The sequence below is a fragment of the Agromyces sp. Soil535 genome (assembly GCF_001428255.1).
Taxonomy (GTDB): domain Bacteria; phylum Actinomycetota; class Actinomycetes; order Actinomycetales; family Microbacteriaceae; genus Agromyces.
In genome coordinates, this window is the sequence record NZ_LMRW01000004.1 from 1 (window position 1) to 56614 (window position 56614).

The following is a 56614-nucleotide window of genomic DNA, read 5'->3' on the forward strand; positions in this document are numbered from 1 at the left end:
CGCATGAGATTCCCTAGGTCAACCTCAGGCGGCGTTTTGTTGCATGGCGCCTCCGTGGAGTTGGGGGTTGTAGATGGTGTGGTCTTGCCAGCATCGCCAGATCACGCGGACCCAGGCTCGGGCCAGGATGCGGACGGCGTGGGGGTGGCGTTTGCCGCGGGCGATGGCGTCCTGGTAGATCTTGGCGGCCCAGGGGCTGGCGTGTCGGGAGTCGTCGGCGAAGTCGATGAGGGCGTTGCGGAGTTTCTTGTCCGCGGCCCAGCGGAACCCGACGGAGTGGATCTTCCCGCTGGCTCTGGTCACGGGCGCGACGCCGGCCAGCGCGGCGAGGGATTCCTCGTCGGGGAATCGGGCGCGGACGTCGCCGATCTCGGCCAGCAGTGCTGCGGCGCGGACGCCGTGTCCGGCTTTGGGGAGGCTGGTGAAGATGTGGGCGTCGGCGTGGGCGTCGAGGCGTTCGATGATCTCGGCTTCGAGTTCGCGTTCTTGATTTCTGACGGTCTCCATGGCGCGCAGCAGTGCGTGGACGCAGACGGCATGGCCGTCGGCTTCCTCGGCCGACAGGCCGGCCGGGGGTGCGTCGGTGACGCGGGCGTGGAGTTCCTCGACGGGGGTGCGGCCGCAGTAGGCGATGCGGCGCAGGAACGCCGCGAATCGGGCTTGGGTGAGCCGGGTCGTGGCGTGCTGGGTCGGGTAGCGGCGCAGGAACGCGATGGTGACGTCGCTGTCCAGGCGGGCGAACAGGCCGATAGCGCCGGGGAAGCAGCGTTCCAGTTCGGCGCGCAGCTGGTTGATCAGCCCGACACGGGCTTCGACGAGTTGCTTGCGGGTCCGCGACAGCGATCTGAGTACCTGGGTGGCGTCGCTGTCCTGGGTCAGCGGTGTGAGCCGGTGCCCGTCGGTGCGCAGCACGTCCGCGAGCACGTACGCGTCGCCGGCGTCGGACTTCGCGCCGGAGCCGGTGTAGCGGCTGCGGAGGCCTTTGACCTGACGTGGCGTGATCACCACGACTCGCAAGTCGGCGTCGAGCAATGCTTCGACCAGCGGCCCGTCGCAACGTTCGATCGCGACGCCTTCGACACTGAGCTTGGTCAACCGTTTCACCAGGCCGTTGAAGGTCTTGCCGGTGTTGGAGATCTCGAAACGAACCCGGATCTCACCGTGCTCGTCGACCACGCAGATGGCATGGGTCTTGGTGGCCCAATCGATGCCGGCGAACAATCGCCGGTCCTCTTCGGTGGACATCTTTCCGGTCCTTCCTGTGATGATGGATATGGCACCGTCGGGAATGGGGAGCCGGCCCGGATGCTCATTGCGTGGCGGTCCAACCCGCATATCCCTAGCGCCGGTCTTGGCTTCCCGGCCCGGCGGCTGCCGCAGATCTCATGCTGGTCCTCGAGAGACAAGCGACGCTGGCGGTCAGCCACCGGCCGGCGGTTCAACAGGAAGCCTCATCCGACGCGACCCAATCGCGCTACAGAAGCGATGGTGCACCAATGAGCGAGATCGTCGCACTGCTCGGCTACACGCACGGGGCGCTGCTCNAGCGACGCTGGCGGTCAGCCACCGGCCGGCGGTTCAACAGGAAGCCTCATCCGACGCGACCCAATCGCGCTACAGAAGCGATGGTGCACCAATGAGCGAGGCGGCGGTCACCGTGGGCGGCACCGGCGAGTCGGGGGCGCAGGGGCTCGTGATGGGCATCGACGAGGTCGGCTCGCGCGCCGCGAGCATCGTGCAGAACGTCGAGACCGTCATCGCCGGCAAGCGCGAGGCGATCACGGCGTCGCTCACCGTGCTCCTCGCCGAGGGGCACCTGCTGATCGAGGACGTGCCGGGCGTCGGCAAGACCATGCTCGCGAAGGCCCTCGCCCGGTCGGTCGACAGCACCGTGAGCCGCATCCAGTTCACGCCCGACCTGCTGCCGAGCGACGTGACGGGCGTGTCGGTGTTCGACCAGTCGACCCGCGGGTTCGAGTTCAAGCGCGGACCGGTGTTCGCGAACGTCGTGATCGGCGACGAGATCAACCGCGCCAGCCCGAAGACGCAGTCGGCGCTCCTGGAGTGCATGGAGGAGCTGCAGGTCACCGCCGACGGCACCACGTACGTGCTCCAGCAGCCGTTCACCGTCATCGCGACGCAGAACCCCATCGAGATGGAGGGCACCTACCCCCTGCCCGAGGCCCAGCGCGACCGGTTCATGGCGCGCATCTCCATGGGCTACCCGTCGCCGGCCGACGAGATCGCCATGCTCTCCACGCGCGAGACGTCGAGTCCCCTCGACCGTCTCGTTCCCGTAGTGTCCCTCGCCGAGCTCCGCGACATGATCGTCGCCGTGCAGCACGTCTTCACCTCCCAGCCGGTCAAGGAGTACGCAGTGCTCCTCGCGCGGGCCACGCGCGAGGACCGGCAGTTGCGGCTCGGCGCGAGCCCCCGCGCCACGCTGCAGCTGATCCGCGCCGCCAAGGCGCACGCCGCCATGCACGGCCGCGACTTCGTGCTGCCCGACGACGTCGATGCGCTCGCGGTGCCCGTGCTCGCGCATCGCCTCGTGCCGACCAGTCGCGCGATCGGCGCGCACGACCGCGACAGCGGGCCGCTCATCGACGCCATCGTGCGCCGCATCGTGGGGGAGACGCCGGTTCCGGTCGGCAGCGCACGAAGGAGCTGAACCGTGTCCCGCCCGCGCTCCGTTCGCGTCTCGGCCTGGCCGAGACTGACCAGGCGCGGCGGCACACTGGTCGTCGTCGGGGTGGCGCTCCTCGCGCTGTCGCTGTGGTTCGACCTGCGCGACATCCTGCTGCTCGCGTTCGTGGGCATCGCGATGCCGGCAGCGGCGGCCGTGTTCGTCGTCGTGCGCACGCCGCGCCTGGCGGTGACCCGGGCGTTCGCGCCGCCCGTGGTGCCGGCGGGCTCGTGGACCCGGGTCTCGCTCGTCGTGAAGAACCGGGGCCGCCGCACCTTCGACGGCGCGCACTGGCGCGACACGGTGCCCGACGGGCTCGCGGGCCCGCCGGAGGCTATCCTGCCCGCCATCGGTCCCTACGAGAGCGTCCTCCCGTCGGGCGACGACACCGTGCGCCTCGAGTACCGGCTCCGGATGCCGCGCCGCGGCATCGTCTCGATCGGCCCGCTGCACGTGGGCATCACCGACCCGTTCGGACTCGCCCGCATCGACCGCGAGGTCGGCACGGGGCACGAGATCATCGTGACACCCCGGGTCACTCCGCTCGAGGCCGCGCTCGGCAGCGCGGCGTCGATCGACGGCGTGGTGCATGGGCTGCGGCGCCGCACGCACCCCAACTCCGACGAGCTCATCGCCCGCGAGTACCGCTACGGCGACCCCCTCCGCCGGGTCAACTGGGCAGCCACCGCCCGGCGCGGCGAGCTCATGGTGCGTGAGGAGGAGCAGCGCGGCGACCCCGAGGCGCGGGTCCTCCTCGACACCACCCTGTCGGGTCGCTCCCGTGTGCCCTCGCTCCGACGCGAGCACGACGAGGGCCCGCACCACGGGTTCGAGCTCGGCATCGAGGTCGCCGCCTCGATCGCCGTGCACCTGCTCGAGCGCGGCTTCCAAGTGCGGTGCACGCAGGTCGCCGACCCCGAGCGGGCGATCATCCAGGGCGCGGCATACGACGGGGGCTATCGGATGCCCGGCGGCGACCGGATGCTCCTCGAAGACCTCGCGCGACTCGAGGAGCCGGCACGGCCGACCACGCACTCGGGCGAGCCGCCTGCGGCATCCGAGGCTCGACCTCGAGCCCGCGAGGCGCGGGCGCCTGGGTTCGCGGTGCTCGTCGATCCCGACGAGCAGGAGACGCGGAACCTCGTGGCCATCCGGCCCATCTTCGAGCCCGCGATCGCGTTCGCCACCGAGGGCGTCTCGCATTCCGTGCTCGAGCTGCTCGAGGAGGCGGACTGGCGCATCATGCGCGTCCGTCGCCCGACTGACATCGGCGAGGCGTGGTCGGGGATCGCGGCAACCGCTCGCGGCCGATCGTCGGTGAGGAGTGCTCGCCGCACCGGCGACGATGAGGGGACCGTGACGGATGCGCCCTGATCCCGTGCCCCTCTCCCGCGCGCAGCGCCTCGCGCTCACGACGGCGTCGTTCCTGTTCCTCGTGATCGCCACGATGGCGCTCGGACCGTTGATCTCCGGGAGCGGGTGGTGGTGGCTCTGCGCGTTCATCACCGCCGGCACCCTCTACGCCGGCTTCGGATTGCGCGCCGTGCGCACTCCGCCGTCGCTCGTGCCCGTGCTCGAGCTCGGCGTGCTGCTGCTCCTGCTCACGCTGTTGTTCGGCGGCGCCACCAGCTTCGCGCTCATCGTCCCGACCCAGGGCACGTTCGAGACGTTCGGCGAACTCATGGTGGGCGCACAGCGCACGATCGAACAGCAGTCCGTGCCGGCGATCACGGTGCCTGCGCTGTCATTCGCGCTCGCGCTCGGCGTAGGCGTTCTCGCCGTCGTCACCGACATCCTCGTGCAGACCTTGCGGGTGCCGGCGCTCGCGGCGGCACCTGCGCTCGTGCCCATCCTCATCCCGGGCTTCATCATCGAGGCCGGTGCGGAGCTGCCGACCCTGGTGCTGACGGCCGCCGCCTACCTGCTGCTCCTCCGTGTCGACGTGCGCGTGCGCCGCAGGGCGCGCCTCGCCGCGGGCGATGAGGGCGAACGGGCGGCCACGGTCATCGCGCCGAAGCACGTGCCGATCGTCTCGACGCTCGGCGCATCGCTCGGCCTCGCCGCCGTGGGACTCCTCGCCGCATCCGTGCTCGCCGCCTCGACGCCCAGCATCTCCACGAGCCTGCTCCTCGGATCGCCATCGCAGGGCACCCTGTTCGCACGAGGCGTGAGCCCCTTCATCGACCTCGGCCGCGACCTGCGTCGGCCCGAGCCGCGCCCCGCCTTCCACTACCTCGCGCGCGACGCCGACCGCCCGTACTTCACCCTCCTCACGCTCGATCGCTTCGAGGGCGAGGTGTGGAGCGCCACCGAGCGGGCGGTCGACGGCGACAACACCGTCGACGCGATGCCCCGGCCCGAGGGGCTCTCCAGCAGCGTCGAGACCTCGGAGCATCCGATCGACGTCGTCATCGACGACGTGCGGACCACCTGGCTGCCCGTGCCGTACCCGACGGCGCGCATCGAGGGACTCGACGGCTCGTGGTTCTGGGACGACGGCTCCCTCACGGTGCGCAGCGTCGACACGAACACCGGCGGGCAGCAGTACCGGGTGACCCGCCTCAAGGTGGAACCGACGCCCTCGCAGCTGCGCGCGGCCGACCGCGACGTGCCCGAAGAGCTCGCGCCGTACCTCGTGCTGCCCGAGGAGCTTCCCGGAATCATCACCGAGACCGCGGCATCCGTCACCGCTGGGATGCCAACGAAGTACGACGCGGCCGTCGCGATCCAGGCGTACCTGCGAGGCGTCGAGTTCGACTACTCCACCGAGGCGCCCGTCGAGGAGGGTTACGACGGCGGCGGGTTCGACGTGATCGCGAAGTTCCTCGAGACGAAAGCCGGGTACTGCGTCCACTTCGCCTCGACCATGGCGGTGCTCGCGCGCGAGGTGGGCATCCCCGCGCGCATCTCGATCGGGTACACGCAGGGGTCGCCGACCGAGGAGCGGGTCGACGGCGTGCAGCGCGTCGAGGTCGACTCGCACGATCTGCACTCCTGGCCGGAGCTGTACTTCGAAGGGGTCGGCTGGGTGCCCTTCGAGCCGACGCCCGGGCGCGGTCTCGTGCCCGACTACTCGCGGCCAGGCGCCGGCGAGGAGCAGGGGCCGAACGTTCCGAATGCGGCGACCTCGACGCCGGGCGCCAGTGGCCGTCCCGACCTGGACCCCGACCGCGGGCTCGCGGGCCAAGGCGGCGACGCGCTCGCCGCGGCGGGCCAGCTGTGGCTCCGCGGCGGTGCGGTGGTGCTCGTGCTGGCGCTGCTGATGCTCCTGCCCGCCGCGTTCCGGGCGAGCCAGCGCCTCACGCGCGTCGGCAGGGTGCGCCGCGGCGAACGACCGGCGGATGCCGCGTGGGACGAGCTCGTGGCCACGGCCCGCGACCTCGGTGCGGGCGGCGGCGACGCCGAGACCCCGCGCGCGTTCGCGGCGCGGATCGCCGAGCGCGACGCGTTCGCGGAGGACGTCACCGCGCGTGCGGCGCTCCTGCGCCTGCGCGACGCCGTGGAGCGCCAGCGATACGGGCCCGCGGGCGGCGCACCCGGTCCAGGACTGGCCGAGGACCTCGGCGCCGCGCGCGCCGCGCTCCTCGCCGACGCGGGCGCGCGCGAGCGCGTCAGGGCGGCGCTCATGCCCCGATCGCTGTTCGACCGGGCGCGCAAGGCCCTCGGCGATCGCCTCGCGCCCGGGGCGTAGAATCGTCGATCGTGGCCACCCAGCATTCGCCGTTCCGCGTGAACGTGCGCGACCTCGTGAATCGTCCGGGCGAGATGCGCGAGCAGCGTCTCGCGATCGCCGTCGCCGAGCCGATGGGCGAGGGACTCGTGTCGGTCAGGGAGGGGTCGGAGCTCGACCTCGACGTGCGGCTGGAGTCCGTGCACGAGGGGATCCTCGTGACCGGCGAAGTCGACGCAGTCGCCGAGGGCGAGTGCGGACGCTGCCTCATCGACATCGCCCTGCCCGTCGAAGTCGAGTTCCAGGAGCTTTTCGCGTATCATTCTGGAGAAGCTTTCGAGTATGGGGTTCAAGACGACCACGTGGATCTTGAATCGCTCATCCGAGATGCGGTGGTGTTGTCACTGCCGTTCCAGCCGGTGTGCCGGCCGGACTGCCCGGGTCTCGACCCCGTGACCGGGGTCCGACTGGCCGATCATCCGGAACTCGTCACCCCTGACCAGCGCGACCCGAGATGGGCCGCGCTCGCGGGGCTCCAGGCTTCCGAAGACCATGGCCCGGATCTCGCATCCGGAGCCGACCAGCAGAGAGATTGAGAGAGAGTCATGGCTGTTCCCAAGCGGAAGAAGTCACGCGCCAACACCCACGCGCGCCGTTCGCAGTGGAAGGCCGAGGTCCCCACGCTCGTCAAGACGGTCGAGAACGGCAAGGTCACCTACAGCCTCCCGCACCGCGCGAAGGTCGTCGAGGACTCCGCGGGCACCCCGCTCTTCCTCGAGTACAAGGGCCGCAAGGTCGCCGACGTCTAGTCGGCCTCGACCCGCTTTCCGACCGGTCGTGACGCGAACGGAGCACACGGGGACTGAGCCCACTGCTCAGGTGGAACGCACGCTCGATGAGCTGCAGCGGACGCTGCAGGTCGAGGTGGATCCGGCCCTGCTCCAGCTCGCGCTCACGCACCGGTCGTTCGCGTACGAGAACGGCGGCATCCCCACCAACGAGCGCCTCGAGTTCCTCGGCGACTCGATCCTGGGGCAGGCCGTCACGGTCAAGCTCTTCGGCGACCACCCCGAGCTCGACGAGGGCGAGCTCGCGAAGCGTCGCGCGAGCCTCGTCTCGAGTGCGGCCCTCGCCGAGGTGGGCCGATCGATCGGGGTCGGGCCGTACATCCGCCTCGGTCGCGGCGAGACCATGACCGGCGGTGCCGACAAGCCGTCGATCCTCGCCGACACCGTCGAGGCGATCATCGGCGCCGTCTACGTCGACGCCGGCGGCGACGCGGCCACGGCGTTCGTGCTGCGCCTCATCACCCCGCTCCTCGACGACCCCGAGCGGTTCGGAGCAGCCATGGACCCGAAGACGAGCCTGCAGGAGATCGCCGCCCGGCGCGGCGCACCCCCGCCCGTCTACACGGTCACCGAGTCGGGCCCCGATCACCAGAAGCACTTCGTCGCCACCGTCTCGGTCGGCGAGCTGGTGCGGGCCTCCGGCGAGGGCTCGAGCAAGAAGCAGGCCGAGATGGCCGCCGCGCTCGAGGCATGGACCGAGCTGAACACCCGCTGACGTGCCCGAGCTGCCCGAGGTCGAGGTCGTCCGCGCCGGGCTCGCGCCCGCCGTCACGGGTGCGCGCGTCGCGGCGGTCGACGTGCTCGACACACGTGCGCTGACGAGGCACGACGCGGCATCCGGCGACTTCGAGGCGCTCCTCACCGGCGCCCGCATCGAGGCCGCGGTGCGGCGCGGCAAGTTCCTCTGGCTGCCGATCGGCGACGACCGCGCCGTGGTCGGTCACCTCGGCATGAGCGGACAGCTGCTGCTGCGCACGCCCGATCACCCGGGCGACGACCGGCATGCCCGGATCCGGCTGCACGTCGACCATCCCGAGTACGGGGAGCTGCGCATCGACTTCGTCGACCAGCGCACGTTCGGCTCGCTCGCCGTCGACCGACTCGTGCCCACCGCCGACGGCGAGGTGGCCGGATTCTCTGGCGACGTGACCGGGCCGTGGGCGCGCAGCATCCCGGCCCAGGTGGCGCACATCGCGCGCGACCCCCTCGACCCCGCCTTCGACGACGCCGCATTCCTCGACGCGCTCGCCCGCCGCTCGTCGGGCGTGAAGCGGGTGCTGCTCGACCAGGGCCTCGTGAGCGGCGTCGGCAACATCTACGCCGACGAGTCGCTGTGGGCCGTTCGACTGCACGGCGAGCAGCCGGCCGCGTCGCTCTCGCGGCGGCGCGCCCGCGAGCTGCTCGCAGCCGTGAGCGACGTGCTCGGCAAGGCGCTCGCCGAGGGCGGCACGAGCTTCGACGAGCAGTACGTGAACGTCAACGGCGCATCCGGATACTTCGCACACTCGCTGAACGCGTACGGACGCGCCGGCCTGCCCTGTCCGCGATGTGGCACGCCCATGGTGCGCGAAACGTTCATGAACCGCTCGTCGCACCGCTGCCCGCGCTGCCAGCGGCTCCGGATGCCGCGTCAGCCCGCGTCGGCCTGAGGCGTCTCGCCGCTGTCCTCGCGCTGCCAGACCGCCTCGAGCCCGCACCGGCGGAAGCCGAGCGCGAGGTTGATCGCGAGCATATGCTCGTTCTCGTCGGCGTTCCAGGTGTAGACGACCGTGCGTTCGGGGGCGGTCTCCGCCAGCCGCACGAGGTTCGCGAGCTTCACGAGCATGCCCAGCCCATGCCCCCTGTGCGCACCGACGACGAGGGTGTCGTACTGGTACGCGAACCCGCGCCCCTGAGGCAGTTCGAGCTCGGTGTATCCCGCGACGTCCCCGGCGTCGGTCACCGCTGCCGCGACGAGCACGCCCGTGCCGCCGTCGAGCTCCTCGTCCTCGTGCTCGCGCACGCGTGCGGCATCCCAGCGCTCCACGTCGATCGTGACGCCGCCCGCGGGCACGTCGAGCACCATGCGCTCACGGGCGGCCGCGTACGCGTCCACGAGTCCCTCCGGCGTACGGTCCGTCCAGAGCTCGAGCCGGTAGCCGCTTGCCCTCGCCCGGGCCGTGCGCGTCTCGAGCTCGCGACGGAACGCGTCGATCCGGCCGTCCACCGCGAGGCTGCTCACCCGTTCGAGTTGCGCGAGCGTGTAGCCGCGCGCCGCGGCGAAGCCGGCCGCGGGGGCGGATGCCGGGAGCTCGGCGTCCCCGTCGGGTGCACGCAGCACCGGGCCGCCGTCGGCGGCGCGCGGTGGGTCGGGATGATCGGAGTAGGCGACGACGGTCGAGCGGCCCAGTTCGCGGGCGGTCTGCTCCGCGGCGGCGAGGAGCTTCGAGCCGACGCCACGCCGGCGGTACGAGGGGAGCACGCCGAGGGTGAGCTCGACCGTGGCGGCCCCCGACTCGCGTTCCCAGCCGAGACCGCTCCTCCCGACGAGCGCGTCACCGTCCCAGGCGCCGAAGGCGCCCCGCCCGCGGTGAGTGTCGTTGCGGTGCAGGCCGAGGAGCGCCGCCGCGGTCTCGGCGAAGTGGTCGTGGCCCCAGTTGGCTCGCTCGAGTTCGAAGCCGAGCGCGGCGTAGGCCTCGAACTCACGGGCCTCCGGCGTGTCGAGCTGCCGCGGCACGGCGATCCGGCGGACCTCGATGGACATCACCGCTCCTCACGCCGCAATCGGGCAGCCGCCTAGACTAGCGCGCGGCCGTCGCTCGCGGCAAGGGCGGATCGCGTCGATGGCGGCGGGGGCGAACGGCCGCTCCGCGTTCCTCGACTACGCTCGTCGGCAGCGCGCTCGCGAGTCGGAAGGGTGGGACGTGTACCTCAAGAGCCTGACGCTGAAGGGATTCAAGTCCTTCGCGCAGCCGACGACGTTCGCCTTCGAACCGGGCGTCACGTGCATCGTCGGCCCCAACGGCTCCGGCAAGTCCAACGTCGTCGACGCCCTCGCATGGGTGATGGGCGAGCAGGGCGCGAAGACGCTCCGCGGCGGCAAGATGGAGGACGTCATCTTCGCCGGCACCGCGACGCGCGGCCCGCTCGGGCGCGCCGAGGTCAGCCTCACGATCGACAACGCAGACGGGGCGCTGCCGATCGAGTACAGCGAGGTGACGATCTCACGCACGCTCTTCCGCAACGGGACCAGCGAGTACGCGATCAACGGCGAGACGTGCCGGCTGCTCGACGTGCAGGAGCTCCTCAGCGACTCCGGCCTCGGCCGTGAGATGCACGTGATCGTCGGACAGGGCCAGCTCGACGCGGTGCTGCATGCGAGCTCGGAGGACCGCCGCGGCTTCATCGAGGAGGCCGCGGGCATCCTGAAGCATCGTCGGCGCAAGGAGAAGACGCTCCGCAAGCTCGACGCGATGCAGGCGAACCTCACGAGGCTGTCGGACCTGGCGGGGGAGATCCGGCGCCAGCTGAAGCCGCTCGGCCGCCAGGCCGAGGTCGCCCGCGAGGCCGCGACGATCGCCGCCGTCGTGCGCGACGCCCGAGCCCGCCTGCTCGCCGACGAGGTCGTCGGGCTGCGCCTGGCGCTCGAGGAGCACGGACGCAGCGAGCACGAGCGGCACAGTGAGCGCCAGGTGCTGCAGGAGGAGCTCGAGCAGCACCAGGCCCGCGTCGAACGGCTCGAGTCCGCGTACCTCGGCGACGGCGTCGACGCGGCGCGGTCCACCTCGCACGCGCTCGAGTCGGCGCAGGATCGGCTGCGGGCGCTCGATGCGCTCGCCCGGCAGCGCATCGCGCTGCTCAGCGCCCAGGTCGAGCCGACGGATGCCGCGCCCAGCGTCACGCGCGCGATGATCGACGAGGCCACGGCCGGGCTCGACGACTTCGCGGCGGCTGTGGGCAAGGCGGGATCCGCGCTCGAGGCCGCCGTGGCCGCCACGCGCACGACCCGCGACGAGCTCGACGTCGTCGACGAGGGCATCGCGCGGCAGAGCGCGCGCGTCACCGCCTACGACCTCGAGCTCTCGGGGCTCGCCGGGCAGGCCGACACCGCCGCCTCGAAGCTCGCCGCGGTGCGCGGAGAGGTGCTGCGCCACGCGAACGCCCTCGAGGCCGCGGCCGCCCGGCGGGAGGCCGCTGCGGTGGAACTCGCCCGCGTCGAGGCCGAGGCCGAGGCGGTCGAGGGCGCCGAGACCGACCTCGACGAGGCGTACGAGCTCGCCCAGGCCGCGGTGTTCGAGGCTGAGGGCGAGATCGAGCGCCTCCGCGAGGAGTTCCACGGGCGCGAGAGGGAACAGGGCGCGCTCGCCGCGCGCACCGCCGCCCTCTCGCTCGCACTCGACCAGAAGGACGGCTCGGCCGCCCTGGTGGAGGCGCGCGTCGACGGCGTGCGCGGGCTGCTCGCCGAGGCACTGCACGTCGAACCCGGCTACGAGCCGGCGATCGCCGCCGCGCTCGGCTCGCTCGCCGACGCCGTGCTCGTCGAGGACCGCGCCACCGCCTACCGCGCGCTCGAGCACGCGGAACGCGGCGAGCTCGGCCGCGTCGCGCTCGCGCTCGCCGACCCCGGAGTGGCGCCGCGGGCCGGCGTCGCGGTCCAGGGGCTCATCGCGGCATCCGACGTCGTCACCGCTCCTGCGGGCGTGCTCGCCCTCCTCGCCGAGGTGCTCATCGCCGACGACCTGGACGCCGCTCGCGCCGCGGAGCCCGCGCTCGCGCGTCTCGACGGCCCGGCGACCGTCATCACGAAGGGCGGCACCGTCGTGGGCCGCTACGTCATCCGCGGCGGCACCGGACGTGAGCAGAGCCGCATCGAGCTCATCGCCGAGCGCGACCGCGCAGGCGCCCGCCTCGAGGAGGTGCGCGCCGAGCTCGAACGCTCCCGCTTGGAGCTCGCAGAGCAGCGCACGATCCTCGAGCAGTCGAAGGAGCAGGCCAAGCAGGCGCTCGCGGCCCTGCGCGAGTTCGACGCGCAGCTCGCGCGGCGCACCGAGCAGCTGAACCGCGCGCGCGTGCAGGCCGAGGCCGCCGACGCGGAGGCCGCCAGGCTCGAGCAGGCCGCCGCGAACGCCGAGGAGCGCGTCGCCGACGCCGAACGTGCCGCCGACGAGGCGAGGGCCGCCCTCGAGCAGGCGCGCGCCGTGCCGCGGCCGGTGCTCGACGCGACCGCGCGCGACGGCGCCGTCGCCGCGCTCGAGCGCGCGCGGGAACTCGAGGTCGAGGCGCGGCTGAGGCTCGAGACGGCGAGGGAGCGGGTGCGCGCCGAGGAGGCTCGTGTCCGTGCGATGGAGCGCCAGTTCGAGGCCGAGCAGCAGGCCGCGGCGGATGCCGCACGGCGCGCCGTCGTGCGACGCGCGCAGCTCGCGGCGGCGACGCGGGTCGCCGACTCGCTGCCGGCCGCGCTCGCGTCGGTCGACGCCGCGGTGGCCGAGGCGCGGGTCGCCCTTGGTCGGGCGGAGGCGCAGCGCACGAGCCGCAGCGAGGAGCTCCAGCGCGTGCGCCGCGAGGAGGCGGCCGTGCGCGAGCGCCTCCACGCCGTCACGGAGGACGTGCACGGGCTCGAGCTGCGCATCTACGAGAAGAGGCTCCACGTCGCGGGGCTCGTGGAGCGCGGCGAGTCGGAGCTCGGCCTCACCGAGGACGTGCTCATCGCGGAGTACGGGCCCGAGGTCGAGATCCCGGGGGAGGACGAGGAGTCCGAGCCGCGCGCGTTCGTGCGCGAGGAGCAGCAGCGCCGGCTGGCCGCCGCCGAGCGCAAGCTCGCCCAGCTCGGCCGGGTCAACCCGCTCGCGCTCGAGGAGTTCGCGGCGCTCGAGCAGCGCCACCAGTTCCTCACCGAGCAGCTCACCGACCTTGCGAACACGCGCAGGGACCTCCTGACGATCATCGAGGAGATCGACGGCAAGATGGAGTCGATCTTCCGTGGCGCGTTCGAGGACACGCGCGACGCCTTTGCCGAGGTCTTCCCCGTGCTCTTCCCGGGGGGCACCGGCAGCATTGCGCTGACCGACCCCGACAACATGCTCACCACGGGCATCGAGGTCTCGGTGAAGCCCGCCGGCAAGAAGATCGAGCGGCTGTCGCTGCTCTCGGGCGGTGAGCGCTCGCTCGCGGCGGTCGCCCTGCTCATCGCGATCTTCAAGGCCCGGCCGAGCCCCTTCTACATCATGGACGAGGTCGAGGCGGCACTCGACGACGCGAACCTCGGGCGGCTGCTCACCACCCTCGAGGACCTCCGCGAGTCGAGCCAGCTCATCGTGATCACGCACCAGAAGCGCACGATGGAGATCGCCGACGCGCTCTACGGGGTGTCCATGCGGCAGGACGGCGTCTCGGCGGTGGTGGGTCAGCGGGTGCGCGAGGAGCGCGAGGCGCGCGCGAGCTGACATCGGCACGCGGCATCCGCTACCAGCGAGCCAATAAGCTCGACGTATGGCAGAACGCGCATCGTGGTCGCTCGGCGCGGCCCTCCGCGGGGTCTTCGGCGCGAAGACCATCGACGAGGACACGTGGGACGACCTCGAGTCGGCGCTCATCCGGGCGGACTTCGGGCCGGCGGTGACCGAGGAGATCGTCGACGCGATCAGGTCGCAGGTCGAGCGGTACAACACCACCGATCCCCGCGACGTGCAGCGGATGCTGCGCGAGCTCATCGAGGAGCGGCTCTCGAAGTACGACCCCACGCTGAAGCTCACCGAGCGTCCCGCCGTCGTGCTCGTCGTGGGCGTGAACGGCGTCGGCAAGACGACGACGATCGGCAAGTTCGCCCGGTTCCTGAAGAGCTACGACCGCAGCGTCGTCGTCGGCGCGGCCGACACGTTCCGCGCGGCAGCCGTCGACCAGCTCGCGACGTGGGCCGCGCGCGCCGGGGTCGGGATCGTGCGTCCCGAGCGCGAGGGCCAGGACCCGGCATCCGTCGCCTTCCAGACCGTCGAGAAGGCCAAGCAGGACGGCACCGAGATCGTGATCATCGACACGGCCGGCCGCCTGCACACGAAGGGCGGGCTCATGGACGAGCTCGGCAAGATCAAGCGCGTCGTCGAGAAGCAGGCGCCGATCAGCGAGGTGCTGCTCGTGCTCGACGCGACCACCGGACAGAACGGCCTCGCGCAGGCCGAGGCGTTCCTCCTGCACGGAGGGGTCACGGGGCTCGTGCTCACGAAGCTCGACGGCAGCGCGAAGGGCGGGTTCGTGCTCGCGGTGCAGGAGAAGACCGGACTGCCGATCAAGCTGATCGGCCAGGGTGAGGGCATCGGCGACCTCACGGGGTTCACGCCGCATGTCTTCGCGCAGAAGCTCGTCGGGTAGGGAGGGAACGCATGGCGATCGAACACGACTACTTCGGGCTCATCGGCGACTACTGGTCTGAGCGCAAGGAGTACGGTGACCAGGACGTCGAGGTCGTGCTCGACGCCGACGCCGACGCGGTGTCGTCGGCGGCGCTCGATGCGGCGGCCACCATGGTCGGCGAGCTCGAGCTCATCGACGACGAGCTCCGGTCGGCGTTCGTCGGGCAGCTCGACTCCAGCAGCTCGCCGGTCGTCCGCTTCCTCGACGTCCTCCTCGACCCCGAGCTCGAGCAGGTCGAGGAGATCGAGGCGGCCATCGGTCGCGACTCCGGCGATCACCAGCTCGACGCCCTTCGCTCGATGACCCTCGTCCGCGTCGACCTGCATCCCGAGGCCGATGGGCAGGGCGAGAGCTTCGCCGAGTTCGAGTACGCCCTCGCCCCGGAGGACACGGACGAGCGGCTCATCGCCGCGATCGACCTCGAGCGCGAGATCGTGGACGTGCGGTTCGAGGGGTGACCCTGGGCCGCGCCGGGCGGGGCATCCGCCCTCGCCTACAATCGAAGGACCATGGCTACCTTCGGAAACCTGTCTGACCGCCTCGCCGAGACCTTCAAGAGCCTCCGCACCAAGGGCAAGCTGTCTGCGGCCGACGTCGACGGCACCGTTCGCGAGATCCGCCGGGCGCTGCTCGACGCCGACGTCTCGCTCGACGTGGTCAAGCAGTTCACGGCGCACGTGCGCGAGCGAGCCCTCGGCGACGAGGTCAACAAGGCCCTGAACCCGGCGCAGCAGGTCGTGCAGATCGTCAACGACGAGCTCGTCGCGATCCTCGGCGGCGAGCAGCGTCGCCTGCAGTTCGCGAAGAACCCGCCGACCGTCATCATGCTCGCCGGCCTCCAGGGCACGGGCAAGACGACGCTCGCGGGCAAGCTCGCGAAGTGGCTGGTGAAGGACGGCCATACGCCGATGCTCGTCGCCGCCGACCTCCAGCGCCCGAACGCGGTGAACCAGCTGCAGGTCGTGGGCGCACAGGCGGGCGTGCCCGTGTTCGCGCCCGAGCCGGGCAACGGCGTCGGCGACCCCGTGCGCGTCGCGAAGGACGCCGTGAAGCAGGCGGAGCGTGCCCAGCACGATGTGGTCATCATCGACACCGCGGGCCGCCTCGGCGTCGACGCCGAGATGATGAAGCAGGCCGCGGACATCCGCAAGGCGACGAACCCCGACGAGGTGCTGTTCGTCATCGACGCCATGATCGGCCAGGACGCCGTGACCACGGCGAAGGCCTTCCAGGACGGCGTCGATTTCACGGGCGTCGTGCTCTCGAAGCTCGACGGCGACGCGCGCGGCGGTGCGGCGCTCTCGGTGGCGTCCGTCACCGGACGCCCGATCATCTTCGCATCGACGGGTGAGGGCCTCGACGACTTCGAGCCCTTCCACCCCGACCGCATGGCGAGCCGCATCCTCGACCTCGGCGACATCCTCACCCTCATCGAGCAGGCCCAGGAGGCCTTCGACGAGGAGGAGGCGCTGAAGGTCGCCGAGAAGCTCGCGACCGAGCAGTTCACGCTCGAGGACTTCCTCGCGCAGATGCAGCAGCTCCGCGGGGCCGGCTCGATCAAGAAGATGCTCGGCATGCTGCCGGGTGCGGGCGGCATGAAGCAGCAGCTCGAGAACTTCGACGAGCGCGAGATCGTGCGCACAGAGGCGATCATCCAGTCGATGACGCCGCGCGAGCGCCGCAACCCCAGGCTCCTCAACGGCTCGCGGCGCCTGCGCATCGCGAAGGGGTCGGGCATGACCGTCACCGACGTGAACCAGCTCGTGCAGCGCTTCGAGCAGGCCGCGAAGATGATGAAGACCGTCGCCCGCGGCGGGATGCCGCAGATCCCCGGCATGGGCCCGATGCCCGGTGCCGGCGGCTACGGCGGCGGCAAGCGCCAGGCCGCCAAGGGCAAGAGGAAGGCATCGGGCTCGCGCTCGGGCAACCCCGCGAGGCGCGCGGCCGAGAACGCCGCGATCGCCTCGGGCGTGACGCCCGCCGGGCAGGGGTCGGCGCCCGCCGGCTCGGGCTTCGGCCTCGGCGCAGGCGGCGCGAAGGGCGCCCCGAGCGAGGAGGAGCTCGCCGCCATGCAGAAGTTCCTCGGGCGCTGACCGCGCTCACCCGGCGGGAAGGCGGGCCTCGATCTCGAGGAGACGGTCGATCTCGAGCGCCTGGGCCGTGGCGATCGCGCGTGCCCACCGCGTGACGGCCGGGTCGCCGGCTTCGGCGAGCCGAGCCTCGGCCATCTCCACGGCACCGCGGTGATGCGGGATCATCGCCTGCACGAACAGGCGGTCGAACGCCGCACCATCGAGCTCCGCGGCCCGGTCGATCGTCGAACTGCTGATCTCGCCGGCCATCCCCTCCGCGAGGTCGTGGCCGGTGCCCATATCGTCGCGCGAGTCGCGCCGCTCGAGCCACGTGCGCATGGCGTCGGCCTCGGCCTCCTGCACGAGCGCCATCCGTGCGGCGAGCTCGGCGACCTCGGGATCCCGGGCTCGCCCCGGCGCCAGCTCCGCCAGCTCGACGGCCTGCTCGTGGTGCACGACCATGGTGGCGACGAACGCGACATCCGCCGCCGTCGCCTCCGAGTCGACTGGATCGCCGGTCGGCGCGCCGGTGGCGCGCTCCGAGCCGTCAGGGGGCGAGGGTGTGACGAACGTCGCCGCGGTGCCCGTGCCGGGGTCGGCCGTGCAGCCGGCGCCGGCCACCGCGATCAGCAGTGCGACCGCGACGCGGGCAATTCGGGGGCCGCCGCCGCGCGCGCGCCGCGTCATGGCGCCGCCCGGCGCCGTCGTCGCCACGCGAGCGCGGCGTGGTATGCGAGCGCAAGGGCGAACGGGACGACGACGAGCAGCCACCACACGCCGCCCCCATCGCCACGGGCGCGCGAGGCATCCGGCGAGGAGGTCGGCGACGGCGCTGCGACCACGACGCTCGCGAGCGCCAGGCGCGGCGCGGAGACGTCGCCACGCGCGACCACGTCGTACCGTCCGGGCTCGAGCGGCCCCGGCAGGTTCGCCGGCGTCGGGGCGAGCGAGCCGTCGGCGGCGGCCGTGACCGTCGCCAGTACGGACTGGGTCGGCATCCACCAGATGTCGACGGTCTCGCCCGGCGTCAGCGAACCCGGCGGCAGCGACACCGTGACCTCCGCCGACTCGGCGGGCTCGATCGCGGCGGGGTCGACCGACAGTGTCTCGAGTGGGGCGCGCTCCTCCTCGGCGGTGGGCACCACCGGCGCCTCTCGCCACACCCATGCGTACGCGGGCTGCGTCTGCGGGTTCAGCCCCACGTCGTCGTAGCGGGCGGCATCCGCGAAGAGCGGATCGGTGAGGCGCAGCACCTCGAGTCCCTCGTACATGTCGCTCGCGTAGAGGTAGCCGTCGTAGTGGTACACCGCCCAGATCCCCGCCGTGTAGTCCATCGAGGTGCCGTACGACGGCCGATCGAACCAGGTGAGCTCCACGGGCGCCGCCGGGTCGGTGAGGTCGACCACCGAGACGCCGCCCTCGAGCCACGCCTGGGCGATGATGAACCGCCCGGGCACCGGCACGAGGCCGCCCGAGTGCGCGACGCACTTCTCGAGGTCCGACTGCGCGCGCGGCAGCTTGTACGTGCCCGCCTTCACGAGGGCGTCGGGCTGGATGAGCCACACCGCATCGGCGCCCCGGTCGGCACCGAACGCCGGGGAGCAGGTGTTGATGAACCCGTCGCCGAGCTCGTCCTGGAACACGATGCGGGTCGCGTCGTTGTCGAAGATGCCCGAGTGCCAGAACGTGACCGCCGGGTCCCGCACGCGCTGCAGCACCACGGGCGCCAGTGGGTCTGCGATCGACAGGAGCAGTCCGTCGCCGCGGCAGGCCGCGACGGCGAGCCCCTTCGCCGGATAGGCCGTGATGTCGTGGCATCCGGTGGTCGACCGGGTCTCCGCGCCGCCGGCGACCTGGTCCTCTGGCCCGAAGGCGCTCTCGTCGTCGAACAGGTCGAGCTCGCCGGCGATCGCCGCCTCCTCCGGGGCGCCGAGCGGCACCTCCACGATCTGCAGGGGGTTGCGTCCGGTGCAGTTCAGGGATGCCCCGCGGCTGTAGGCGTTGACGTATACGAACACGCGGTCCGTGCTCGCCGGGTCGGGCACCACCGTGTGGGTGTGCGAGCCGCATCGCGTGCGCACCGCGGCCGCGTAGCGCGGGGAGCGGGGGTCGCTGATGTCGAAGATGCGCAGCCCCTCCCAGTTCTCATCGGTCTCGGGCACGCGCGAGGCCTGGCAGGAGTCGTCGGACATCGTCTCGTCGATCGAGACGATGACCAGGTTGCCGACCGCGCTCACGTCGCCCTGCCCGCCGGGGCACGAGACCGCGCTCACGAGCTCGGGCGCCGCCGGGTCGGCGATGTCCCAGATCGAGAATCCCGCGTAGTTGCCCTGCACGAGGTAGTCGCCGGTGAAGGCGAGGTCGGAGTTGATGAAGTCGGCGTCGTCGCCCTGCCGGAACGGATTGTCGCGATGGGCGACCCACTCGAGGCCGGGCCCTATGGACGGCTCATGATCGGCAGGCGCGGCGGCGGCCGGAGGCGTCAGCACGACTGCGGCCAGGCCGATGGCCGCCACAACGATCGCGGCCGATCTCGCCCGCAGCACAGCGCGACCGGCCCGCATGCTCAGTCCAGCGGGTCGCCGTCGCGGCGCACCGGCGCATCGCCGACGAACGCGGTGAACGCCTCGCCGGCGAGCAGTTCGATCGGGCGCGGGCCGGTGTCGGCGTGCCGGATGATCTCGACAGCGGGCAGGGGTGAGGCGGATGCCGCGAGCACGACGTTGCCGAGACTCGCGTCCTCGACGACCGCGGGTGACGCGAGCGCGATCACCTCGGAGAGCGTGGAGCCGAGCGTGGCGGCGACCTCGCGGCTCATGGCGAGTCCCGCGGTGGCGAGCGTGTTGACCACGATCACCGCGTCGGGTGCGAGGAGCTGCACGAGCGCCTCGAAGAACTCCACGGTCGACATGTGGCGTGGCGAGATGCTGCCCGAGAACACGTCGACGATCGCGACGTCGTAGCCCCCCCGGGTGCGCGCTGCGCGCTCGACCGCCGCCCGGCCGTCGTCGAACTCGACGGTGAGCTCGACGTCGTCGTCGAGCGGCAGCACGCCCAGCACGAAGTCGAGGAGCTCGCGGTGCAGCTCCACCACGTGCTGCACCGAACCCGGCCGCGTGGCGGCGACGTACCGCGGGATGGTGAGCGCGCCCGCCCCGAGGTGCAGCACCCGAAGGGGCCGGCCGGCCTCGCGGCATCCGTCGACGACCGCGGCCATGAGCCGTGTGTACTCGAGCTGGAGGTCGAGCGGATCGAGCGGATTCACGTGCGATTGGGTGGTGCCCTCGACGACGAGCGAGTAGCCGCCGTGCGTGCCGCGCTCGGGCAGCAATCGCGCGCGCACCTGCTCGCCGTCGAGTTGGAGTCGGGGATCTCCCATGCGTTCCACACTAGGTCGGGGGTAGACCGCAGGCCAGACGCCGCGGCGACATCGGACTCATCGGGGTGGAGTTGCCCCGGGGACACGCCCGCCGCCTATGATGTGCGCCAAGGGCGTTGCATCCGATGGCGGGACGGGGTCCGCCGCAGGGTGCCGGGGGGATGGAGGCGCAGTGCGGGCGGTCCAGTCTGAGCAGGTCTCGGTCGGGTGGGACGACCGCGTGCTCGCGACGCACACCATTCCTCACTTCATGCAGTCGAGCACCTGGGAGGCGGTGCGGTCGGGCGGCCCGTGGCACGTCACACGTCGCGGCCTCGGCGTCGAGCGCGACTACCCGGCGCTGGTGTTCGAGCGCCTCGCCGAGGGATTCGGCATCCTCGAGCACCTGCCTCGCGTGAGCGGGCTCACGCCCGACGACGTACCGGCGTTGAGCGAGCGGATCCGCGCCGGTCGGGGCACGGCGTTCGCCACGAAGATCGAGGTGTGCCAGCCGCGCGACGAGATGCTCGTCGCCGCGTTCCAGGCGGACGGCTGGCTGCCCACCCGCGCGTCGCAGTACCGGCACACCGTTATCGTCGACACCGGCATGTCGGAGGAGGACATCCTCGCGGGCATGAAGAAGCGGGCGAGGGCCGAGATCCGTGCAGCCGAACGCAACGGCGTGGTCGTCGGCCGCGTCGAGCTCAGCGAGGCGAACCGTCGCAGCATGATCGAGCTCGTGCGCGAGACCGAGGAGCGCTCCGGGGCGTTCTTCCGCCGATCCGGCTACCTCGAGCGCGTGTGGACGACGTTCGTGCATGACGATCGCGGGCAGTTGTACTTCGCGTGGCACGAGGGGCGTGTGGTCGCGGGCGCATTCGTCGCGCGGTACGGAAGCAACGCCTGGTACAAGGACGGCGGCTCGCTGCGGGACCAGCCCCAGCTCATGGCGTCGCGCCTGCTGCAGTGGGGGATCATCTGCGATCTCGCCGAGATGGGCATCGAGCGCTATGAGCTCGGCCATGTGCCGCCGCCCGACGAGCCCGACGCGCCGGGGCAGGGCATCCTCACCTTCAAGGGCGCATTCGCGCAGGACGTGCTCGAGTACATGCCCGCGTTCCAGCTCTCGCACGAGGATCGCGCCGAGGCGTGGCGTCGGGGCGAGGGCGCGTTCCTCGCGGAGCACCTCGAGCGCACCGGCGACTACTGGTACTGAGCATCGCGTTGCGAACGCTTACAGCACGGTAAGTAGCGCGGATGCCCGACGCGCTACAGTGAACCGCGGCGGCAGCGGATGCCGCGACTCGACGACTGGAGCACGACGATGACCACCGGCTCGGCCGACTACCGCGACGCGGGCCTCGCCTTCCCCGAAGACTTCCTGTTCGGATCGGCGACGGCCTCGTACCAGATCGAGGGCGCCGTGCACGAGGACGGGCGCGGGCCCTCCATCTGGGACACGTTCAGCCACACGCCCGGCAAGGTGTGGGACGGCGACACGGGCGACTCCGCCTGCGACCACTACCACCGCTGGGAGGCAGACCTCGACCTCATGCGGGAGCTCGGCCTCGAGGCGTACCGCTTCTCCATCGCATGGCCGCGCGTCCAGCCCACCGGGCGCGGACCGGCCAACGAGGCCGGCCTCGCATTCTACGAGCGGCTCGTCGACGGGCTCATCGCCCGCGGCATCCGGCCCATCGCCACGCTCTACCACTGGGACCTCCCGCAGGCGCTCGAGGAGGAGGGCGGCTGGGCGAACCGCGCCACGGCCGAGGCGTTCGCCGACTACGCCCGCATCGTCGGTGAGCGCCTCGGCGACCGCATCGCCGTCTGGACCACGCTCAACGAGCCGTGGTGCAGCGCGTACCTCGGCTACGGCTCAGGCGCCCACGCGCCGGGGCTCATGGACGGCGCGAAGGCGCTCGCCGCGGTGCACCACCTGAACCTCGCGCACGGGCTCGCGATCGCCGCGCTCCGCGAGGTCGTCACGAACGACCCGGGCTACTCGATCACGCTCAACCTGCACGTCATCCGTCCGTCCGGCCCGACCGGTGCGGAGGCGGCGCGACGCATCGACGGCCTCGCCAATCGCGTGTTCCTCGGGCCGCTCCTGGACGGTGAGTATCCGGCCGACGTGATCGCAGACACCGCCGAGGTCACCGACTGGTCGTTCGTGAAGCCGGGCGACACCGAGCTCATCCGACAGCCGATCTCGCTGCTCGGCGTCAACTACTACTCGACCGTCACCATGCAGATGTGGGACGGCGTGTCGCCCCGCGCGCACGCCGACGGCCACAAGGACATGGGCGGCACGCCGTGGCCGGGCTCGGAGCACGTCGAGTTCCTCGAGCAGCCGGGTCCCTACACCGCCATGGGCTGGAACATCGACCCGTCGGGCCTCGAGGACCTGCTCATCGCACTGCACGAGGCCTACCCGTCGCTGCCGCTGATGGTCACCGAGAACGGCGCGGCCTTCGACGACGTCGTGACCGAGGAGACCGACGGCCCGGCCGTGCACGACGCCGACCGCGTCGACTACCTCCGCCGGCACTTCACCGCCGCGCACCGCGCCATGGGCCGCGGCGTCGACCTGCGCGGGTACCAGGTGTGGTCGTTGCTGGACAACTTCGAGTGGGGATACGGGTACTCCAAGCGCTTCGGCATCGTCCGCGTCGACTACGACACGCTCGAGCGCCTGCCCAAGGACAGCGCGAAGTGGTACGCGGAGCTCATCCGCACCAGGGCGATCCCGGCCTAGGTGCCGGGTGGTGCGGCATCCGGGAGCGGGGTCATGCCCTCCCGCAGCTCGCGCGCGAGATGGGCGACGACGGCCGTGAGGTCGCCGCCTGCCGCCTCGGCGACGCGCAACTGCCGCTGGTAGCTCGCGCCGCCCCCGAGGGTGGCGCGCACGAGCTGCAGTTCCGCCTGGCAGCCGAGCCGCTCCGCGACCGGCACCAGCGTCGTGAGGAGGTCGCTCAGGTCGTCGCCGACGAGCCGCTCGGTGCCGGCGACATCCGTGATGATCTCGGCGTCCATGCCGTAGCGCGCGGCGCGCCACTTGTTCTCGCGCACGTACCACGGCTGCAGCACGGTGAGGGTCTCGCCGCGGTCGAGGCGCTCGCTCATCCACTCGACGAGGCACTGCACCAGGGCGCCGATCGCCGCGATCTCCGCCGCCGTCGACACGCCGTCGCAGACGCGCACCTCGACCGTGCCCCAACGCGGCGACGGCCGGATGTCCCAGCGCACCTCGCTGTGGTCCTCGATCACCCCGGTGCGGACGAGGTCGTCGACGTACCGCTCGTAGGCGGGCCAGTCTGCGAGCGGGTAGGGCAGCCCCGCCGTGGGGAGCTGCTGGAACATCAGCGCGCGATTCGACGCGTAGCCCGTCTCGACGCCCGCCCAGAACGGGCTCGACGCCGACAGCGCCTGCAGGTGCGGCAGGTACGCCAGGAGCCCGTCGAGGATCGGCAGCGCCTTGTCGCGGTCCTCGATGCCCACGTGCACGTGCACGCCCCAGATCATCATGTTGCGCCCCCACCAGCGGGTGCGCTCGATGAGCTTGTGGTATCGCGGCTTGTCGGTGAGGTGCTGGTCGTACCACTGGCTGAACGGGTGCGAGCCACTGCAGACGAGCTCGTACTCGCCGAGCTCGTCGATCACCGCGCGCACCTCGGCGAGCTGGCCCTCGAGGTCCGCGACCGCGTCCGCCACCCGCTCGTGCACGCTGCTCACGAGCTCGACCGTGTTGGTGAGCAGCTCGGAGGTGATCCACGGGTGCTTCCCTCCCGCGCTGCGCTCGTCGAGCACCTCGAGCACCCGGTCGGCGACCGATGCGAGCTCGCCCGTGGCGCGGTCGACGATCGCGATCTCCCACTCGATCCCGACGGTGGAGCGCGCCGAGCGCGCGAACTCGATGTGCATGCCCGGATCACCTCCCGATCGACGGATGCGCCGACGTCGGCTCATCATGGCACGCGAGCACGGCGATTATCCTTCCGACGCGAAATCTGCAAGAATGGTCAGTCGAGTTCTGTACCGCCCGACCCTCTATCCGGCGCGCAGAGCCCCATTGAGCTTCCGCCGAGTGTGCACCCCACGCTCACGGCTGTCAGTTCGCTTACCTCACAACACTTCAGGAGAATTGTGGCTGTCAAGATCCGTCTCAAGCGCCTCGGCAAGATCCGTGCGCCGTACTACCGCATCGTCGTCGCCGACTCGCGCACCAAGCGCGACGGTCGCGTGATCGAGGAGATCGGCAAGTACCACCCCACCCAGAACCCCTCGTTCATCGAGGTCGACTCCGACCGCGCCCAGTACTGGCTCTCCGTCGGCGCCCAGCCGACCGAGCAGGTCACGGCGATCCTCAAGCTCACCGGCGACTGGGGCAGGTTCAAGGGCGACAAGGACGCGAAGTCCACCGTGCAGGTCGCGGCACCCAAGGCCGAGTTCGTCGCCGACGAGAAGAAGAAGCCGGTCCTCAAGCCGAAGTCGGAGAAGCCCGCGAAGGCCGAAGAGGCCCCCGCAGCCGACGAGACCGCGACGGACGAGGCGTAGGCCTTGCTCCAGTCCGCGCTCGAGCACCTCGTCAAGGGGATCGTCGATCACCCTGACGACGTGAAGGTCGTCTCCGCGTCGAGCGCACGCGGCGAGGTCCTCGAGGTTCACGTGAACCCCGAGGACCTCGGTCGCGTGATCGGCCGCGCCGGCCGCACCGCGAAGGCGCTCCGCACGCTCGTCACCGCACTCGCCGACGGCCGCCGCGTCCGCGTCGACGTCGTCGACACCGACGACTGACGTGGCCGGCGCACCCCGGACGCAACTGAGGGTCGGCCGCCTCACCAAGGCGCACGGCCTGAAGGGCGCCATCAAGCTCGAGCTCTACACCGACGACCCAGAGCGCCGCTTCGTGCCGGGCGCCGAGTTCTCGCTGCAGGTGCCCGAAGCGTCGCCATGGCACGGCAGGCACCTCACCCTCCGCGAGCTTCGCTGGTACAACGGGCATCCGGTCGGCTTCTTCCAGGGCATCGACGACCGCACCGCGGCAGAGGGCCTCGTGAAGGCCATCCTCTGGGTCGACCACGTCGACGAGGAGGCACCCGAGCCCGACGCGTGGTACGACCACCAGCTCGTCGGGCTCGCGGTGATCCGCGACGGCGAGAGGATCGGCGAGGTCACCCACGTCGACCACCTGCCGGCGCAGGACCTCCTCATCGTCAAGTCCCACGGCCGAGAGGTCATGGTGCCGTTCGTCGCCGCCATCGTGCCCGAGGTCGATCTCGCCGCCGGCACGATCACCGTGACCCCGCCGTCCGGGCTCTTCGAGGAGCTCCCCGACGACGCCGCCGGCGAGGAGCCCGCGGCATCCGATCGCACCGACGACGCCGCCGAGTAGGGTCGGCGTCATGCGGATCGACATCGTCACGATCTTCCCCGAGTTCTTCTCGGTGCTCGACCTGTCGCTCCTCGGCAAGGCGCGCCAGTCGGGCCTCATCGAGGTCCGCACGCACGACCTGCGCGACCACACCCACGACCGCCATCGCACCGTCGACGACACGCCCTACGGGGGCGGCGCCGGCATGGTCATGAAGCCCGAGCCGTGGGGCGAGGCGCTCGACGCGATCGTCGGCGACGGGGCATCCGACGGGCTGCTCGTGGTGCCGTCGCCCGCCGGCGAGCCGTTCACGCAGGCGACCGCCCGTGAGCTCGCCGCCGAGGAGCACCTCGTGTTCGCCTGCGGGCGCTACGAGGGCATCGACCAACGCGTCGTCGATCACTACGCCGAGCGGATGCGGGTGCGCCTCATCAGCCTCGGCGACTACGTGCTGAACGGTGGCGAGGTGGCCGTCATGGCCATGATCGAGGCAGCGGGCCGGCTCGTGCCCGGCGTGGTCGGCAACCCCGAGAGCCTCGTCGAGGAGTCCCACGAGGACGGACTGCTCGAGTACCCCAGCTACACGAAGCCCGCCACCTGGCGCGGGCTCGACGTGCCGCCCGTGCTGCTCTCCGGCAACCACGGCGCGATCGCCGCGTGGCGGCATGAGCAGCAGGTCGAGCGCACGCGCCTGGTGCGCCCCGAACTCCTCGACGGTTGACCCGGCGACGCGGGCGCGCGGGCCTCGCGGGCGGGCGTGAGCCAGTCTTCACGTCCCGGAAACATGCGGGTGCCGTTCGCGAAACACGCCGTGCATAGCGTCGAAACCGGCGGGCGAGACGGGATTCCGCCGGAGAGCGCGGGGTTCGGAGATGGTCGGGATGAGCAGGGCCGGCCTCCCGGCGGAAGGACCCGGCTCGCACCCGCTCCGGCTCGTCGCCGTGACGCATGGCGCCCCGTCCGCGGCGAACCGCGAAGCGGTGATCCGGCTCGTCGACGCCGTCGCCTCGGAGCGGCCTGACCTCGACGTGTCGATCAGCTTCGTCGACGCGAGCAACGCCGACGTGGCCGCCGCCCTCGCCGCCGATGCTGAGGCCGACGCGGTCATCGTGCCGCTCGTGCTCTCGGCCGGCTTCCACGTGCGCACCGGCCTCTCGCTCGGGCTCGACCGCATCGGCGGGGGAGCCCAGCTCGCCGCCGAGCTCGGTCCAGACGATCGCATCGTCGCCGTGCTCGCGGAGCGGCTCGGCGCCCTCGGGCTCGCCGACGACGACGCCGTGCTGCTCGCGGCAGCCGGATCGAACGACCCGCGCGCCGTCCGGGAGTGCTTCGAGACCGCGCGTCGCCTCGGTCAGCGGCTGGGTCGTCCGGTGACCGTGGGGTTCATCGCCGCGGCGATCCCGCGACTGCCCGACGCCATCGAGATGATCCGCGAGGTGCACCCCGGATCACGAGTCGTCGTCGGCCCCTACCTGCTCGCACCCGGGACGTTCTACGACGCGGCGACCGGTGCGGGTGGCGACCTCATCGCCGATCCGCTGCTCCTGCCCGACCGTCCCGCCCCGCGTGAGCTCGTCGAGCTCGTGCTGGAGCGCTACGCCGACGTGGACGCCGACCGGTGGGAGCGGGCATGACCCAGCGCCCGGGGCTGCCGTAGGGTCGCCGTGCCGCCCGCCGCGTGACGGAGCCCCGCTCACCGCCTGAGCGGTGCGGGCGCGCTCACGCCGTGAGGCTGGGCGTCCCGTCGGCCTCGGCCGCACGTGCGAGCACGTCGGCGATCCGGCCCTTGCATCCGCCGCAGCCCGTGCCGGCACGCGTGTCGCGACCGACGCACTCGACCGTGGTGTTGCCGCACGCCGCGGACTCCTCGATCCGCCCGACGGTCACGCCGTTGCACCAGCACACCGTGGTCGCCGGCGCGAACGCGTCGGCGTCGGCGCTCGGGTCGTAGTCGGGGCCGTCGAACCGGAGCAGGAGCGAGCGGTCGGCGGGCAGTTCGCTGCGCCGCTCGAACAGGAGCGTGAGCTCGGCGGCGGTGCGCGGCATCCCGACGCTCACGAAGCCTGTCAGGGTGCCGTCCTCGGTCACCATCTTCACGTAGCGGAGATGCTCGGGGTCGGCCCACTGGGAGACGCGACGGCGCGGATGCAGCGTGTCGTCGTCCCACGGGTCGGCGGTGATCTCGCCGACGGCGACCACGTCGATGTGCTCGGCCTTCAGCATCACGATGGGGTCGCGCTCGGCCGGCGCCGCGGCATCAGTTGCCCGGCCCTCCGCCTCGGCCGCGAACTCGCCGGCGAGCCAGGCGGCCTGCCGCCAGCCCGGGCCGATGAGGCCCGACGGTGCGCCCGGCAGCACGCGCTGGCCGGCGAGCTCCTCGGTGCGCTCGACGACCTGGGCGCAGTCGCCGATCGCGTACACGTGCGGGTCGCTCCACGACTGCAGCCGCGGGTTCACCACGATCCCGACGCCGGTGCGCAGGCCAGCGAGGGTGGCGAGCTCGTTGCGGGGACTGACGCCGCACGAGAGCACGAGCAGGTCACCGCGCAACTGCTTGCCGTCGGCGGTCACGAGCATGTCGAAGCGGCGGCGGCCGTCGTCGTCGGTGCGGAACGCGACCGCCTCGGCGCGGCTGTGCGCGATGACGGTGATGCCGGTCCGACGGAGCGCCGAGCGCAACACCTGCCCACCTCCGCGGTCGAGGTTGCGGGGCATAGGATGCGGGCCGTGGTGCACCACGCAGACCTGCGCGCCCGCATGGGCGGCGGCCAGCGCGAGCTCGAGCCCGAGCACGCCCGCCCCGAGCACGACGATGCGGCGCCGACCGCGCACGGCGTCGAGCACCCGCTCGGCGTCGGCGAGGTCGCGCAGCGCGGTGATGCCCTCGGGCAGCTCGTCGTCGCGCGCCACCAGGTGGCGCGCGTACTTCTCGAGCGACGACAGGTCGCGCCGATGGCGCTCGACGCCGTCGAGCGTGGGCACGTTCGCGCGCGACCCCGTGGCGAGGACGAGCCGGTCGTAGCCGAGCTCCTCGCCGTTGCTCAGCCGAACCGTCCGCGCGGCACGGTCGATCGAGGTCGCCGCGACGCCGAGGAGCACGCGGGCCCCAGCCTCCTCGGCCATCGCGCGGTCGCCGACGATCATCGCGTCGAGGTCGGTGTTGCCCACCGCGTACTCGGCCACGAGCACGCGGTTGTAGGCCTCCACGTCCTCGCCCGCGACGATCGTGAGCTCCACGGCACCGCTCCGCACCGAGGGCAGCAGCTCCTCGACGAATCGGGCGCCGACGGGTCCGTAGCCGACGAGGACGATCCTGAGTGCGCTCATGCGATGGCTCCGGCTTCCGTGAGGCGCGTGACGCGCACGACGTTGGTCTTGAACTCGGGCATCGCCGAGATCGGGTCGACGGCGTCGGAGGTGAGGAGGTTCGCGGCCTGCTCGTCGCCGTAGTGGAACGGGAGGAACACGGCGTCGGGTCGGATGTCGGGCGTCAGCCGTGCACGGCAACGCACACTGCCACGGCGGTTCCCCAGCTCGAGGGCGTCGCCGTCGGCGATGCCGAGCCGCTCGGCCGTCGCCGGATGGATCGAGGCGAGCGCCTCGGGCTGCGCCTCGAGGAGCTCCGGAACGCGACGGGTCTGCGCGCCGCTCTGGTAGTGCTCGAGGAGGCGTCCTGTGACGAGCGTGAGCTCGCCGTCGGCGGGCCGCGGGCGAGCGGACTCCCGCACCGAGACCGCTACGAGTCGCGCGAGTCCGTCGGGGTGCGCGAACCGGTCGGCGAAGAGACGCGGCGTGCCGGCGCTGCCGCGCGGGTACGGCCAGTAGGCGGCCTCGCCCCGGTCGAGCATCGCGTAGTCGATGCCGGAGTAGTCGGCGATGCCGCCTTCCGACGCGAGCCGCAGCTCCTCGAAGACGAGTTCGGGGTCGGTGTCGAACGCGGCGGTGCACTCGAGTCGCCGTGCCAGCTCCGCGAGGATCCAGAGCTCGTCGCGCACGCCGTCGGGCGGCGTGATCGCGCGACGGCGACGGATGACGCGGCCCTCGAGGTTGGTCATCGTGCCCTCCTCCTCGGCCCACTGCGTGATCGGAAGGACGACGTCCGCGACGGCCGCGGTCTCGGAGAGGAAGAAGTCGCACACGACGAGCAGGTCGAGCGCGGCGATGCCGGCGCGCACGGCGTCGACGTTCGGGGAGGACACGACGAGGTTCGACCCGTGCACGAGCAGCGCACGCACGCCGTCGGGGCGTCCGAGCGACTGCAGCAGCTCCACCGCGGGCACGCCTGGGCCCGGGATCGCGTCGGGCTCGACGCCCCAGACGCCGGCGACGTGGGCGCGCGCCTCGGGATCGACGATCTTGCGGTAGCCGGGCAGCTGGTCGCACTTCTGGCCGTGCTCGCGCCCGCCCTGCCCGTTCCCCTGGCCGGTCAGCGTGCCGTAGCCGCTGCCGGGGCGGCCGGGCAGGCCGAGCAGCAGGGCGAGGTTGATCGCCGCGGTCGCCGTGTCGGTGCCGTCGACGTGCTGCTCGACGCCACGGCCGGTGAGGATGTAGGTGCCCTCGCCCGAGGCGAGCCGCCGCGCGAGTCTCCGCAAGGTGAGGGCGGCGACGCCCGTGACCGACTGCACCCGCTCGGGCCACCAGGAGGCGACGCTGCGGCGTACCGACTCGAACCCGACGGTGCGTGCGGCGACGTAGTCGGCGTCGATGAGGCGCTCTGCGATCACGATGTGGGTGAGGCCGAGCAGCAGCGCGAGGTCGGTGCCCGGCGCCGGCTGGACATGCATCCCGCGTCCCTCTTCGGTGAGCCGTGCCGTGGCGGTACGCCGCGGGTCCACCACGACGAGCCCGCCTGCCGCCTGGGCGCCGGCGAGGTGGCCCATGAACGGAGGCATCGTCTCGGCGACGTTCGTGCCGAGGAGCAGGACGGTGGATGCCCCGCCGAGGTCCTCGAGCGGGAACGGCAGTCCCCGGTCGACGCCGAAGGCGCGGTTGCCGGCCGCGGCGGCCGACGACATGCAGTACCGCCCGTTGTAGTCGATGCGGCTCGTGCCGAGGGCGAGTCGCGCGAACTTCCCGAGCAGGTACGCCTTCTCGTTCGTGAGCCCTCCGCCGCCGAACACCCCGACCGCGTCGGCGCCGTGTGCTGCACGGATGCCGCGCAGCGACGCCGCGACGAGATCGAGCGCCTCGTCCCAGCTCGCCTCGTGGAACGCGCCGTCGGCGCCCCGCACGAGCGGGGCGCCGAGGCGTGAGGGGGCGCGGAGCAGCTCCGCCGACGTCCAGCCCTTCTTGCATAGCCCGCCGCGATTCGTGGGGAAGTCGCGGCCGGCGACCGTCACGGGCGGGGTCGCGGCGTCCGCGGCATCCGTCGGCGTGAGGGTCATCGCGCACTGCAGGGCGCAGTACGGGCAGTGCGTGGGGGCGGGACCGGTCATCTGATCTCGATTCAGATCTTGTGCTCGCGGAGGTGTGGGGAGCGCACGTACACCACGTACGTGAGCACGAGGAGGGCGGCGTATCCGGCGACGAAGCCGACGAATGCACCGGCATACGCGCCCGTGGCCTGGAACGAGAGGTTGAGCGCCTGCGGGATGAGGAAGCCGCCGTAGGCGCCGATCGCGGAGATGAGGCCGAGAGCGGCTGCCGCCTTGCGCTTGCGGGCGGCGTCGTCACCCGAAGCGCGGAGGGCGAAGACGATCGGCACCATGCGGTACGTCGAGCCGTTGCCGATGCCCGCCGCCGAGAAGAGGAGGAGGAAGAGGCCGAGGAACAGCCAGAAGTTGCCGACGGGGAGCGTGAGCACAACGGCGAGCGCGAGCGCGCCCATGGCGGCGAAGGCGACCATCGTGATGCGCGCGCCGCCGAAGCGGTCGGAGAGCCGGCCGCCGTAGGGGCGGGCGAGCGAGCCGACGAGCGCTCCGAGGAACGCGAGCGAGACCGACGCACCGCCGACCGCGATGCCCGAGAACTCGGGGAACTGGTCGGCGATGAGCTTCGGGAACACGCTCGCGAAGCCGATGAACGACCCGAACGTGCCGATGTAGAGCACAGACATGATCCAGAGGTGCGGCTCCTTGAGGGCCGACGCCGAGCCCGCGAGGTCGGCCTTCGCGTTCGAGAGGTTGTCCATGTAGCGGGCGGCGCCGAACATCGCGAGCAGGATGAAAGGGATCCAGATCCAGCCGGCGATCGGCAGGTTGAGGGTCGCGGCTGCACCGATCGTGATGGCGATCGGCACGACGAACTGGGCGACGGATGCCCCGAGGTTGCCGCCTGCGGCGTTGAGACCGAGCGCCCAGCCCTTCTCGCGCTGCGGGTAGAAGTAGGTGATGTTCGACATCGAGCTCGCGAAGTTGCCGCCGCCGAAGCCGGCGAGCGCAGCGACGACGAGCAGCACGCCGAACGGTGTCTCGGGGTTCGAGACGGACACGGCGAGGGCGATCGTCGGCACCAACAGGAGCGCGGCCGAGATGATCGTCCAGTTGCGTCCGCCGACCATCGGCACGAGGAACGAGTACGGGAAGCGGAGGGTCGCACCGACGAGGCTCGGGATGGAGATGAGCCAGAAGATCTCTCCGGTGCCGAGGTCGAAGCCGGCGTCCGGAAGCTGTACCGCCACGATGCTCCAGAGCTGCCAGACGACGAAGCCGAGGAACTCGGCGAAAATCGACCAGCGCAGGTTGCGGCGGGCGATCGCCCGGCCCCCGTTCTCCCACTGGGCGTCGTCCTCGGGGTTCCAGTTGTCGATCCAGCGGCCCGGCCTGGTGGCCAGCGCCGGAGCGGTGGACTCGGGTGCCTGAGTGGGTGCGGCGTTCGGGGGAGCGGCGCTCATGGTCTCGGTCATCTGTGCCTCCGGGGGGTGTCGGTCACGGGGTGGAACTTGTGAAGCCGACGCTATTGCTGGCGTGTTTCCGCGGATCGGTCGGGTCGTAAACCCTGCGTCTCCACCTGCTCACCCTGGACGGTCGGTCGTGTGAGGTCGTGGTCACACGTCGATCCGGTATCCGCGCTTGACGACCGTGGCGATGAGTCCGGGCACCCCGAGCGTCTGTCGGAGGCGGCTGAGCGCGACCTCGAGGGCGTGCTCGTCGTTCGTGCCGGGCAGGCCCGACGCGAGCCGCTCGCGCCCGACCACGGAGCCGCGCGCCTGCACGAGGGCGCGCAGGATCATGAGGGCGACAGGCGCGAGCGCGACCCGCCGGTGGTCGACGTCGACGACCGAGCCGCGCAGGGCGAGCGGTCCGTGCCGCGTGTCGAGGCGGATGATGCGCGTGGACTCCAGGTGCTCGCACACGAGCCGGATCAGGGCGCCCATCCGGTATCGCTCGGGCTGGATCGGCGTGATGCCGGCCGCGACGAGCGGCGCCGCGGTCACGGGGCCGACCGCGGCGGCCACGACCGGGCCGCACATCGCGTCGAGGAGGTCGTCGTAGCGGCCTCGCGCCTCGGCAGCGCTGAACAGGGCGTGCACGGCCGGTGCGCTCGTGAACGTGATGCAGTCGAGGCCGCCCGTGCACGTGGCCTCGATGAGGCGGTCGACCCGGTCGTCGGCCTCGTCGGTCTCGATCCACCGGTACGGTTCCACGGTGAGCACGCGGTCGTGCGCGTCGCGGAGGCGGTCGAGCTGCGACGGGTTCAGGAATCCGTGCAGCTGCACGGCCACGGTCAGCCCCGGCGGACGCGTCGCGAGCACCTCGTCGATGAGCGATTCGGTGGTCTCCTCGGCGCTCATGCCGACGTCGTTGAGCCCGGCAGCGCGGATGCCGCCGCGCGCCTTCGGCCCGCGCACGAGGATCTCCGTCTCGGAGAGCGCGTCGACGAGGTCTTCGCCGAGGCCCGCGGCATCCGCGACCTCGAACCAGCGGCGCACGCCGTACGCGGTCGTCGCGAGCAGGACGTCGGGTCGGGCCTCGATGATCGCGCGGGTGTCGTTGATGACGGGGTCGTCGGAGACGGCGTTCGCCATGCGGAGCGTCGGCGCGTGCAGCACCTGGGCGCCGCGGCGCGCGAGCGCGTCGATCAGGTCGCCCGAGCGGCGGTCGCTCGTGACGCCGATGCGGAAGCCCTCGAGCTGGTCCGGCCGGAAGCCGGGCGGGCACTCCACGACATCCGTCACGTCGCCACCGCCGCGAACCCGACGGCCCGCTCCATGAGCTCGGCCGCATCGGCGTCGCCGTCGTGCGCGAGCCGCACGACCTCGCCGACGACCACCACGGCAGGCGACGTCACGTGCGCGCGGCCGGCCGCGAAGACGATGTCGGTGAGCTCGCCCACGGTGGTGCGCTGGTCGGCGTGGAATCCGCGCTCGATGATCGCGACCGGCATCTCCGAGGACATGCCGGCCCGCACGAGGCCCGCCGTGAGCGACGGGAGCGAGTTCACGCCCATGAGCACGACGATGGTGCCGCCGAGGCCGGCGAGGTGGGTGAGCTCGTCGTCGGTGAGCGGGGCGTGACCCGACACGACGGTGAAGAGATGGCTGATGCCGCGGTGGGTCAGGGGGATGCCCGCGGCGCCGGGCACCGCGACCGCGCTCGTGACGCCGGGGATCACCTCGACGCGCACGCCCGCGCGGTGGCACGCGAGCACCTCCTCGCTGCCCCGCCCGAGCACGTACGGGTCGCCGCCCTTCAGGCGCACGACGTGCCGCCCGGCAAGGGCGTGCCGCACGAGCAGCGCCTCGATCTCGGACTGCGGGATCGCGTGGTGACCGGGGCGCTTGCCCACGTCGACCAGCTCGGCGTTCGGGGCGAGCTCAGCGAGGCCCTCGTGCGGGGCGAGCCGGTCGTAGAGCACGACGTCGGCCGCCGCGAGCGCGCGCACCGCCGCAAGCGTCAGGAGGTCCTCGCGCCCGGGGCCGCCGCCGACGAGGGTCGCGTGGCCGGTCATGCGCCGGCCAACCGCACGGGGATACTGGGCCCTGCGACGAGCACCGCCTCGCCGCGCTCGCGCTCCTCGGCGGTCGCGGGCCGGAACTGACCGCGCTCGGGCACTCGGGCGACCGACGGGTCGGGCACGTTCGGCGCGTTCACGAACGAGCGGAAGCGCCGCAGGCGCTCGGGGTCGGCGAGGGTCGCCGCCCACTCGTCCTCGTAGGTGTCGACGTGCTTGGCCATCGCCTGCTCGAGCTCCCCGGCGAGGCCGAGCGAGTCGTTGACGACGACGTCGCGCACGTGGTCGAGGCCGCCCTCGAGGTCCTCGATCCATCGGGCGGTCCGCTGCAGGCGGTCGGCCGTGCGGACGTAGTACATGATGTACCGGTCGATGTAGCGCAGGAGCGTCTCATCGTCGAGGTCGCTCGCGAGGAGTTGCGCGTGTGCGGGCTGGAAGCCGCCGTTGCCGCCGACGTACATGTTCCAGCCCTGGTCGGTCGCGATCACGCCGACGTCCTTTCCACGCGCCTCCGCGCACTCACGGGCGCATCCCGAGACGCCGAACTTCAGCTTGTGCGGCGAACGGAGGCCGCGGTAGCGCAGCTCCAGCTGCACGGCCATCGCGACCGAGTCCTGCACGCCGTAGCGGCACCAGGTCGAGCCGACGCAGCTCTTCACGTTGCGGAGGGCCTTGCCGTATGCCTGGCCCGACTCGAATCCGGCCTCGACGAGGCGTCGCCAGATCTCAGGAAGCTGGTCGAGACGGGCGCCGAACAGGTCGATGCGCTGACCACCGGTGATCTTCGTGTACAAACCGAAGTCCGTCGCGACCTGCGCGATGACGGCCAGCTTCTGCGGGGTGATCTCGCCGGCGGGAATGCGCGGCACGACCGAGTACGTGCCGTCCTTCTGCATGTTCGCCATGGCCCGGTCGTTCGTGTCCTGCAGGCCGCCGCGGCCGCCGTCGAGGATGTACGAGCCGTGTTGCGTCGCGAGGATCGAGCCGATCACGGGCTTGCAGACGTCGCACCCGCGGCCGGTGCCGAGCCGGGCGATGATCTCGTCGAAGGAGGCGAGTTCCAGCACGCGCACGGACTCGAAGAGCTCCTGCCGCGACAGCTCGAAGTGCTCGCAGAGGGCGCGCGAGGGCGTGACCCCAGACTTCTTCAGCTCCGCCTCGAGCAGCTTCTTCACGAGCGGGACGCACGAGCCGCACTGCGTGCCTGCACGCGTGCACGTCTTCAGGGCGCCGAGCTCGGCACAGCCCTCGGCGTGCTCGTCGCCGTTCACGGCGTCGCGGATGGTGCCGGCGGTGACGTTGTTGCAGGCGCACACGAGCGCGGCGGCGGGCAGCTCGTCGCCCGCGGGCGCCTCCATGCCCGAGGCGGAGAGGTATGCGGCGGGCTCGCTCGACAGCTGGGTGCCGAGGAGCGGGCGCAGCGACGCGTACGGGGATGCGTCGCCGACGAAGATGCCGCCGAGCAGGGTCCTGGCGTCGTCGGTCATGACGAGCTTCTGGTAGAGGCCGCGGGCGGGGTCGGCGTACACGATCTCGAGCGCCTGCTCGGTGCGGGCGAGCGCATCGCCGAAGCTCGCGACGTCGACGCCCGAGAGCTTCAGCTTCGTCGCGTCGTCGACGCTCGTGAACTCGGCCGCGCCGCCGAGCAGGCGGTCGGCCACCACCTCCGCCATCGCGTTCGCGGGGGCGACCAGGCCGGTGCAGCGGCCCTGGAAGCTCGCGACCTCGCCGATCGCCCAGATGTTCGGGGCGGATGCCGCGCAGGCGGTGTCGATCGCGACGCCGCCGCGCGGCCCTAGCTCGATGCCGAGATCGCGAGCGAGCTCGTCGCGCGGGCTGATCCCGATCGCGAACACGATGAGGTCGGCGTCGACACGGCCCCCGTTCGTGAGCTCGACGCCCACGACCGCTCCGTCCTCGACGAGCACGGCCGCGGGCCGGGTGCCCAGGTGGAGTCCGATGCCCTGACCGGCGATGATCCGGCCGAGCGCCCGGCCCGCCCCCTCGTCGAGCTGCGCGGACATGAGCCATCCGCCGGAGTGCACGACCGCGGCATCCGCGCCGAGCTTCGCGACGCCGCCCGCGGCCTCGAGGCCGAGCAGTCCGCCGCCGGCTACGACGACCCGCGCTGGGCGTCCGTGCCGCTCGGCGAGCTCGAGGGTCTCGGCCACGAGCGCGTCCACGTCGTCGATGGTGCGGTACACCCGGGCGTGCTCCCGTCCCGGGATCTCGGGTACGGGCGCGCTCGAGCCCGTGGCGAGGACGAGGTCGTCCCAGTGCAGCACGATTCCGCCGGACGTGGTCGCGGTGTGTGCGGCCCGGTCCACGGCCACGACGCGCTCGCCCGTCACGAGGCGCGTGCGGCCCTCGTCCCACATGGACGTTGGCTGCAGGGTGAGGTCGGTCGCGGCATCCGCGAGCCTCGTGCTGAGCGCCACCCGGTCGTAGGGACGGTGGAGCTCCTCGCCCAGCACGGTGACGCGCAGGGTGCGCTCGCCGTCGCGCGCGTGCAGACTGTCGGCGAGTCGATGCGCCGCGGGCCCGCCGCCGACGATGACGACGTCGCGCACGCCGCTCAGGGCGTGTGTGGTCTCGGTCATGGGCTGCCTCCGTGGCTCGATTGCAGGCGAGCGTACGGCGGGGCGGTTTCGGCCCTGTTACGTCGACGTAACCACGCGCGAACGTGAGCGCACGTCGACCCCATCGCGGTGTGAGGGGGGTTTCACCTCGGTGAAACACCCGGATGCCGCAGCAGTAACACCCGGAACGTAGCGTCGGGCACACGACGAGAGGAGACCGGGATGCCGCCGACGATCGAGATGACGACCACCTGGGAGCGCACCTGCGAGGTCGACGACCTCGAGCCGGGCTGGGGCGAGGTCGCGCTGCTCGGCACCCGCCAGATCGCGCTCGTGCGCATCGCAGGCGAAGAGGTGTACGCCGTGGACCACCACGACCCGCGAACGGGCGCACCGGTGATGGCACGCGGCATCGTGGGCTCGCGCGGCGACCGGCCGACGATCGCGTCGCCCCTGCACAAGGAGGTGTACGACCTCGGCACCGGCGAGTGCTTCACCGACGGCTCGCTCGCGTTGCGCACGTATCGCACGCGTGTCGTGGGCGGCATGATCGAGGTGGAGCTCGACGGATGACGCGGGCCGCCGCGCTCGTCGCCGCCTCGCACGGCACGTCCTCCGCCCACGGGCAGGCCGCCGTCGCGGCGCTCGTGGACGCGGTGCGGAGCGCGGCGCCGGGGCTGGCCGTCGAGGATGCGTTCGTCGACGTGCAGCAGCCCGACGTGGCATCCGTGCTCGGCCGGCTCGGCGCCGGTCACGACCCGGTGGTGGTGCCGCTCCTCTTGTCGGCGGGCTACCACGTGCATGTGGACCTGGCCCGTGAGATCGGCGAGGCGCCCGGTGCGCCGGTGCTCGGGGCCGCGCTCGGACCCGACGATCGCCTCGTCGATGTGCTCGCCACGCGACTCGCCGAGGCGGGGCTTCGCGGCGACGACCGCGTGGTGCTCGCCGCCGCGGGTTCGAGCGACGTGGGCGCGGTGCAGGACTGCCGCGTCGTCGGACGCCGCCTGGCGGCGCGACTCGGTCGCCCCGTGGCGGTCGGCTTCCTCTCGGCGGCGCGCCCGAGCGTCGCCGAGGCCGTCTCGCGCACGCGGGCGACGCATCCGGTCTCGCGGGTCGTCGTGTCGAGCTACCTGCTCGCACCCGGCTACTTCCACGACCTCTCGGTCGCGTCGGGCGGCGACGTCACGACCGGGCCGCTGCTGCGAGCGGATGCCGCGCCGCCGGCATCGCTCGTCCAGCTCGTGCTCGACCGCTACGGCGAGGCGGCGCTCAGCCGCGCTGCGTGAGCACGATCGGGTTGCCGTCGGTGACGGCGATCGTGTGCTCGGAGTGGGCGCCCCGCGATCCGTCGGCGCTGCGCAGGGTCCACCCGTCGGGGTCGGTGAAGATGCGGTCGGTCGTCTCGAGGAACCACGGCTCGATCGCGATCACGAGACCGGGCTTCAACGGCAGTCCGCGTCCGGGGCGGCCGTTGTTCGGCACGTGCGGGTCGCCGTGCATGGTGCGGCCGACGCCATGGCCGCCGAAGTCGGTGTTGATCGAATAGCCCTCGGCCTTCGCGACCTCCCCGATCGCCCGGGAGATGTCACCGATGCGGTTGCCCGGCCTGGCCGCGGCGATGCCAGCGTCGAGTGCGCGCCGAGACGTGTCGATGAGGCGCAGGTCCTCGTCGCGCGGGGCGCCGACCACGATCGAGATCGCCGAGTCGGCGACCCAGCCGTCGATCGACGCCGCGAAGTCGAGGCTCAGCAGGTCGCCGTCGCGCAGGCGGTAGTCGTGGGGGAGGCCGTGCAGCACCGCGTCGTTCACCGACGTGCAGATGACCTTGCCGAACGGGCTTCCGCCGAACGAGGGGTGGTAGTCGATGTAGCAGCTCTCGGCACCGGCCGCCCGGATCATGTCGTGCGCAAGCGCGTCGAGCTCGAGCAGGTTCACGCCCACTGCCGCGGCCTTCGACGCCGCCTCCAGCACGGTCGCGACGAAACGGCCGGCCGGCCGCATCTGCTCGATCTCCGCCGGGGTCCTCAGTTCGATCACGCTCATCCCTTCCGCCCACCATTCTGTCTGCTCCGCCCTGAGTGAACACCCGGTTCGCGTGCAGGCGTGCGGCGTTACGCTGTGCGCATGCTGATCAGGCGGTCGTTCCTCAGGTGGCTGGTCGCGGCGGTCGTGGTGCTGCCGATCTGGCTCGGTGTGGGCTGGGCGTTCTTCGGCGGCGGCGGCTGGGGCACCCTCGGCCTCGTCATCACGGTCCCCGTGGCGTTCATCGCCCTCGGCATCATCGCCCTCCTCGTGTGGGCCAGGCCCACGGTGCGCGCCGAACGCGCCGTGTCGTGGACCGACGTCGGCGTCATCGGGGCGTGGCACGCGTCGATCATCGGCATCGGCTTCTACGGCCAGGGTGCGACGATCTTCGGCGTGCTCGGCATCCTGCTCGCGATCGCCGCATTCTGGAGCTCCATCTGGCAGCTCGTCTCCGACAGCGCCCGGCGGGTGCAGGCGACCATGACCGAGTTCGAGCGGCTTGCGGCCCAGCAGGCCGCAGGGGGCCAGGATGCCGCGGGCGGCGCGCCCGGGCGTCGGCCGCCGTTCGACGACGGCGACGGCGACATCATCATCGTGCGCGAAGTGCGAGACTGATTCTGGGGCGCGGGCGGCGCGGCATCCGCTGACCGTCCCGACGAGGCATCCGCTCGACCGCTTTGGCGGCTGGGGCCGAGCCATGGCACAATAGAGGATTGTGCCGCCGCAGGACTCTGCCTCCGGGGAGCACGCACAGCGCGAGCGATCGCGCGGGCGGCACCAGACACTTCCATCCATGATCCGCGTTCGACCGGTGGCGGGCGCAGAGAGCGAACCATCATGCACATCCTCGACCATGTCGACGCCGCGAGCCTGAGGTCGGACATCCCCGATTTCCGCCCCGGCGACACCGTCAAGGTGCACGTCAACATCATCGAAGGCACGCGCTCGCGCATCCAGGTCTTCCAGGGCGTCGTCATCGGCCGCCAGGGCGAGGGCGTGCGCGAGACCTTCACGGTCCGCAAGGTCAGCTTCCAGGTCGGCGTCGAGCGCAAGTTCCCGGTGCACTCGCCGGTCATCGACCACATCGAGGTCGTCACCCGCGGTGACGTCCGCCGCGCGAAGCTCTACTACCTGCGCAAGCTCCGCGGCAAGAAGGCGAAGATCAAGGAGAAGCGCGAGAGCTGATCCCGCCGAAGCGTGACGACGCGCGTCGCGCGCGGTCATTTTCACCGAGCTCCCCACCCTAGACTGGGTGGGGAGCTCGGGCGGTTAAATGACAGAAGAAGTAAGCACCACGCGGACAGATCGCGCGGGCTCGGTGTCGGCACGCAGGAAACGGAGCACGCTTCTCTTCCTGCGAGACCTGCTCGTCATCTTCGTGGTGGCGGTGCTCGTCTCGTTCCTCATCAAGACCTTCCTCATCCGGTCGTTCTTCATCCCGTCGCAGTCGATGGAGGAGACCCTGGTGCAAGACGACCGCATCATCGTCAACCAGCTCGTACCCGAGGTCAGCCCGATCGAGCGCGGCGACGTCGTCGTGTTCAAGGACCCGGGCGGATGGCTCCCGGCCCGCGTCGAGACGACGCAGCCGCCGCTCCTCGCGGCCATCGACTGGTTCTTCGCGTTCGTCGGGCTCTCGGCGCCCGACTCGAACGACCACCTCGTGAAGCGTGTGATCGGCCTCCCCGGCGACCACGTCACGTGCTGCAACGCGCTCGGCCAGCTGAGCGTCAACGGCGTGCCGCTCGACGAGCCATACGTCGCGCTGCCCCCCGGTGAGACGAAGGTCTCACGCGACGACTTCGACACGGCCGTGCCCGAGGACTCGCTCTGGGTGATGGGCGACAACCGCTACAACTCCAAGGATTCCCGCTACAACACCGAGACGCCGCTCAAGGGGTTCGTGCCGATCGACAACGTCGTCGGTCGCGCGTTCGTGGTCAGCTGGCCGCTCGACCATTGGGCGTGGCTCGGCAACTACCCCGACGTGTTCGAGGGAGTCGACGAGGGAGCGGGCTGACATGTCGCCGTCGGTCATCCCCAACCTCAGGATCGAGCGGGAGTTGTTCGACACTGGCGCCCCGGTCGTGCTCGCGTGCGACGAGGTCGGGCGCGGGGCGCTCGCCGGTCCCGTCACCGTGGGCCTGGTGCTCATCGACCCGATGGTGCGACGGATGCCCGCCGGCCTCCGCGACTCCAAGCTCATGACCGAGCCTCGGCGCGAGGCGATGGCGCCGCGGGCCGCGTCGTGGGTGCGCGGCTGGGCGCTGGGCGAGGCATCCGCCGCGGAGATCGACGAGTTCGGCATCATGGTGTGCCTGGGGCTCGCCGGCGCCCGCGCGTACGCGGCGCTCACCACCGCCCAGGAGGTCCCGCTCGACGCGCCGCTCCTGCTCGACGGCAACTACGACTGGCTGAGTCCGTCGATCGAGCATCGCGCGCGCGTGACCACGCGCATCAAGGCCGACCGCGACTGCGCGTCGGTTGCCGCGGCATCCGTCATCGCCAAGGTCCACCGCGACGGTGGCATGCGCCGCGCCCACGATGAGCTGCCGGTGTACGGCTGGGACGAGAACAAGGGCTACTCCACGCCCGCGCACTTCGCCGCGATCGACGAGCACGGCCCGTGCGACCTGCACCGCCACACTTGGCTGCACGAGCGCCCCGCTGAGGCGCTGGCGCTCTTCGACCTCGGCGTAGGATGAATCCCGATGGATGAGGACGAGTTCGAAGATTACGACCGCGAGGTCGAGCTGGCCCTGTACCGGGAGTACCGCGACATCGTGTCGCAGTTCCAGTACGTGGTCGAGACGGAGCGGCGCTTCTACCTCGCGAACGAGGTGGAGCTCGTGCGGCGCGACACCGAGCACGACTTCTACTTCGAGCTGACGATGAAGGACGTCTGGGTCTGGGACGTCTATCGCGCCGATCGCTTCGTGAAGTCGGTGCGCGTGCTCACCTTCAAGGACGTGAACGTCGAGGAACTCGCGACCCGCGACTTCGAGCTGCCCAAGGAGCTCGCGCTCGACGAGTAGCGGTCGCTTCGGCTTCGCCGGCACGCCAGAGGTTCCCGCGATACGACTTCGAATTGGTGCTCGCGCCGGAAGATAACGATACGGTAACATCGCCGCATCGCGACGATTCGGGTGGCCCGGGGATCGGTGGTTTCGGTTCCGTCGCGGGTTCGAATCCCGCCGTCGCGTCTGATCAGGTTCGCAGTGCGCGCGTCGCGCGCGGATTCCCGTCGTCAGGCGCGGCGTCAGGGACCTTCGCCTCTGCGGAGGTGCCGGGCGGGGTGCACCGTTGTGCATATGGCAGAGGTGGTCAAGACACTCCATGGGGACGTGCGCGGCACTGCCGCCGGCCACGGGTACGTGTTCTTGGGCATTCCGTATGCCGCGCCGCCCTTCGGTGCGAACCGGCTCCGTCCGCCCCAGCCCGTTCAGCCGTGGAGCGGTGTGCGCGATGCCACCGAACTCGGGCCGGAGCCGCCCCAGGCGGCACCTCCGGCGACCGGTGGCACCGCATCGGGGGCTGCAGAGGACTGGCACGATGTCGACGCAGCGTTCGCGGAGGTCCAGCGCGCGGGGGCCACCGACGACTGCCTGAACCTCAACGTCTGGACGCCCGACCCGGGGGCGAGGGGACTGCCCGTGATGGTGTGGATCCAGGGCGGCATGTTCGAACTCAGCTCGACGGCAGCCTACGACGGCAGCCGTTTCGCACGCGACGGGGTCGTCTGCGTCGTGATCAGCTGGCGCCCAGGTGCCGAGGGGTTCCTGTACCTCGACGACGGCATCGCCAACGTCGGACTGCTCGACCAGATCGCGGCCCTCGAGTGGGTGCGCGAGAACATCTCCGCCTTCGGCGGCGACCCTGGCAACGTCACGATCTTCGGTGAGTCGGCCGGGGCGATGAGCATCGGGGTCCTCCTTGCCATGCCCCGTGCAGAGGGCCTGTTCAGGCGGGCGATCCTGCAGAGCGGGGCGGCTCATCACGTCACGCCCGCCGCCGTGGCCCGGCGCATCGGCGGGTACCTGGCCGAGAAGCTGGGCGTGCCGGCCACGCGTGAGGCGATCGCCGCCGTCGGCGTCGACCGCCTCCTCGCCGCGCAGGCGGCGCTGAAGGAGGACCTGATCGCGAGACCCGACCCGGATCGCTGGGGTCAGAGCGTCGTGTCGAGCGGGATGCCGTGGCAGCCGGTGGTCGACGGGGATGTCGTGCCCGGGCCGCCGATCGATCGGATCGCCGCCGGCTCGGGTGGACAGGTCGACCTCATCGTCGGGACGAACACCGACGACTGGCGGTTATGGCTCCTGGTGAGCGGTGCGATCGCCCAGATCACCGACGAGATCCTGACCGGGCCGGTCACGTCCTACGGATACCAGTCCCTGGCGGCGTACGGGCTCCCGGTCGAGAAGGCGCTCGCCGCCTATCGAGACCGGTACCCGCAGGCCCTCCCCGGCGACGTCCTCGCGGCGGTGCAGACCGACTGGTGGATGCGGATCCCGGCCATACGCCTCGCCGACGCCCATGCCGGATCCGCCGCGGGCACCTACATGTACGAGTTCGCCTGGCCCGCACCCGGGCTCGGCGCGGTGCACGCCATCGAGGTCCCCTTCGTCTTCGACACCCTGGGCCCGAATGTGCCCCTCTTCGGGCCGATGCTGGGAGATGACCCGCCCCAGGAGCTTGCCGACTCCGTGCACTCCGCCTGGGTCACCTTCGCCAGGAACGGCGACCCGGGTTGGCCGAGGTACGACCTCGGCCGCAGGGCCACGATGCGCTTCGACACGACTTCCCGGATGGTGGAGGACCCTCGGTCCTGGGAGCGGGAGCTCTGGGACGGCGCTCGCTGACCGCGCACCGCGATCGCGGGCCGGACGAGGGGGGCGAGAGATGATTCGAACAAGGCCGGGCGGCGCCGTCGACGCCCCCGGTACCGGGGATGGAGGATCCGGCTACGTCCTTCGCCGAGTACCGAAGGAGCGTCGACCCGTGCTCGACAGGCTGGCGAGCGCGAGCCGGCGGTTCCAGGTGCACACGCTGATCGAGCTCGACATGACCGTCCCCAAGGCCCGGCTCTCGGAGGCGGAGCCGCATGTCTCGTGGACCGGGTTCGTCCTCGCGACCCTGGCGCGCGCGGTCGCGCTCAACCCCGAGGTCAACGCCCGCAAGGCGGGCAATCGCATCCTCATCTTCGACCGCATCGACGTCGGCGCGACGGTCGAACGGCAATGGGAGGGGCGTACGGTCCTCGACGTCGTCGACATCCGCGATGCCGACCGGAGGTCGTGCGCCGAGATCTCACGGATGCTGCATGCGGCCAAGTACGGCCCAGGCCAGTCGCACCGGCAGAGCGGCCTGACCGCGCAGCTCGTGCGACTGCCCGGGCCCCTCCGGCGGACGGCGCTCCGGGTGGCCGCGACGAGACCGCGCATCGCGGCCACGTTCGGACCCGCCGTGGCCGTGACGTCGATCGGGATGTTCTCCAGCGCGTGGGGGTGGGCCATCCCGCTGGCACCGCTGACCGTGATCGCGACGGTGGGCGCGATCGTGGACCGACCGGCGGTCCACGAAGGCCGCATCGTGGCGAGGCCGATGTTGCCGCTGACCCTGAGCTTCGACCACGCCGTGATCGACGGCGCGCCCGCCGCACGCTTCACCGAGACGCTCCGCAACCTGGTCGAGACGGCCGCGGCATTCGAGGACACCACGGCACCGTCCGAACGCTGACATGTGCGTCGTCCGCTCGAACGGCTGTCGAAGGCCGGGGGACTCGTCCTCGACAACCGGGGATCGCCGACCGTCGACCTCTGCAGGCCACCGTCGCGGCGGCGGGTGCGCACAGCGCGGCCACGCTGGTCGCGGAGGTGGTGCTGGTGGCCCACAATGCGGAACTCGGTCGGCGCGGCGAACAACTCGCGGTCGACCATCTCGAGGCACGCGGCATGCAGGTCGTCGACCGCAATTGGCGTTGCCGCCTCGGCGAGATCGACATCGTCGCGCGCGACGGCGGGGACACGGTCTTCGTCGAGGTGAAGACGCGCACGTCCCACGACTACGGTCATCCGTTCGAGGCGATCACGCCCATCAAGCTCGCGCGTCTTCGCCGCCTCGCCATCGCATGGTGCGAGGCGACGGATGCCCCGGTCTCGCGCATCCGCATCGATGCGGTCGCCGTGCTCGCTCCGGCCGAGGCGCCCGCGCTCATCGAGCACCTCGAGGGGATCAGCTGATGCCGGTCGCACGCACGCGCTCGGTCGCCCTCATCGGACTCGCCGGCTCGATCGTCGAGGTCGAGGCCGACCTCTCCGCGCAGCTGCCCGGATTCGTGATCATCGGACTGCCCGACGCGGCACTGGCCGAGGCCAGGGACCGGGTGCGCTCGGCGGCCGTGAACGCGGGTTGCCCCCTGCCGCAGCGCCGGCTCACCGTGAACCTCTCACCCGCGGCGCTCCCGAAGCAGGGATCGGGATTCGATCTCGCCATCGCCCTGGCCTGTCTCGCCGCCGCGGGTGAGGTGTCCCACGAGTCGATCGACCGGGTCGTGCACCTCGGCGAGCTCGGCCTCGACGGGCGGCTCCGCCCAGTCGACGGCATCCTGCCGGCCGTGCTGGCCGCGGCTCGCGCCGGCCACGACACGGTGATGGTACCGGCGGCGAACGCGGCCGAGGCGGCCCTCGTGCCGGGCGTCGAAGTGATCGGTGTCGCTTCGCTCCTCGAGGCGGCGATCCGACACGGCGGCGAGTACGAGGCGCGAGAGGTCGAACCGGTGCCGTCGGTGAGCGGTGGCGACCACGCCGACGTTCCGCCCGGCGGAGATCTCGCGGATGTCGCCGGCAACGAGGACGCGGTGGAGGCGCTGCTCACGGCCGCCGCCGGCGGGCATCACCTGTACCTGTTGGGGCCGCCCGGCGCCGGCAAGACGATGCTCGCATCGCGGCTTCCCGGCATCCTCCCCGACCTCGATCCGGATGCCGCGCTCGAGGTGTCCTCGATCCGCTCCCTCTCCGGCCGGGCCCTCGGGTCGGGTCTCATGGTGCGTCCGCCGTTCGAGGCGCCGCACCACACCGCGACCGCTGCGGCGATCGTCGGCGGCGGAAGCCGGGTCATCCGTCCGGGTGCCGCAGTGCGAGCATCGCATGGGGTGCTGTTCCTCGACGAAGCGCCCGAGTTCCCGTCGGCGGTGCTCGATGTGCTGCGGCAGCCGCTCGAGTCGGGCACGATCAGCATCCACCGCGCCAACGCGATCGCGTCGTTCCCCGCTCGATTCCAGCTCGTGATCGCTGCCAACCCCTGCCCGTGCGGCGGATACGGCGTGAAGGGTTCGGACTGCACGTGCCCGCCCGCCACCCGCCGCCGATACCTCGCGCGGATCTCGGGTCCGCTGCTCGACCGTATCGACCTCCAGGTCTGGGTGCCCCGCATCACGACCGCGGGGCTCAGGCTGACGGGCGACGCACCGGGGCTCTCCACGGCCGAGGCGCGAGAACGCGTCATCGCCGCGCGCGACGTGGCCCGGCAGCGACTGCGCGGCACACCATGGCGCACCAACGCCGAGATGCCCGGCCCATGGCTGCGGGGCCCGGGGCGGCTTCACCCCGGCGGCCGGACCACCGTCGAACTCGACCGCTCGCTCGAACGCGGCGGCATCACCATGCGCGGTTACGACCGCGTGCTGAAGACCGCGTGGACGCTGGCGGACCTCGACGGAGCAACGGCGCCCGGGCGCGGACACGTCGGTCGTGCGCTCTACCTCAGGAAGGGGATCATGGCATGAACGTCGTCGAACGATCGGCGCGTCGATGGGCGACGGAGCTCGCCGCGGTACGTCGAGACGCCGATCCCGGCGTCGTGGCGTTCGCGCGGGCGGTGCTCGGCACCGCGGCCGAGCCCGGCGACGGGGTACTCGGCCGCGTGATCGCAGCCCTCGGCGCCGTCGGGGCGGCGGAGGCGCTTCTCGAGCGAAATCCGGCCGAGCGGCTCGCCGCAGCGGTGGGCGAGGCCGCGGGTGACCTCGACGAGCGGGAGACGGCGACCGGCCTCGAACGGTGGCTTCCGAGGCTGGATTCCGACGGCTTCGTGCGCACCCTGACGCAGGCCACGAGGGTCGGCGCACGATTTCTCGTTCCGGAGGACCCCGAGTGGCCCGCGGGCGTCGACGAGCTGGGCATCCATGCGCCGATCGGGCTCTGGGTGCGCGGGCGGCTGGGCGCGCTGAGCCGCGCCGGCCAGGCGCGCAGCATCGCCCTGGTCGGTGCGCGGGCTGCGACGGGCTACGGGGAGCACGTGGCGATGGAGTCGGCCGCGGGACTCGTCGACCGCGGATTCGCGATCATCTCGGGCGGCGCATACGGCATCGACGGGATGGCTCACCGGGCCGCACTCGCGAGCGACGGTTCGACCGTGGCGTTCCTCGCGGGCGGCGTCGACCGCTTCTACCCCATGGGCCACGAGGCGCTGCTCTCCCGCATCGTGGACAGCGGCGCCGTGGTCTCCGAGCTGCCGTGTGGTGCAGCCCCCACGAAATGGCGCTTTCTGCAGCGCAACCGCTTGATCGCCGCCTCGAGCGATGCGACCGTGGTGCTCGAGGCGGGGATCCGGTCGGGGTCGCTGAACACGGCCGGCCACGCCGCCGCGCTGGGTCGACCACTCGGCGCGGTTCCGGGGCCAGTCACAAGCCCGGCGTCGGCGGGATGCCATCGGCTGCTGCGCGAGTTCGACGCGGTCTGCGTGGTGGACGCCGACCAGATGGCGGAACTCGCCGGGGGCCCGGGCGGCAGGGGCGGGTCTCAGTCCTCCGAGCAATCGGCTCCGTCGGGACACGACTCGACGTCTTCCGGCGGTCGGATTGCGGATGCCCCGCCCGAGGTGACCCGCGTCCTCGACGCGCTCAGCACACGCGCTCCGCGGGAGCTCGCGGATGTCGCACGGCGGGCCGGGCTCTCGACCACGGAGGTCATGGCGGTGCTCGGCGACCTCGATGCGAACGGTGTCGTCACCCGACGTCCCGACGGCTGGCGGCGTCGACGGACGTCGTGAGTCGTCGGCCGGGCGTCCCGGCTCGCATCGGACGCACCGCATAGGCTGACCTCCGTGATGGAGGTTCGAGGGCTCGGCAGGTATCCCGCAGCGCGACGGGTGATCGCGCAGGTGAGCGACACGCATCTGCTCGAGGGGGGCGCGCCGCTCGGCGGGGTCGCCGACACAGTGTCGGCACTCGAGCGCACCGCGGAGCAACTGGCGCGGCTCGGGGACCGTCTCGACGCGATCGTGGTCACCGGCGACGTCACCGATCTCGGTGAACCGGGAGCCTACCGCCTCGTTCGCGAGGCGGTCGAACCCGTCGTCAGCGCCACCGGGGCCGAGGTCGTATGGGTGATGGGAAATCACGACGAGCGGGCCGCATTCCGCGCGGAGCTCCTCGGTACGGAGCAGAGCGACGCGCCAGTGCATCACGTCGTCGGCATCGGCGGGCTTCGAGTGATCGCGCTCGACACGAGTGTCCCAGGATTCCACCACGGCGAGCTCGACGAGTCCTCGCTCGCCTGGCTCGACGCAACGCTCGCCGAGCCTGCGCCCGAAGGAACGATCATCGCGATGCACCACGCGCCCATCGCCACGCCCCTGGCCCTCATGGACGTGCTCGAACTCCGTGGGCAGGACGAACTCGCCGACGTGGTGCGCGGGCGGGACGTGCGGCTCATCCTCGGCGGGCACTTGCACTACCCGACGAACGGGATGTTCGCCGGCATCCCGGTCTCGGTGGCGGGCGCCACCGCGTACACGATGGACCTGTCGGCCCCGCCGAGGGAACTCGTCGGCATCGACGGCGGCCGGTCGTTCACGCTGGTCCACGTGTACGACGAGGACATCGTCACCTCCGTCGTTCCGGTGGGGGCCTTCCCGGTCGTGACGAGCTTCGGCCAGCAGTTCCTGGCCGAACTCGAAGCGCTCTCGCCAGAAGAGCGGCTCGACCGATTCTCACGCAAGCGGCCGTCGGGCGCGTGACCCGAACCACGGCTCGCGGGCGGATGATCGGGGCGCCCGACAACGGCTCAGGCAGGCTGGTGCCGTGAACCTCGACGCCGCGCTGGACGAGTACCTCGCGCACGTGCGCACGGAGCGCGGGTACTCCGCGCACACCGTGACCGCCTACCGCGCGGACCTCGTCGAGCTCATCGCGTTCGCGAACGAGCGGGGGATCGCCGACCCGGCGGAGATCGAGCTCGGCCTGCTGCGGGACTGGCTGTGGGTCGCGACCGAGCGCGGGCTCGCGCGGGCGAGCATCGCGCGCCGCGCGGCATCCGCTCGCGGCTTCACGTCGTGGCTGCACCGGCGAGGCCACCTCGCCGCCGACCCCGGGGCCAGGCTGAAGGCGCCGCGCGCCCAGCGGACGCTCCCGAGGGTCGTGACGCAGCAGGCCCTCGCCGAGGCGCTCGCCGCGCTCGGGGATCGCGCTGCCGGCGGCGACCCCGTCGCCGTGCGCGACGCGGCGATCGCCGAACTGCTCTACGCGTCAGCGCTCCGCGTGTCCGAGCTCGTGGGCCTCGATCTGCCCGACGTCGACCGCAGGCGCCGCATGGTGCGCGTGACCGGCAAGGGTGCGAAGGAGCGCGTCGTGCCGTACGGCGCCCCGGCGGCGCGCGCGCTCGATCGCTACCTCGACATCGCCCGGCCGGCGCTCGCCGTAGTGGTCGACCCGCCCGCCTCGACCGCCGCGGTCTTCGTCGGCGTGCGCGGCGGCCGACTGGGCGTACGCAGCGTGCACCGCCAGGTCGCGGCGCTGCTCTCCTCGATCCCCGGCACCGGGCCGAGCGGCCCCCACGCGCTGCGCCACAGCGCGGCGACGCACCTGCTCGATGGGGGGGCGGACCTGCGGGCGGTGCAGGAGTTCCTCGGCCACGCGAGCCTCGGGACGACGCAGATCTACACCCACGTGTCGGCGGAGCGGCTGAAGCAGAGCTACCGGACGGCGCATCCGCGGGCCTGACCTCACTCCAGCGGCAGCAGCACCGCCCGCGGCAGGCCCCCGAGGAACAGGAAGGGGGACACGTACTCCCCGTCGATCCGCACGCCGAAGTGCACGCACTCCGCCGCGCAGTGCCCGCCCGATGACACCGTCCCGATCGCGTCGCCCGCCGCGACGACCACGCCCTCGGGGATCGCCGCATCGACGGGCTCGATCGCACTCACGATCCCGCCGCCGTGGTCGATCGCGACCACGCCCCGGCCCGCGACGGAACCGGCGAAGCTCACGGTGCCGGCGGCCGGCGCGACCACGGTCGCGCCGGGCTCAGCAGCGATGTCGATCCCGCGATGCCCGGCGCTGTACGGCGTCGGCGGGGCACGGAACGGCGAGACGACCCGGATCGGCGGGGGAGTCGGCCATCGCCACTGCTCGGGATGCTCCGCGGTCGCTGAGGGCCGCACGGAGTCTACGGACGCCAGGCCGATCGCCTCTGCCGCGGCCGGCGTGATCGAGATGAACGCCGCGGCCACTGCGAAGAGCAGCGCGCACGCCGCGGCAGCGCCTGCGGCGCGACCGAGTCGTCGGGCACGGTGCCCGCCGGCGCGCTGCTCGGCGGCGACACGACGAACGGGTGCGGCAGGGGTTCGGGCGGACGTCGAGACGGTCATGCACCGATGGTCTGCCCGTCCGCAGCATCCGACGCTCGACGCTCGTGCGGCGGGGGCTGGGCCGGCCCGCCGCGCGGTTGGGGAGGGCGAGTGCCGATGGTAGAGTATCGGGAGCACCTCGGCCTGCCGGGGTGACTACGCGTGCCATTCGGCCACCGACTCCACTCAGTCCCGCTCCGTGCTCGTCCAACGAACCGGAGCAGGCGGAGCCGTGCCGGGCACCAGGGCTCCCGGCCGCCGGCCGGAGCGACAACTGAGAACAAAGGAGTACGGCTCATGGCCGTCGTCACCATCCGCCAGCTGCTCGACAGCGGCGTGCACTTCGGGCACCAGACCCGCCGTTGGAACCCGAAGATGAAGCGGTTCATCTTCACCGAGCGTTCCGGCATCTACATCATCGACCTGCAGCAGTCGCTCGCCTACATCGACAAGGCGTACGACTTCGTCAAGGAGACGGTCGCCCACGGCGGCACCATCCTCTTCGTCGGTACGAAGAAGCAGGCCCAGGAGTCCATCGCCGAGCAGGCGACCCGCGTCGGCCAGCCCTACGTCAACCAGCGTTGGCTCGGCGGCCTCCTCACCAACTTCTCCACGGTCTCCAAGCGCCTCGCGCGCATGAAGGAGCTCGAGGAGCTCGACTTCGAAGGCACCACCAGCGGCTTCACCAAGAAGGAGCTGCTCATCAAGAAGCGCGAGCTCGACAAGCTGCACAAGTCGCTCGGCGGCATCCGCAACCTGTCGAAGACGCCGTCGGCGCTCTGGGTGGTCGACACCAAGAAGGAGCACCTCGCGATCGACGAGGCCAAGAAGCTCGGCATCCCCGTCATCGGCATCCTCGACACGAACTGCGACCCCGATGAGGTGCAGTACCCGATCCCGGGCAACGACGACGCGATCCGCTCGGTGAGCCTGCTCACCCGTATCATCGCGGATGCCGCTGCCGAGGGTCTCATCGAACGCCACCAGAAGCCCGAGGCCGAGGGCAACGTCTCGGCCGTCGAGCCGCTCGCCGAGTGGGAGCAGGAGCTCCTCCAGGCCGGCAGCGCGACGACCCCCGAGCAGGCGTCGGCCGAGACCGCCGATGTCGCCGAGACCGTCGCCGAGGCGGAGGCCGAGGCGGCCGAGGTCGTCGACGAGGCCGCCACGGAGATCGCCGCGACCGAGTCCGAGGCGGACGCCGAGGGCGCTGCCGCAGCCGAGTCCAAGTAAGACCACGAGTCCAGGAGACTTCCCGAATATGGCCAACTTCACTCTCGAAGACGTCAAGACCCTGCGTGAGCGCCTCGGCACCGGCATGGTCGACACCAAGAACGCTTTGGTCGAGGCCGACGGTGACCTCGAGAAGGCCGTCGAGCTCCTCCGCCTGAAGGGTGCGAAGGGCAACGCCAAGCGCGCCGACCGTTCGACCGCCGAGGGCCTCGTCGCCGCCGTCGACAACGGCGACGGCACAGCCACGCTCATCGAACTCGCCTGCGAGACCGACTTCGTCGCCAAGGGCGACAAGTTCGTCGGCCTCGCCGACCGCGTGCTCGCGGCCGTCGCCGCGGCCCGCGCCGAGACCGTCGAGGCCGCCCTGGCCGCCCCGGCCGAGGGCCCTTCGACGGGCTCAGGACAGGCAACCGTCGCCGACGTGATCAGCGAGGAGGCGGCGATCCTCGGCGAGAAGGTCGAGCTCCGTCGCGTCCGCCTCGTCAAGGGCGAGCACTTCTCCGTCTACCTGCACAAGACGTCGAAGGACCTGCCGCCGCAGGTGGGCGTCGTGCTCGGCTACGCCGGCGACGACGCGGAGACCGCGCGTTCGGTGGCGCAGCACATCTCGTTCGCGAACCCCGAGTACCTCACCCGTGAGGACGTCCCGGCGGACGCAGTCGAGAAGGAGCGTGCGATCGTCGAGCAGATCTCCCGCGACGAGGGCAAGCCCGAGGCCGCCCTGCCGAAGATCATCGAGGGTCGCCTCGGCGCGTACTTCAAGCAGGTGGCGCTGCTCGAGCAGGACTACGCGAAGGACAACAAGCTGTCCGTCGGCAAGGTCCTCGGCGACGCGGGCCTCACCGTGAGCGACTTCGCTCGCTTCAAGGTCGGCGCCTAAGTGCCACAGGGGAGTCCGGATCGCGTGAGCGATCCGGACTCCTTTGCTGTGCCAGGGATGGCATCCGGACTGCCGCACGGCCTCGTGCGGCTCGACGCCCGCGAACCGGCGCTGCGCCGGAGTCCGCGAACCAGTAGTTTTGACACCCAGAGGGGAAGGACCGGTCGAGGATGACGCAACACAGGCGCAGGGTCATGCTGAAGTTGTCGGGCGAGGCGTTCGGCGGTGGGGCCCTCGGGGTCAACCCCGACGTCGTGAGCGCACTCGCGAGGGAGATCGCGGATGCCGCACGCGACGTCGAGGTGGCGATCGTGGTCGGCGGCGGCAACTTCTTCCGCGGCGCCGAGCTCTCGCAGCGCGGCATGGACCGCGGACGCGCCGACTACATGGGCATGCTGGGCACGGTCATGAACTCGCTCGCCCTGCAGGACTTCCTCGAGCAGGCCGGGGCGGAGACGCGCGTGCAGTCCGCGATCTCGATGACCCAGGTCGCGGAACCGTACATCCCGCGGCGCGCCGAGCGGCACCTCGAGAAGGGCCGCGTCGTGATCTTCGGTGCGGGCGCCGGCCTGCCGTACTTCTCCACCGACACCGTCGCCGCTCAGCGGGCGCTCGAGATCGACGCGGATGTCGTGCTGGTCGCGAAGAACGGCGTCGACGGCGTGTACTCCGACGACCCCCGCACCAACCCCGACGCGCACAAGATCGACCGCATCAGCTACCAGGAGGCGCTGCAGCGCGGCCTCAAGGTCGTGGACTCCACGGCGTTCAGCCTCTGCATGGACAACGGCATGCCGATGCAGGTGTTCGGCATGGAGCCGGCCGGCAACGTCACGGCGGCCATCCTCGGCGCGGAACTCGGGACGATCGTGAGCAACGGCGTGCCGGCGTCCACTCGATAGACTGTCCGAGTAGCGAACAGAAGGAGCCCCCGTGATCGCGGATGTACTTTCCGATGCCACCGCACGCATGCACAAGGCGGTCGAAGTCGCGAAGGACGACTTCGCGTCCGTGCGCACGGGGCGGGCGAACCCCCAGCTCTTCCAGAAGATCATGGTGAGCTACTACGGCACGCCGACGCCGCTCTCGCAGCTCGCGTCGCTCCAGAACCCCGAGGCCCGCACGCTCGTCGTCACCCCCTACGACAAGAGCGCGCTGAAGGAGATCGAGCATGCCATCCGTGACACGCCGAACCTCGGCGCGAACCCCTCGAACGACGGCAACATCATCCGGGTCACCCTTCCCGAGCTCACCGAGGAGCGACGCAAGGAGTACGTGAAGATCGTGCGCTCGAAGGCGGAGGACGCGCGCGTGTCGGTGCGCAACATCCGTCGCAAGGCCAAGGACGACCTCGACGCCCTGAAGGGCGAGGTCGGTGACGACGAGGTCTCGCGCGGCGAGAAGGAGCTCGAGCACATCACGAAGTCCAACGTCGACGCGATCGACGACGCGCTGAAGCGCAAGGAAGCCGAACTCCTCGAGGTCTGAGGGAAGACGATGTCGGGCGTCCCAGGGGAGGATGAGTCGGACGCCGGGGGGCATGACCGGTCGTCACGCGAGGAGTTCCGCGCCCAGGTGCACGCGCGCAAGGCCGACTTGGAACGCCAGTTCGAGGCGTCGAAGGCGCAGTTCGACCAGGCGCAGGAGAAGATCCAGGCACGCACCGGACGCAACCTGATCCTCGCGATCATCATCGGACTCGCGTTCGGCGGGGCCCTCCTCCTCAGCCTCCTGGTGATCAAAGAGCTGTTCATGCTCTTCGCGGTCGTGCTCGCGGGGTTCGCGAGCTACGAGCTCACGCAGGCGCTGCGCAAGGCCGATTTCCACGTGCCGCGCATCCCCACGGTGGCCGCAGCGGTGATCGCGGTGCCGATCGCCTACTACGGCGGGCCAGGCGGGCAACTGCTCGCGGTGCTCGCCGGCATGCTGCTCGTGATTCTCTGGCAGCTCTCGGAGCAGGCCCTGCCCAGTCGGCGCCGCTCGGGCTCGAGCCTGGTGCGCGATCTCGCCGCAGGCGCCTTCGTGCAGGCGTACGTGACGTTCCTCGCGACGTTCACCGTGGTCCTCACGGCCGCCGACGGCGGGCAGTGGTGGACGCTCGCGTTCATCATCATCGCGGTCGCAGCGGATGTCGGCGCGTACGCGTTCGGGCTCATGCTCGGGAAGCATCCGATGGCGCCGGTCATCAGCCCGAAGAAGACTTGGGAGGGCTTCGCCGGAGGAGCGGCTGCCAGCCTCGTGGCCGGGGTCCTCCTGTCGGTGTTCATGCTGGGCGGCACCTGGTGGTTCGGGCTGGCGTTCGGTGCGGCCATCTTCCTCACCGCGACCCTGGGCGACCTCGTCGAGTCGCTGGTGAAGCGCGACATCGGTATCAAGGACATGAGTTCGTGGCTGCCCGGGCACGGCGGCTTCCTCGATCGGCTCGACTCGATCCTGCCCTCGGCGGCCGTCGCGTTCGCGGCCTTCCAGATCTTCGGATGAGCGTCCGCGATAATGGAGCGGTGGATTCCACCTTCCCTCGCGCCCGCAAGCCTCAACTGGGATACGACACCGCCCAGGTCGAGGAGTTCCTGCAAGTGGCCCGCCGCGCCTACGACGGCAAGGCGAGGCGCGACGACCCGCCCCTCTCGTCCGAGCGGATCCGGCTGACGGCCTTCGCGATGCAGAAGGGCGGCTACTCCACGGCGCATGTCGACGCGGCGCTCGAGCGGCTCGAGGACGCCTTCGCAGCGGAGGAGCGGCAGGTCGCCGCCCGCCTCCACGGCAGCGAGGCGTGGCTCAGCGAGGCCCGCGCGACCGCGCAGGTGGTCTCCAACCGGCTCGCCCGTCCCGAGGGGCAGCGCTTCGACCGGGTCAGCCCGCTCGCGCTCGGCTACCGGGTCCGCGAGGTCGACCGGTTCGCCGACAAGCTCACACGCTACTTCCGCGACGGCTGGCCGATCTCGATCGACGACGTGCGCACCGTGGTGTTCACGACGCAGCGCGGAGGCTACCGCGAGTCCCAGGTCGACATGGTGCTCGACGCGGTCGTCGACGTCATGCTCGCCGTTCGCTGAGATCCGGTTCGACTCGGTCGCCGGCGCTCGGATACACTCGACGAATTGTGGGCAGGCATACGGGGATTGACGAGGCGTCGGCACCAGTGCGTCCATCAGAGCACTCTGCATCGCGTCCGACGCTGAACCCACCGGTGCAGGCTGCTGGCAGGCCCGGCCGCGTCAAGCAGGCCGCGACGGTGGTCTTCGCCTTCGTGGCCTCGGTGAGCTTCCTGCTGGTCAACGTGGTCGACCCGTTCTCCGGCGCCACCGCGTCGCCGGATTTCGCCGAGCGCGGAGAGCGGTTCGGCGGGGCAGAGGTGCAGGCGTTCGACGTCGAGGGCGAGTACACGATCGACGTCTCCAAGGAGGGCTACGTCGTCGAGGAGAAGCCCGAGGTGAAGCTGGCGCCTGCCTCGACGTCGGCCAGCAGCGGCTGGGCGCCCCCCGCCGTCACCCCCGATCCGGGTTCGGCACAGGCCTACGCAGCCGGTGCGGTGGCGGCCCGCGGCTGGGCCTCGACCGAGTTCGACTGCCTCGTCGCGCTCTGGAGCAAGGAGTCCGGCTGGCGCGTGAACGCCTACAACGCGTCGAGCGGCGCGTACGGCATCCCGCAGGCACTGCCCGGGTCGAAGATGGCGACGGCCGGCGCCGACTGGGAGACGAACGCCGCGACCCAGATCGAGTGGGGCCTCGGCTACGTGCAGGGCCGTTACGGCACGCCCTGCGGGGCCTGGGCGCACTCGCAGGACGTCGGCTGGTACTGAGCCCTCGTGCGGCCCTCGAGCGGCCGAGCGGGGCGCACGTGCCTCCACGGTCGGATGCCGCGACGCGGCCTAGACTGGGATCCATGGCACGCTCGAACCGATCACGCGGTCGGGCGGCCCGTGCTCGCGAGGAGCATCCAGAGCTCGACGTCGATCGGCTCACCGCCGGCTGGCGTCGGACGGAGGTGCG

54 protein-coding genes (1 of these 54 cut by a window edge) are annotated in these 56614 nt (G+C 71.6%); 40 read left to right on the top strand and 14 right to left on the bottom strand.

Annotated elements, in window-relative coordinates; genetic code table 11:
* Positions 1 to 24 precede the first annotated feature (24 nt).
* Complete coding sequence (locus ASG80_RS05630) at positions 25 to 1245, bottom strand: IS110 family transposase (protein WP_056729208.1); 1221 nt, start codon at positions 1243 to 1245, stop codon at positions 25 to 27.
* 391 nt (positions 1246 to 1636) lie between these two features.
* On the opposite strand from ASG80_RS05630, the gene ASG80_RS05635 reads away from it, so the two are divergent.
* From ASG80_RS05635 to mutM, 7 genes are all read left to right on the top strand, one after another.
* On the top strand, positions 1637 to 2671 hold the full coding sequence (locus tag ASG80_RS05635) for a MoxR family ATPase (RefSeq protein ID WP_056729209.1): 1035 nt from the start codon (positions 1637 to 1639) through the stop codon (positions 2669 to 2671).
* A 3-nt stretch (positions 2672 to 2674) separates the two neighbouring features.
* On the top strand, positions 2675 to 4060 hold the full coding sequence (locus ASG80_RS05640) for a DUF58 domain-containing protein (protein ID WP_056729210.1): 1386 nt from the start codon (positions 2675 to 2677) through the stop codon (positions 4058 to 4060).
* Positions 4050 to 6377 (top strand): DUF3488 and transglutaminase-like domain-containing protein, encoded by a 2328-nt coding sequence (locus tag ASG80_RS05645; protein WP_056729211.1) that lies wholly within the window; start codon positions 4050 to 4052, stop codon positions 6375 to 6377. The genes ASG80_RS05640 and ASG80_RS05645 overlap by 11 nt, the downstream gene beginning before the upstream one ends.
* Before the next feature lie 11 nt (positions 6378 to 6388).
* Positions 6389 to 6952 (top strand): DUF177 domain-containing protein, encoded by a 564-nt coding sequence (locus ASG80_RS05650; RefSeq protein WP_235508197.1) that lies wholly within the window; start codon positions 6389 to 6391, stop codon positions 6950 to 6952.
* A gap of 9 nt (positions 6953 to 6961) precedes the next feature.
* Positions 6962 to 7165 carry a 50S ribosomal protein L32 gene (rpmF, locus tag ASG80_RS05655; RefSeq protein ID WP_022887809.1) on the top strand — a complete coding sequence of 68 codons (204 nt, stop codon included), beginning with the start codon at positions 6962 to 6964 and terminating at the stop codon, positions 7163 to 7165.
* A gap of 70 nt (positions 7166 to 7235) precedes the next feature.
* Complete coding sequence (rnc, locus tag ASG80_RS05660; RefSeq protein ID WP_056729212.1) at positions 7236 to 7919, top strand: ribonuclease III; 684 nt, start codon at positions 7236 to 7238, stop codon at positions 7917 to 7919.
* A gap of 1 nt (position 7920) precedes the next feature.
* Complete coding sequence (mutM, locus tag ASG80_RS05665) at positions 7921 to 8853, top strand: bifunctional DNA-formamidopyrimidine glycosylase/DNA-(apurinic or apyrimidinic site) lyase (RefSeq protein WP_056729213.1); 933 nt, start codon at positions 7921 to 7923, stop codon at positions 8851 to 8853.
* Here the strand turns inward: mutM and ASG80_RS05670 are convergent.
* Positions 8835 to 9947: a GNAT family N-acetyltransferase gene (locus ASG80_RS05670; RefSeq protein WP_056729214.1), complete on the bottom strand. Its 1113-nt coding sequence runs from the start codon at positions 9945 to 9947 to the stop codon at positions 8835 to 8837. The genes mutM and ASG80_RS05670 overlap by 19 nt on opposite strands.
* A 160-nt stretch (positions 9948 to 10107) precedes the next feature.
* Here ASG80_RS05670 and smc point away from each other — a divergent pair, with 160 nt between their 5' ends.
* From smc to ffh, 4 genes are read left to right on the top strand one after another with little or no spacing between them, the layout of a single operon-like run.
* Complete coding sequence (gene smc / locus ASG80_RS05675) at positions 10108 to 13626, top strand: chromosome segregation protein SMC (protein WP_056729319.1); 3519 nt, start codon at positions 10108 to 10110, stop codon at positions 13624 to 13626.
* A gap of 46 nt (positions 13627 to 13672) precedes the next feature.
* The gene (ftsY, locus tag ASG80_RS05680; protein WP_056729215.1) at positions 13673 to 14548 is read left to right on the top strand and encodes a signal recognition particle-docking protein FtsY; all 876 of its coding nucleotides are present in this window, start codon (positions 13673 to 13675) and stop codon (positions 14546 to 14548) included.
* 11 nt (positions 14549 to 14559) lie between these two features.
* Positions 14560 to 15048 (top strand): DUF2004 domain-containing protein, encoded by a 489-nt coding sequence (locus ASG80_RS05685; RefSeq protein WP_056729216.1) that lies wholly within the window; start codon positions 14560 to 14562, stop codon positions 15046 to 15048.
* A 51-nt stretch (positions 15049 to 15099) separates the two neighbouring features.
* Positions 15100 to 16683: a signal recognition particle protein gene (ffh, locus tag ASG80_RS05690; RefSeq protein WP_056729217.1), complete on the top strand. Its 1584-nt coding sequence runs from the start codon at positions 15100 to 15102 to the stop codon at positions 16681 to 16683.
* A 6-nt stretch (positions 16684 to 16689) separates the two neighbouring features.
* On the opposite strand, the gene ASG80_RS05695 is transcribed toward ffh, so the two are convergent.
* The 3 genes from ASG80_RS05695 to ASG80_RS23880 are packed head-to-tail and all read right to left on the bottom strand — an operon-like array spanning position 16690 to position 20041.
* Entirely contained in the window at positions 16690 to 17349 is a 660-nt protein-coding gene (locus tag ASG80_RS05695) for a DUF305 domain-containing protein (protein ID WP_156401677.1), read from the bottom strand.
* On the bottom strand, positions 17346 to 19226 hold the full coding sequence (locus ASG80_RS23425; protein ID WP_056729219.1) for an LVIVD repeat-containing protein: 1881 nt from the start codon (positions 19224 to 19226) through the stop codon (positions 17346 to 17348). The genes ASG80_RS05695 and ASG80_RS23425 overlap by 4 nt, the downstream gene beginning before the upstream one ends.
* 2 nt (positions 19227 to 19228) lie before the next feature.
* Positions 19229 to 20041, bottom strand: a complete 813-nt coding sequence (locus tag ASG80_RS23880) for a spermidine synthase (RefSeq protein ID WP_056729220.1) — start codon at positions 20039 to 20041, stop codon at positions 19229 to 19231.
* Positions 20042 to 20213: 172 nt separating this feature from the next.
* Between ASG80_RS23880 and ASG80_RS05710 the strand changes: the two genes are divergently transcribed.
* Positions 20214 to 21236, top strand: a complete 1023-nt coding sequence (locus ASG80_RS05710) for a peptidoglycan bridge formation glycyltransferase FemA/FemB family protein (protein ID WP_056729221.1) — start codon at positions 20214 to 20216, stop codon at positions 21234 to 21236.
* Between the two features lie 78 nt (positions 21237 to 21314).
* The gene (locus ASG80_RS05715; RefSeq protein ID WP_082589802.1) at positions 21315 to 22778 is read left to right on the top strand and encodes a GH1 family beta-glucosidase; all 1464 of its coding nucleotides are present in this window, start codon (positions 21315 to 21317) and stop codon (positions 22776 to 22778) included.
* Here the strand turns inward: ASG80_RS05715 and ASG80_RS05720 are convergent.
* Positions 22775 to 23944, bottom strand: a complete 1170-nt coding sequence (locus ASG80_RS05720) for a glutamate--cysteine ligase (protein WP_056729321.1) — start codon at positions 23942 to 23944, stop codon at positions 22775 to 22777. The two genes, ASG80_RS05715 and ASG80_RS05720, sit on opposite strands and share 4 nt — an antisense overlap.
* Positions 23945 to 24166: 222 nt before the next feature.
* Between ASG80_RS05720 and rpsP the strand changes: the two genes are divergently transcribed.
* The 5 genes from rpsP (at position 24167) to ASG80_RS05745 (ending at position 27028) form a co-directional block, all read left to right on the top strand.
* Positions 24167 to 24577, top strand: a complete 411-nt coding sequence (rpsP, locus tag ASG80_RS05725; protein WP_056729222.1) for a 30S ribosomal protein S16 — start codon at positions 24167 to 24169, stop codon at positions 24575 to 24577.
* Positions 24578 to 24580: 3 nt separating this feature from the next.
* Entirely contained in the window at positions 24581 to 24817 is a 237-nt protein-coding gene (locus ASG80_RS05730) for an RNA-binding protein (protein WP_056651189.1), read from the top strand.
* A gap of 1 nt (position 24818) precedes the next feature.
* Positions 24819 to 25415: a ribosome maturation factor RimM gene (rimM, locus tag ASG80_RS05735; RefSeq protein ID WP_056729223.1), complete on the top strand. Its 597-nt coding sequence runs from the start codon at positions 24819 to 24821 to the stop codon at positions 25413 to 25415.
* A 10-nt stretch (positions 25416 to 25425) separates the two neighbouring features.
* Positions 25426 to 26115: a tRNA (guanosine(37)-N1)-methyltransferase TrmD gene (gene trmD / locus ASG80_RS05740; protein WP_056729224.1), complete on the top strand. Its 690-nt coding sequence runs from the start codon at positions 25426 to 25428 to the stop codon at positions 26113 to 26115.
* A gap of 160 nt (positions 26116 to 26275) precedes the next feature.
* The gene (locus ASG80_RS05745) at positions 26276 to 27028 is read left to right on the top strand and encodes a sirohydrochlorin chelatase (protein ID WP_056729322.1); all 753 of its coding nucleotides are present in this window, start codon (positions 26276 to 26278) and stop codon (positions 27026 to 27028) included.
* 85 nt (positions 27029 to 27113) lie between these two features.
* Here ASG80_RS05745 and ASG80_RS05750 read toward each other — a convergent pair whose 3' ends face one another.
* From ASG80_RS05750 to nirB, 6 genes are all read right to left on the bottom strand, one after another.
* A complete protein-coding gene (locus ASG80_RS05750) occupies positions 27114 to 28721 on the bottom strand; it encodes an FAD-dependent oxidoreductase (protein WP_056729225.1) in 1608 nt (535 codons plus the stop codon).
* Complete coding sequence (locus ASG80_RS05755) at positions 28718 to 30829, bottom strand: molybdopterin oxidoreductase family protein (RefSeq protein WP_056729226.1); 2112 nt, start codon at positions 30827 to 30829, stop codon at positions 28718 to 28720. Before ASG80_RS05755 ends, ASG80_RS05750 begins: the two co-directional genes overlap by 4 nt.
* Positions 30830 to 30840: 11 nt before the next feature.
* Positions 30841 to 32238: an MFS transporter gene (locus tag ASG80_RS05760; protein WP_082589803.1), complete on the bottom strand. Its 1398-nt coding sequence runs from the start codon at positions 32236 to 32238 to the stop codon at positions 30841 to 30843.
* A gap of 141 nt (positions 32239 to 32379) precedes the next feature.
* Positions 32380 to 33510: a uroporphyrinogen-III synthase gene (locus ASG80_RS05765; protein WP_235508198.1), complete on the bottom strand. Its 1131-nt coding sequence runs from the start codon at positions 33508 to 33510 to the stop codon at positions 32380 to 32382.
* On the bottom strand, positions 33507 to 34283 hold the full coding sequence (gene cobA, locus ASG80_RS05770) for a uroporphyrinogen-III C-methyltransferase (protein ID WP_056729227.1): 777 nt from the start codon (positions 34281 to 34283) through the stop codon (positions 33507 to 33509). The genes ASG80_RS05765 and cobA overlap by 4 nt, the downstream gene beginning before the upstream one ends.
* Complete coding sequence (gene nirB / locus ASG80_RS05775) at positions 34280 to 36886, bottom strand: nitrite reductase large subunit NirB (RefSeq protein ID WP_056729228.1); 2607 nt, start codon at positions 36884 to 36886, stop codon at positions 34280 to 34282. Before nirB ends, cobA begins: the two co-directional genes overlap by 4 nt.
* 201 nt (positions 36887 to 37087) lie before the next feature.
* Here nirB and nirD point away from each other — a divergent pair, with 201 nt between their 5' ends.
* Together nirD and ASG80_RS05785 are read left to right on the top strand one after the other, a co-directional pair.
* Positions 37088 to 37438: a nitrite reductase small subunit NirD gene (gene nirD / locus ASG80_RS05780; RefSeq protein ID WP_056729229.1), complete on the top strand. Its 351-nt coding sequence runs from the start codon at positions 37088 to 37090 to the stop codon at positions 37436 to 37438.
* Positions 37435 to 38151, top strand: a complete 717-nt coding sequence (locus ASG80_RS05785; RefSeq protein ID WP_056729230.1) for a sirohydrochlorin chelatase — start codon at positions 37435 to 37437, stop codon at positions 38149 to 38151. The genes nirD and ASG80_RS05785 overlap by 4 nt, the downstream gene beginning before the upstream one ends.
* On the opposite strand, the gene map is transcribed toward ASG80_RS05785, so the two are convergent.
* Positions 38135 to 38902 (bottom strand): type I methionyl aminopeptidase, encoded by a 768-nt coding sequence (gene map, locus ASG80_RS05790; protein WP_056729325.1) that lies wholly within the window; start codon positions 38900 to 38902, stop codon positions 38135 to 38137. The two genes, ASG80_RS05785 and map, sit on opposite strands and share 17 nt — an antisense overlap.
* An 87-nt stretch (positions 38903 to 38989) precedes the next feature.
* Between map and ASG80_RS05795 the strand changes: the two genes are divergently transcribed.
* From ASG80_RS05795 to ASG80_RS05850, 12 genes are all read left to right on the top strand, one after another.
* Complete coding sequence (locus ASG80_RS05795; protein WP_056729231.1) at positions 38990 to 39505, top strand: hypothetical protein; 516 nt, start codon at positions 38990 to 38992, stop codon at positions 39503 to 39505.
* A gap of 222 nt (positions 39506 to 39727) precedes the next feature.
* Positions 39728 to 40075: a 50S ribosomal protein L19 gene (gene rplS / locus ASG80_RS05800; protein ID WP_056729232.1), complete on the top strand. Its 348-nt coding sequence runs from the start codon at positions 39728 to 39730 to the stop codon at positions 40073 to 40075.
* Between the two features lie 88 nt (positions 40076 to 40163).
* Entirely contained in the window at positions 40164 to 40910 is a 747-nt protein-coding gene (gene lepB, locus ASG80_RS05805) for a signal peptidase I (RefSeq protein ID WP_056729233.1), read from the top strand.
* A gap of 1 nt (position 40911) precedes the next feature.
* Complete coding sequence (locus tag ASG80_RS05810; RefSeq protein WP_056729234.1) at positions 40912 to 41595, top strand: ribonuclease HII; 684 nt, start codon at positions 40912 to 40914, stop codon at positions 41593 to 41595.
* Between the two features lie 6 nt (positions 41596 to 41601).
* Positions 41602 to 41925, top strand: coding sequence for a DUF2469 family protein (locus ASG80_RS05815; RefSeq protein ID WP_056729235.1), 324 nt, complete (start codon positions 41602 to 41604; stop codon positions 41923 to 41925).
* Positions 41926 to 42201: 276 nt separating this feature from the next.
* A complete protein-coding gene (locus ASG80_RS05820) occupies positions 42202 to 43749 on the top strand; it encodes a carboxylesterase/lipase family protein (protein ID WP_056729236.1) in 1548 nt (515 codons plus the stop codon).
* A 139-nt stretch (positions 43750 to 43888) separates the two neighbouring features.
* Positions 43889 to 44626, top strand: a complete 738-nt coding sequence (locus tag ASG80_RS05825; protein WP_056729237.1) for a 2-oxo acid dehydrogenase subunit E2 — start codon at positions 43889 to 43891, stop codon at positions 44624 to 44626.
* A 146-nt stretch (positions 44627 to 44772) separates the two neighbouring features.
* Positions 44773 to 45129 carry a YraN family protein gene (locus ASG80_RS05830; RefSeq protein ID WP_056729326.1) on the top strand — a complete coding sequence of 119 codons (357 nt, stop codon included), beginning with the start codon at positions 44773 to 44775 and terminating at the stop codon, positions 45127 to 45129.
* Positions 45129 to 46673 (top strand): YifB family Mg chelatase-like AAA ATPase, encoded by a 1545-nt coding sequence (locus ASG80_RS05835; protein ID WP_056729238.1) that lies wholly within the window; start codon positions 45129 to 45131, stop codon positions 46671 to 46673. Before ASG80_RS05830 ends, ASG80_RS05835 begins: the two co-directional genes overlap by 1 nt.
* On the top strand, positions 46670 to 47935 hold the full coding sequence (dprA, locus tag ASG80_RS05840; protein WP_056729239.1) for a DNA-processing protein DprA: 1266 nt from the start codon (positions 46670 to 46672) through the stop codon (positions 47933 to 47935). The genes ASG80_RS05835 and dprA overlap by 4 nt, the downstream gene beginning before the upstream one ends.
* A gap of 57 nt (positions 47936 to 47992) precedes the next feature.
* The gene (locus ASG80_RS05845) at positions 47993 to 48904 is read left to right on the top strand and encodes a phosphodiesterase (RefSeq protein WP_056729240.1); all 912 of its coding nucleotides are present in this window, start codon (positions 47993 to 47995) and stop codon (positions 48902 to 48904) included.
* A 64-nt stretch (positions 48905 to 48968) separates the two neighbouring features.
* Complete coding sequence (locus ASG80_RS05850) at positions 48969 to 49886, top strand: tyrosine recombinase XerC (RefSeq protein WP_056729241.1); 918 nt, start codon at positions 48969 to 48971, stop codon at positions 49884 to 49886.
* 2 nt (positions 49887 to 49888) lie between these two features.
* Here ASG80_RS05850 and ASG80_RS05855 read toward each other — a convergent pair whose 3' ends face one another.
* Complete coding sequence (locus tag ASG80_RS05855) at positions 49889 to 50533, bottom strand: murein hydrolase activator EnvC (RefSeq protein WP_056729242.1); 645 nt, start codon at positions 50531 to 50533, stop codon at positions 49889 to 49891.
* Between the two features lie 276 nt (positions 50534 to 50809).
* Here ASG80_RS05855 and rpsB point away from each other — a divergent pair, with 276 nt between their 5' ends.
* The 8 genes from rpsB to ASG80_RS22815 form a co-directional block, all read left to right on the top strand.
* Positions 50810 to 51742: a 30S ribosomal protein S2 gene (gene rpsB / locus ASG80_RS05860; RefSeq protein ID WP_056729243.1), complete on the top strand. Its 933-nt coding sequence runs from the start codon at positions 50810 to 50812 to the stop codon at positions 51740 to 51742.
* A 28-nt stretch (positions 51743 to 51770) separates the two neighbouring features.
* Entirely contained in the window at positions 51771 to 52622 is an 852-nt protein-coding gene (gene tsf / locus ASG80_RS05865; RefSeq protein WP_056729244.1) for a translation elongation factor Ts, read from the top strand.
* A 170-nt stretch (positions 52623 to 52792) separates the two neighbouring features.
* On the top strand, positions 52793 to 53524 hold the full coding sequence (gene pyrH, locus ASG80_RS05870; RefSeq protein WP_056729245.1) for a UMP kinase: 732 nt from the start codon (positions 52793 to 52795) through the stop codon (positions 53522 to 53524).
* Positions 53525 to 53555: 31 nt separating this feature from the next.
* Positions 53556 to 54110 carry a ribosome recycling factor gene (gene frr, locus ASG80_RS05875; protein WP_056729246.1) on the top strand — a complete coding sequence of 185 codons (555 nt, stop codon included), beginning with the start codon at positions 53556 to 53558 and terminating at the stop codon, positions 54108 to 54110.
* A gap of 9 nt (positions 54111 to 54119) precedes the next feature.
* The gene (locus tag ASG80_RS05880; RefSeq protein WP_082589805.1) at positions 54120 to 55103 is read left to right on the top strand and encodes a phosphatidate cytidylyltransferase; all 984 of its coding nucleotides are present in this window, start codon (positions 54120 to 54122) and stop codon (positions 55101 to 55103) included.
* 20 nt (positions 55104 to 55123) lie between these two features.
* Positions 55124 to 55678 (top strand): DivIVA domain-containing protein, encoded by a 555-nt coding sequence (locus ASG80_RS05885; RefSeq protein ID WP_235508200.1) that lies wholly within the window; start codon positions 55124 to 55126, stop codon positions 55676 to 55678.
* Between the two features lie 134 nt (positions 55679 to 55812).
* Positions 55813 to 56424, top strand: coding sequence for a lytic transglycosylase domain-containing protein (locus ASG80_RS22810; protein ID WP_082589806.1), 612 nt, complete (start codon positions 55813 to 55815; stop codon positions 56422 to 56424).
* Positions 56425 to 56507: 83 nt separating this feature from the next.
* Positions 56508 to 56614: the beginning of a hypothetical protein gene (locus tag ASG80_RS22815; RefSeq protein ID WP_082589807.1), read on the top strand. Its footprint extends 202 nt past the window's final position; the window shows 107 of its 309 coding nt (coding positions 1-107); its start codon is at positions 56508 to 56510; its stop codon lies off the right edge, out of view.

Excerpts from the sequence above, each read along its gene's own strand:
- ftsY (WP_056729215.1), top strand. The coding sequence starts at position 13,673 with ATGGCAGAACGCGCATCGTGGTCGCTCGGCGCGGCCCTCCGCGGGGTC.
- ASG80_RS05685 (WP_056729216.1), top strand. The coding sequence starts at position 14,560 with ATGGCGATCGAACACGACTACTTCGGGCTCATCGGCGACTACTGGTCT.
- ASG80_RS05880 (WP_082589805.1), top strand. The coding sequence starts at position 54,120 with ATGTCGGGCGTCCCAGGGGAGGATGAGTCGGACGCCGGGGGGCATGAC.
- ASG80_RS23880 (WP_056729220.1), bottom strand. The coding sequence starts at position 20,041 with ATGGGAGATCCCCGACTCCAACTCGACGGCGAGCAGGTGCGCGCGCGA.
- lepB (WP_056729233.1), top strand. The coding sequence starts at position 40,164 with ATGACAGAAGAAGTAAGCACCACGCGGACAGATCGCGCGGGCTCGGTG.
- ASG80_RS05745 (WP_056729322.1), top strand. The coding sequence starts at position 26,276 with ATGAGCAGGGCCGGCCTCCCGGCGGAAGGACCCGGCTCGCACCCGCTC.
- ASG80_RS05755 (WP_056729226.1), bottom strand. The coding sequence starts at position 30,829 with ATGACCGGTCCCGCCCCCACGCACTGCCCGTACTGCGCCCTGCAGTGC.
- ASG80_RS05635 (WP_056729209.1), top strand. The coding sequence starts at position 1,637 with ATGAGCGAGGCGGCGGTCACCGTGGGCGGCACCGGCGAGTCGGGGGCG.
- ASG80_RS05855 (WP_056729242.1), bottom strand. The coding sequence starts at position 50,533 with ATGACCGTCTCGACGTCCGCCCGAACCCCTGCCGCACCCGTTCGTCGT.
- pyrH (WP_056729245.1), top strand. The coding sequence starts at position 52,793 with ATGACGCAACACAGGCGCAGGGTCATGCTGAAGTTGTCGGGCGAGGCG.
- trmD (WP_056729224.1), top strand. The coding sequence starts at position 25,426 with ATGCGGATCGACATCGTCACGATCTTCCCCGAGTTCTTCTCGGTGCTC.
- rpsB (WP_056729243.1), top strand. The coding sequence starts at position 50,810 with ATGGCCGTCGTCACCATCCGCCAGCTGCTCGACAGCGGCGTGCACTTC.
- ASG80_RS05720 (WP_056729321.1), bottom strand. The coding sequence starts at position 23,944 with ATGCACATCGAGTTCGCGCGCTCGGCGCGCTCCACCGTCGGGATCGAG.
- ASG80_RS05630 (WP_056729208.1), bottom strand. The coding sequence starts at position 1,245 with ATGTCCACCGAAGAGGACCGGCGATTGTTCGCCGGCATCGATTGGGCC.
- ASG80_RS05785 (WP_056729230.1), top strand. The coding sequence starts at position 37,435 with ATGACGCGGGCCGCCGCGCTCGTCGCCGCCTCGCACGGCACGTCCTCC.
- ASG80_RS05645 (WP_056729211.1), top strand. The coding sequence starts at position 4,050 with ATGCGCCCTGATCCCGTGCCCCTCTCCCGCGCGCAGCGCCTCGCGCTC.
- ffh (WP_056729217.1), top strand. The coding sequence starts at position 15,100 with ATGGCTACCTTCGGAAACCTGTCTGACCGCCTCGCCGAGACCTTCAAG.
- rplS (WP_056729232.1), top strand. The coding sequence starts at position 39,728 with ATGCACATCCTCGACCATGTCGACGCCGCGAGCCTGAGGTCGGACATC.
- nirD (WP_056729229.1), top strand. The coding sequence starts at position 37,088 with ATGCCGCCGACGATCGAGATGACGACCACCTGGGAGCGCACCTGCGAG.
- ASG80_RS05670 (WP_056729214.1), bottom strand. The coding sequence starts at position 9,947 with ATGTCCATCGAGGTCCGCCGGATCGCCGTGCCGCGGCAGCTCGACACG.
- ASG80_RS05760 (WP_082589803.1), bottom strand. The coding sequence starts at position 32,238 with ATGACCGAGACCATGAGCGCCGCTCCCCCGAACGCCGCACCCACTCAG.
- ASG80_RS05835 (WP_056729238.1), top strand. The coding sequence starts at position 45,129 with ATGCCGGTCGCACGCACGCGCTCGGTCGCCCTCATCGGACTCGCCGGC.
- ASG80_RS05750 (WP_056729225.1), bottom strand. The coding sequence starts at position 28,721 with ATGAGCGCACTCAGGATCGTCCTCGTCGGCTACGGACCCGTCGGCGCC.
- ASG80_RS05810 (WP_056729234.1), top strand. The coding sequence starts at position 40,912 with ATGTCGCCGTCGGTCATCCCCAACCTCAGGATCGAGCGGGAGTTGTTC.
- ASG80_RS05845 (WP_056729240.1), top strand. The coding sequence starts at position 47,993 with ATGGAGGTTCGAGGGCTCGGCAGGTATCCCGCAGCGCGACGGGTGATC.
- nirB (WP_056729228.1), bottom strand. The coding sequence starts at position 36,886 with ATGACCGAGACCACACACGCCCTGAGCGGCGTGCGCGACGTCGTCATC.
- cobA (WP_056729227.1), bottom strand. The coding sequence starts at position 34,283 with ATGACCGGCCACGCGACCCTCGTCGGCGGCGGCCCCGGGCGCGAGGAC.
- ASG80_RS05815 (WP_056729235.1), top strand. The coding sequence starts at position 41,602 with ATGGATGAGGACGAGTTCGAAGATTACGACCGCGAGGTCGAGCTGGCC.
- ASG80_RS05715 (WP_082589802.1), top strand. The coding sequence starts at position 21,315 with ATGCCGCGACTCGACGACTGGAGCACGACGATGACCACCGGCTCGGCC.
- dprA (WP_056729239.1), top strand. The coding sequence starts at position 46,670 with ATGAACGTCGTCGAACGATCGGCGCGTCGATGGGCGACGGAGCTCGCC.
- ASG80_RS05695 (WP_156401677.1), bottom strand. The coding sequence starts at position 17,349 with ATGACGCGGCGCGCGCGCGGCGGCGGCCCCCGAATTGCCCGCGTCGCG.
- rpmF (WP_022887809.1), top strand. The coding sequence starts at position 6,962 with ATGGCTGTTCCCAAGCGGAAGAAGTCACGCGCCAACACCCACGCGCGC.
- ASG80_RS05820 (WP_056729236.1), top strand. The coding sequence starts at position 42,202 with ATGGCAGAGGTGGTCAAGACACTCCATGGGGACGTGCGCGGCACTGCC.
- ASG80_RS23425 (WP_056729219.1), bottom strand. The coding sequence starts at position 19,226 with ATGCGGGCCGGTCGCGCTGTGCTGCGGGCGAGATCGGCCGCGATCGTT.
- tsf (WP_056729244.1), top strand. The coding sequence starts at position 51,771 with ATGGCCAACTTCACTCTCGAAGACGTCAAGACCCTGCGTGAGCGCCTC.
- ASG80_RS05795 (WP_056729231.1), top strand. The coding sequence starts at position 38,990 with ATGCTGATCAGGCGGTCGTTCCTCAGGTGGCTGGTCGCGGCGGTCGTG.